The sequence below is a fragment of the Saccharospirillum salsuginis genome (genome assembly GCF_014651855.1).
Taxonomy (GTDB): Bacteria; Pseudomonadota; Gammaproteobacteria; order Pseudomonadales; family Natronospirillaceae; genus Saccharospirillum; species Saccharospirillum salsuginis.
This window is the reverse complement of the sequence record NZ_BMXR01000005.1, coordinates 129,142-186,812: the sequence shown is the minus strand read 5'-3', so window position 1 is coordinate 186,812 and position 57,671 is coordinate 129,142. Positions and strand designations below refer to the sequence as shown.

At 58.6% G+C, this 57,671-nt stretch carries 51 protein-coding genes and 1 pseudogene (1 of these 52 running past the window's edge); 31 read left to right on the top strand and 21 right to left on the bottom strand.

What is annotated here, in order from left to right; translation table 11 throughout:
- Positions 1 to 23 precede the first annotated feature (23 nt).
- Both IE111_RS11390 and IE111_RS11385 read left to right on the top strand, forming a co-directional pair.
- Positions 24 to 383, top strand: a complete 360-nt coding sequence (locus IE111_RS11390) for a hypothetical protein (RefSeq protein ID WP_189608687.1) — start codon at positions 24 to 26, stop codon at positions 381 to 383.
- 234 nt (positions 384 to 617) lie between these two features.
- Entirely contained in the window at positions 618 to 1,895 is a 1,278-nt protein-coding gene (locus IE111_RS11385) for an aerolysin family beta-barrel pore-forming toxin (RefSeq protein WP_189608686.1), read from the top strand.
- A gap of 586 nt (positions 1,896 to 2,481) precedes the next feature.
- On the opposite strand, the gene pobA is transcribed toward IE111_RS11385, so the two are convergent.
- The 4 genes from pobA to IE111_RS11365 all read right to left on the bottom strand — a co-directional run bounded on the left by pobA (position 2,482) and on the right by IE111_RS11365 (position 7,463).
- A complete protein-coding gene (gene pobA, locus IE111_RS11380) occupies positions 2,482 to 3,696 on the bottom strand; it encodes a 4-hydroxybenzoate 3-monooxygenase (protein ID WP_189608685.1) in 1,215 nt (404 codons plus the stop codon).
- A gap of 565 nt (positions 3,697 to 4,261) precedes the next feature.
- Positions 4,262 to 5,146, bottom strand: coding sequence for a helix-turn-helix domain-containing protein (locus IE111_RS11375; RefSeq protein ID WP_189608684.1), 885 nt, complete (start codon positions 5,144 to 5,146; stop codon positions 4,262 to 4,264).
- Between the two features lie 80 nt (positions 5,147 to 5,226).
- Positions 5,227 to 5,919, bottom strand: coding sequence for a VWA domain-containing protein (locus tag IE111_RS11370; protein WP_229805326.1), 693 nt, complete (start codon positions 5,917 to 5,919; stop codon positions 5,227 to 5,229).
- Entirely contained in the window at positions 5,916 to 7,463 is a 1,548-nt protein-coding gene (locus IE111_RS11365) for a hypothetical protein (RefSeq protein ID WP_189608683.1), read from the bottom strand. The genes IE111_RS11370 and IE111_RS11365 overlap by 4 nt, the downstream gene beginning before the upstream one ends.
- Before the next feature lie 462 nt (positions 7,464 to 7,925).
- On the opposite strand from IE111_RS11365, the gene IE111_RS11360 reads away from it, so the two are divergent.
- The 4 genes from IE111_RS11360 to IE111_RS11345 all read left to right on the top strand — a co-directional run bounded on the left by IE111_RS11360 (position 7,926) and on the right by IE111_RS11345 (position 11,279).
- Positions 7,926 to 8,717 (top strand): response regulator transcription factor, encoded by a 792-nt coding sequence (locus IE111_RS11360; RefSeq protein ID WP_189608682.1) that lies wholly within the window; start codon positions 7,926 to 7,928, stop codon positions 8,715 to 8,717.
- Entirely contained in the window at positions 8,710 to 10,341 is a 1,632-nt protein-coding gene (locus IE111_RS11355; RefSeq protein ID WP_189608681.1) for a sensor histidine kinase, read from the top strand. The genes IE111_RS11360 and IE111_RS11355 overlap by 8 nt, the downstream gene beginning before the upstream one ends.
- 82 nt (positions 10,342 to 10,423) lie before the next feature.
- Complete coding sequence (locus tag IE111_RS11350; protein WP_189608680.1) at positions 10,424 to 11,011, top strand: exopolysaccharide biosynthesis protein; 588 nt, start codon at positions 10,424 to 10,426, stop codon at positions 11,009 to 11,011.
- A 103-nt stretch (positions 11,012 to 11,114) separates the two neighbouring features.
- Positions 11,115 to 11,279 (top strand): hypothetical protein, encoded by a 165-nt coding sequence (locus IE111_RS11345; RefSeq protein WP_189608679.1) that lies wholly within the window; start codon positions 11,115 to 11,117, stop codon positions 11,277 to 11,279.
- Positions 11,280 to 11,337: 58 nt separating this feature from the next.
- Here the strand turns inward: IE111_RS11345 and IE111_RS11340 are convergent, their stop codons facing one another.
- Positions 11,338 to 12,222: an AraC family transcriptional regulator gene (locus IE111_RS11340; protein ID WP_189608678.1), complete on the bottom strand. Its 885-nt coding sequence runs from the start codon at positions 12,220 to 12,222 to the stop codon at positions 11,338 to 11,340.
- A 156-nt stretch (positions 12,223 to 12,378) separates the two neighbouring features.
- On the opposite strand from IE111_RS11340, the gene IE111_RS11335 reads away from it, so the two are divergent.
- The 4 genes from IE111_RS11335 (at position 12,379) to IE111_RS11320 (ending at position 16,982) form a co-directional block, all read left to right on the top strand.
- A complete protein-coding gene (locus IE111_RS11335) occupies positions 12,379 to 13,392 on the top strand; it encodes an aldo/keto reductase (RefSeq protein WP_189608677.1) in 1,014 nt (337 codons plus the stop codon).
- Positions 13,393 to 13,523: 131 nt separating this feature from the next.
- The gene (locus tag IE111_RS11330; protein ID WP_189608676.1) at positions 13,524 to 14,120 is read left to right on the top strand and encodes a TVP38/TMEM64 family protein; all 597 of its coding nucleotides are present in this window, start codon (positions 13,524 to 13,526) and stop codon (positions 14,118 to 14,120) included.
- Positions 14,121 to 14,374: 254 nt separating this feature from the next.
- Complete coding sequence (locus IE111_RS11325; RefSeq protein WP_229805325.1) at positions 14,375 to 16,300, top strand: S8 family serine peptidase; 1,926 nt, start codon at positions 14,375 to 14,377, stop codon at positions 16,298 to 16,300.
- Between the two features lie 196 nt (positions 16,301 to 16,496).
- A complete protein-coding gene (locus IE111_RS11320) occupies positions 16,497 to 16,982 on the top strand; it encodes a hypothetical protein (protein WP_189608674.1) in 486 nt (161 codons plus the stop codon).
- 62 nt (positions 16,983 to 17,044) lie between these two features.
- On the opposite strand, the gene IE111_RS11315 is transcribed toward IE111_RS11320, so the two are convergent.
- From IE111_RS11315 to IE111_RS11305, 3 genes are all read right to left on the bottom strand, one after another.
- Positions 17,045 to 19,204 (bottom strand): M9 family metallopeptidase, encoded by a 2,160-nt coding sequence (locus IE111_RS11315; protein ID WP_189608673.1) that lies wholly within the window; start codon positions 19,202 to 19,204, stop codon positions 17,045 to 17,047.
- 229 nt (positions 19,205 to 19,433) lie between these two features.
- Positions 19,434 to 20,477 (bottom strand): hypothetical protein, encoded by a 1,044-nt coding sequence (locus tag IE111_RS11310; RefSeq protein WP_189608672.1) that lies wholly within the window; start codon positions 20,475 to 20,477, stop codon positions 19,434 to 19,436.
- 153 nt (positions 20,478 to 20,630) lie between these two features.
- Positions 20,631 to 20,933: a peptidylprolyl isomerase gene (locus IE111_RS11305; protein ID WP_505973610.1), complete on the bottom strand. Its 303-nt coding sequence runs from the start codon at positions 20,931 to 20,933 to the stop codon at positions 20,631 to 20,633.
- 145 nt (positions 20,934 to 21,078) lie between these two features.
- Here IE111_RS11305 and IE111_RS11300 point away from each other — a divergent pair, with 145 nt between their 5' ends.
- Entirely contained in the window at positions 21,079 to 21,255 is a 177-nt protein-coding gene (locus IE111_RS11300) for a DUF6435 family protein (RefSeq protein ID WP_189608670.1), read from the top strand.
- A 252-nt stretch (positions 21,256 to 21,507) separates the two neighbouring features.
- Positions 21,508 to 22,311: an SDR family NAD(P)-dependent oxidoreductase gene (locus tag IE111_RS11295; RefSeq protein WP_189608669.1), complete on the top strand. Its 804-nt coding sequence runs from the start codon at positions 21,508 to 21,510 to the stop codon at positions 22,309 to 22,311.
- A gap of 154 nt (positions 22,312 to 22,465) precedes the next feature.
- Here IE111_RS11295 and IE111_RS11290 read toward each other — a convergent pair whose 3' ends face one another.
- Together IE111_RS11290 and IE111_RS11285 are read right to left on the bottom strand one after the other, a co-directional pair.
- The gene (locus IE111_RS11290; protein WP_189608668.1) at positions 22,466 to 23,188 is read right to left on the bottom strand and encodes a substrate-binding periplasmic protein; all 723 of its coding nucleotides are present in this window, start codon (positions 23,186 to 23,188) and stop codon (positions 22,466 to 22,468) included.
- Between the two features lie 14 nt (positions 23,189 to 23,202).
- Positions 23,203 to 25,281, bottom strand: coding sequence for a HAMP domain-containing methyl-accepting chemotaxis protein (locus IE111_RS11285; protein WP_189608667.1), 2,079 nt, complete (start codon positions 25,279 to 25,281; stop codon positions 23,203 to 23,205).
- A 544-nt stretch (positions 25,282 to 25,825) separates the two neighbouring features.
- On the opposite strand from IE111_RS11285, the gene IE111_RS11280 reads away from it, so the two are divergent.
- From IE111_RS11280 to IE111_RS11225, 13 genes and pseudogenes are all read left to right on the top strand, one after another.
- The gene (locus IE111_RS11280; RefSeq protein ID WP_189608666.1) at positions 25,826 to 26,812 is read left to right on the top strand and encodes a sugar ABC transporter substrate-binding protein; all 987 of its coding nucleotides are present in this window, start codon (positions 25,826 to 25,828) and stop codon (positions 26,810 to 26,812) included.
- A 74-nt stretch (positions 26,813 to 26,886) separates the two neighbouring features.
- Complete coding sequence (locus IE111_RS11275; protein ID WP_229805324.1) at positions 26,887 to 27,894, top strand: ABC transporter permease; 1,008 nt, start codon at positions 26,887 to 26,889, stop codon at positions 27,892 to 27,894.
- Positions 27,895 to 27,920: 26 nt separating this feature from the next.
- Entirely contained in the window at positions 27,921 to 28,871 is a 951-nt protein-coding gene (locus IE111_RS11270) for an ABC transporter permease (protein WP_189608665.1), read from the top strand.
- A complete protein-coding gene (locus IE111_RS11265; RefSeq protein WP_189608664.1) occupies positions 28,868 to 30,427 on the top strand; it encodes a sugar ABC transporter ATP-binding protein in 1,560 nt (519 codons plus the stop codon). The genes IE111_RS11270 and IE111_RS11265 overlap by 4 nt, the downstream gene beginning before the upstream one ends.
- Before the next feature lie 239 nt (positions 30,428 to 30,666).
- Complete coding sequence (locus IE111_RS11260; protein ID WP_189608663.1) at positions 30,667 to 31,968, top strand: M24 family metallopeptidase; 1,302 nt, start codon at positions 30,667 to 30,669, stop codon at positions 31,966 to 31,968.
- Positions 31,969 to 32,052: 84 nt separating this feature from the next.
- On the top strand, positions 32,053 to 33,504 hold the full coding sequence (locus IE111_RS11255; protein ID WP_189608662.1) for an NAD-dependent succinate-semialdehyde dehydrogenase: 1,452 nt from the start codon (positions 32,053 to 32,055) through the stop codon (positions 33,502 to 33,504).
- A 124-nt stretch (positions 33,505 to 33,628) separates the two neighbouring features.
- Positions 33,629 to 35,827 (top strand): alpha-ketoacid dehydrogenase subunit alpha/beta, encoded by a 2,199-nt coding sequence (locus tag IE111_RS11250; protein WP_189608661.1) that lies wholly within the window; start codon positions 33,629 to 33,631, stop codon positions 35,825 to 35,827.
- 106 nt (positions 35,828 to 35,933) lie between these two features.
- The gene (locus tag IE111_RS11245) at positions 35,934 to 36,473 is read left to right on the top strand and encodes a VOC family protein (protein ID WP_189608660.1); all 540 of its coding nucleotides are present in this window, start codon (positions 35,934 to 35,936) and stop codon (positions 36,471 to 36,473) included.
- Positions 36,474 to 36,502: 29 nt separating this feature from the next.
- Positions 36,503 to 37,816: a pyruvate dehydrogenase complex dihydrolipoamide acetyltransferase gene (locus tag IE111_RS11240; protein ID WP_189608659.1), complete on the top strand. Its 1,314-nt coding sequence runs from the start codon at positions 36,503 to 36,505 to the stop codon at positions 37,814 to 37,816.
- 43 nt (positions 37,817 to 37,859) lie between these two features.
- Positions 37,860 to 38,030: pseudogene (locus IE111_RS24800) on the top strand (FAD-dependent oxidoreductase); the annotation flags it as partial.
- Positions 38,031 to 38,082: 52 nt separating this feature from the next.
- Positions 38,083 to 39,252, top strand: coding sequence for a dihydrolipoyl dehydrogenase (lpdA, locus tag IE111_RS11235; protein WP_229805322.1), 1,170 nt, complete (start codon positions 38,083 to 38,085; stop codon positions 39,250 to 39,252).
- A gap of 98 nt (positions 39,253 to 39,350) precedes the next feature.
- Entirely contained in the window at positions 39,351 to 39,599 is a 249-nt protein-coding gene (locus IE111_RS11230; protein ID WP_189608658.1) for an FmdB family zinc ribbon protein, read from the top strand.
- A 192-nt stretch (positions 39,600 to 39,791) separates the two neighbouring features.
- Positions 39,792 to 40,814, top strand: a complete 1,023-nt coding sequence (locus tag IE111_RS11225) for a LacI family DNA-binding transcriptional regulator (protein WP_189608657.1) — start codon at positions 39,792 to 39,794, stop codon at positions 40,812 to 40,814.
- 1 nt (position 40,815) lies between these two features.
- On the opposite strand, the gene IE111_RS11220 is transcribed toward IE111_RS11225, so the two are convergent.
- Together IE111_RS11220 and IE111_RS11215 are read right to left on the bottom strand one after the other, a co-directional pair.
- Positions 40,816 to 41,127 (bottom strand): cupin domain-containing protein, encoded by a 312-nt coding sequence (locus IE111_RS11220; protein ID WP_189608656.1) that lies wholly within the window; start codon positions 41,125 to 41,127, stop codon positions 40,816 to 40,818.
- Between the two features lie 71 nt (positions 41,128 to 41,198).
- The gene (locus IE111_RS11215) at positions 41,199 to 41,846 is read right to left on the bottom strand and encodes a VOC family protein (RefSeq protein ID WP_189608655.1); all 648 of its coding nucleotides are present in this window, start codon (positions 41,844 to 41,846) and stop codon (positions 41,199 to 41,201) included.
- A gap of 218 nt (positions 41,847 to 42,064) precedes the next feature.
- On the opposite strand from IE111_RS11215, the gene IE111_RS11210 reads away from it, so the two are divergent.
- Positions 42,065 to 42,265 (top strand): hypothetical protein, encoded by a 201-nt coding sequence (locus IE111_RS11210; RefSeq protein ID WP_189608654.1) that lies wholly within the window; start codon positions 42,065 to 42,067, stop codon positions 42,263 to 42,265.
- A 198-nt stretch (positions 42,266 to 42,463) separates the two neighbouring features.
- Here IE111_RS11210 and IE111_RS11205 read toward each other — a convergent pair whose 3' ends face one another.
- The 7 genes from IE111_RS11205 to IE111_RS11175 form a co-directional block, all read right to left on the bottom strand.
- Positions 42,464 to 42,757, bottom strand: a complete 294-nt coding sequence (locus IE111_RS11205; RefSeq protein ID WP_189608653.1) for a hypothetical protein — start codon at positions 42,755 to 42,757, stop codon at positions 42,464 to 42,466.
- A complete protein-coding gene (locus IE111_RS11200) occupies positions 42,754 to 43,203 on the bottom strand; it encodes a hypothetical protein (RefSeq protein WP_189608652.1) in 450 nt (149 codons plus the stop codon). Before IE111_RS11200 ends, IE111_RS11205 begins: the two co-directional genes overlap by 4 nt.
- A 466-nt stretch (positions 43,204 to 43,669) precedes the next feature.
- On the bottom strand, positions 43,670 to 44,092 hold the full coding sequence (locus IE111_RS11195) for a VOC family protein (protein ID WP_189608651.1): 423 nt from the start codon (positions 44,090 to 44,092) through the stop codon (positions 43,670 to 43,672).
- A gap of 114 nt (positions 44,093 to 44,206) precedes the next feature.
- Positions 44,207 to 44,674 (bottom strand): SRPBCC family protein, encoded by a 468-nt coding sequence (locus IE111_RS11190; RefSeq protein WP_189608650.1) that lies wholly within the window; start codon positions 44,672 to 44,674, stop codon positions 44,207 to 44,209.
- 163 nt (positions 44,675 to 44,837) lie between these two features.
- Positions 44,838 to 45,221, bottom strand: coding sequence for a RidA family protein (locus IE111_RS11185; protein WP_229805321.1), 384 nt, complete (start codon positions 45,219 to 45,221; stop codon positions 44,838 to 44,840).
- An 88-nt stretch (positions 45,222 to 45,309) separates the two neighbouring features.
- Positions 45,310 to 47,094: a dihydroxy-acid dehydratase domain-containing protein gene (locus IE111_RS11180; protein WP_229805320.1), complete on the bottom strand. Its 1,785-nt coding sequence runs from the start codon at positions 47,092 to 47,094 to the stop codon at positions 45,310 to 45,312.
- A gap of 277 nt (positions 47,095 to 47,371) precedes the next feature.
- A complete protein-coding gene (locus tag IE111_RS11175) occupies positions 47,372 to 47,938 on the bottom strand; it encodes an eCIS core domain-containing protein (RefSeq protein ID WP_189608648.1) in 567 nt (188 codons plus the stop codon).
- 159 nt (positions 47,939 to 48,097) lie between these two features.
- Here IE111_RS11175 and IE111_RS11170 point away from each other — a divergent pair, with 159 nt between their 5' ends.
- Complete coding sequence (locus IE111_RS11170) at positions 48,098 to 48,448, top strand: hypothetical protein (RefSeq protein ID WP_189608647.1); 351 nt, start codon at positions 48,098 to 48,100, stop codon at positions 48,446 to 48,448.
- Positions 48,449 to 48,640: 192 nt separating this feature from the next.
- Here IE111_RS11170 and IE111_RS11165 read toward each other — a convergent pair whose 3' ends face one another.
- Positions 48,641 to 49,048, bottom strand: a complete 408-nt coding sequence (locus IE111_RS11165) for a hypothetical protein (protein ID WP_189608646.1) — start codon at positions 49,046 to 49,048, stop codon at positions 48,641 to 48,643.
- 285 nt (positions 49,049 to 49,333) lie between these two features.
- Here IE111_RS11165 and IE111_RS11160 point away from each other — a divergent pair, with 285 nt between their 5' ends.
- The 3 genes from IE111_RS11160 to IE111_RS11150 are packed head-to-tail and all read left to right on the top strand — an operon-like array spanning position 49,334 to position 53,116.
- On the top strand, positions 49,334 to 49,582 hold the full coding sequence (locus IE111_RS11160) for a hypothetical protein (RefSeq protein WP_189608645.1): 249 nt from the start codon (positions 49,334 to 49,336) through the stop codon (positions 49,580 to 49,582).
- Positions 49,575 to 51,332 (top strand): ABC transporter ATP-binding protein, encoded by a 1,758-nt coding sequence (locus IE111_RS11155; protein ID WP_189608644.1) that lies wholly within the window; start codon positions 49,575 to 49,577, stop codon positions 51,330 to 51,332. The genes IE111_RS11160 and IE111_RS11155 overlap by 8 nt, the downstream gene beginning before the upstream one ends.
- Positions 51,329 to 53,116, top strand: a complete 1,788-nt coding sequence (locus IE111_RS11150) for an ABC transporter ATP-binding protein (RefSeq protein WP_189608643.1) — start codon at positions 51,329 to 51,331, stop codon at positions 53,114 to 53,116. Before IE111_RS11155 ends, IE111_RS11150 begins: the two co-directional genes overlap by 4 nt.
- A 97-nt stretch (positions 53,117 to 53,213) precedes the next feature.
- On the opposite strand, the gene IE111_RS11145 is transcribed toward IE111_RS11150, so the two are convergent.
- Positions 53,214 to 56,564: a hypothetical protein gene (locus IE111_RS11145; protein ID WP_189608642.1), complete on the bottom strand. Its 3,351-nt coding sequence runs from the start codon at positions 56,562 to 56,564 to the stop codon at positions 53,214 to 53,216.
- A gap of 430 nt (positions 56,565 to 56,994) precedes the next feature.
- Here IE111_RS11145 and IE111_RS11140 point away from each other — a divergent pair, with 430 nt between their 5' ends.
- Positions 56,995 to 57,671, top strand: partial view of a helix-turn-helix transcriptional regulator gene (locus IE111_RS11140; RefSeq protein ID WP_189608641.1) — the 5' portion only. The gene runs 430 nt beyond the window's last position; the window shows 677 of its 1,107 coding nt (coding positions 1-677); it begins with the start codon at positions 56,995 to 56,997; the stop codon falls past the right edge of the window.

Sequence of the window (57,671 nt, the reverse complement as noted above, 5' to 3'; positions counted from 1 at the left end):
ATTCAGACGACAGGTAACGCCGCATGGCCGACACTCAACTCCCGTCCTCCCATCAATTGCTGCACAAAATTCGATTTGCCCGCGAGCCCGACAACCCCGCATTGATTCAGTACTGGTTGCAGACCGATCTTTCGGGCACGGAGACCCGAGAAGGTACCGATTGGGATCGACTGCGCCTTCAATACCACCTGTTGCTCGACACCATTAATGACGTCAACTTGCCCGTGCGTTGGCGCTGCGCTTGCCTGGACGCCATCTACACACCCTTACAGCGAATGGAAAACCTCGCCCGCGATTCCGCATTGAAACGTGAAGTGCGTCGCCTCTATTTTGAAGTCACCATGTGCCGTCATTGTTGTTTGCCGAAGAAGGCCTTGCACTGACTGAAACAGTGCGCAAAAAAACGACGACTTACGCACAAATCACGACCTTTCCTTTGCACGCCTGAAAGACAATCCGTCATGATGGTGTTGTTGTACGACAATTCCACAAGGAGCCGGAATTGCCGCAGTACGTTGACCGTTTGCACAGCATTCGGTCGGCGGGGTTCTGTCATCAAAACGACTTGGTGTCAGTTCAGCGAACCACTGCCCATAGCAACAATAAAGGAAAACAACATGACTCTTTCCAGCTCCAAGGCCACCCTGGCCTTCGCACTGACCGGCGCTCTGTCCTTCCCCCTGGCCGTTCAGGCTCAAGTCAACGACGACATTCCGAATTACTCGGACAAGATGTACGGTCAGCAGGATGCGGCCAGTCTGAAGTACAGTATTATTTCCGACGCGGATTTTCACAAACCACTGGCGTACCTGGCGCATTACCTGGGGTATGGCTGGTGCGGCGGCACCGGATCACAGTACGTCGGTGAAGACTTCAGCATCTATCAGGACAACAGCAGTCAGTACACCCTCCAGGCGCGGTACAACAGCAACGACCCCTACTCGGGCGGGTATCGCTCCAGTGAACGTCTGAAGATGCAACTGAAGAACATTCGCTTCGTCACCAACCCGGCCGACCTCGAACTCGGTGAGCCGCAGGTGTACAACCGGGTACCGATCAAGACGGTCACCTATGAAATCCGCAACGAAGGCAACACCACCGACACCAAGGTCGCCACTCTGACCTACGACGAAACCGAGAGCTGGTCGAAGGAAGAAAACTATTCGTTTTCCGAAACCATCGGCATCACCAACACCTACGAGTTTGACCTGGGTGTGATGGGCAGCAAAACGGAAATCAATGCGGAATTCAGTGCCACCCAGGGCTGGAGTGAAACCAACGGTGAAACCACCACGGTATCGCAAAGCGCGCAATACCGGGCGGAAATGCCACCGCGTACCAAGCGCGAAATCACCATCACCTTCTTCAAGCAAACGGCCGATATCCCCTACACGTCCCAGATGTACATGGACTACGACCTGACGTATGAGAACTTTTTGCGTTGGGGAGGCAATGCCCGGACCGACCACCCGACCGATCGCCCGTGGGAGGTCTACACCTTCGGTGAACGTAACGGGTTCAACGCGGCCGAAGATGTGCTCGATCAATACCTGCACCGGCAGATCAATGGCTACAGCCAATGGGATTGGGACTGGATGATCAACGAGTTCGGCGCAGGTTCCATAAGATGGGCTCTGGGCAACATCACCAAACGCAAGTACGGTGCCCCTATGAACGGCAAGTTCACCGCCGTCGATGCCAGCCAATACAACATCACCGCCGGGCCGGCGGTACCGCTGGATTCCATTTCGAAGCACGAGCAACCGTCGGAACGTATTCGGCGCAGCACCGACAGTGGCGATGTCACCCTGGTGAATGTCGAGAATTACGACTGGGAGAATCGTGTGACCAACGTAAACCTCACGGTTGAAGGGGCTCTGCAGCAGTCCATGTAATGGTGGTGCCAGTGGATTGTTTCTGTGCCACTTTTAACTTCGGCACGGTACGATCCGGTGGCATGAACCCGCACCCGCCACCGGGTATGCCCCTGGCGGGTCGCTGCAAGTACATCCATGTAAGCTCGGCGGTCCGCGTCCCTGCGGACCGACGTCCCGCCAGTGGCATACCCGCTACCGGGCGCTGACTCTCTCCATTCAATTACCTATCCCCTCCCTTGAAACCGAGCAACTCACCTAGGTGCACATATTTGCCAGTAAAAACTCACCTGTTCGGTAGTGACACTCTTCATATCCGCTTCGGTCGACGAACTCTGGATAGCCAGTTGCTTTCAGCATGGTGGAATGAATTGATGTAGGGCGGGATGTTGCGTCGGATTAGCGCAGGGTACCGGGTGCTCCACTGGCGGGGCGTCGGCTCGCATGGATGCGAGCCGCCGAGCCTACATGGATGTACTTGTGGCGACCCGCCAGGGGAGTACCCGGTGCCGTGCGCGGATTCCTGGCACCCAATAGCAGGGTGCCCCTCAAAAAGGTGGCGAGGAATAAGCTCTTGGCACTAAATTAAGATAGGCAGAAGTCGAACCTACCTCAGTTCCTCATACGGCAACCCGACATACTGTTCGGCGATGACGCGTCGACCGGCTTCTGAATTAACGTAGTAGTCGAGTTCGGATTCCATGAAGCGTTTGAAGGTTTCGCCTTCGACGCCATTGGACTGAATTTCATCGTCGTAGTTGTGCAGCATGTTGGACATCCACCAACTGAAACGTTCGCCGTTCCAGACTCGACGCAACGCAATCTCCGAATACTGACCGATGCAATCGGTGTCGCCCTCCTTGTAAACCCGCTGCAGAATCTTGTACAGCGTCGCCACGTCCGAAGCCGCCAGGTTCAGACCCTTGGCACCGGTCGGCGGTACGATGTGGGCGGCATCACCGACCAGGAACAGGCGACCGTATTGCATCGGCTCGCAGACGAACGAGCGCAGCGGGGCGATGCTCTTTTCGATACTGGGGCCGGTGATCAGGTCGCTGGCCACATCGCGCGGCAGTCGGGTTTTTAGTTCCTCCCAGAAACGTTCATCGGACCAGTCTTCCACTTTGTCGGTCAGCGGCACCTGCAGGTAATAGCGCGAGCGGGTGTCGGAACGCTGACTGGCGAGGGCAAAGCCGCGGTCGGTCTTGGCGTAGATCAGTTCCTTGTGCACCGGCGGGGTGTCGGCGAGCAGGCCGAGCCAGCCGAAGGGGTAGACGCGTTCGAATTCCTTGCGTTCGGTTTCCGGTATGGTCTGGCGGGAGACGCCGTGGAAACCGTCGCACCCGGCGATGTAGTCGCAGTCGAGACGGTGGGTTTCGCCGTTCTTGGTGTAGGTGATGTAGGGGTTGTCGCTTTTGACGTCGTGCGGTTGAACGTCGCTGACTTCGTACTCGGTAACCAGACCCGCGTCTTTACGGGCGTGCATCAGGTCGGCGGTGATTTCTGTCTGGCCGTAGCACATGACGGTTTTGCCGCCGGTCAGTTCTTTCAGGTCAATGCGGTAGCGCTTGTCGTTGATGCTGAGTTCCACGCCGTCGTGAACATGCCCTTCCCGATCCATGCGCTCGGCGACGCCGGCTTCGCGGACGAGGTCGACAAAACCCTGTTCGAGAATGCCGGCGCGGATGCGGCCGAGCACGTAGTCGCCGCTGACGCGTTCGAGAATGACGTTGTCGATGCCGTGCTTGGCGAGCAGTTGGCCGAGGAGCAGGCCGGATGGGCCGGCGCCGATGATGGCGACCTGGGTTTTGCTGGTGTTCATGGTGTGACCCTCTTGTTGTTCGGTTAACCCACAAGGGTTGGACAGTTCGGATATGGTCAGTCAGAGGGTTTCGTCACTGAATGCACGGAACGGGTTAATACTTGTACTTTTCGTAAGGGGTGGTGAGTGGTAGTGGGATGGTGTGGTGGTTAGTTGGTCAGGTGGTTGTGGTCCGCGACCGGTGGCGGGGGATACCCTTCCGGGGCCGCCGTGTACCCATCCATGGGGGCTTAACTTCGGCATCCATGCCTCAGATATCCCCGGAAGGGTATCCCCCGCCGCCGCCCGCTCACGACGGTGCCTCAATCAATAAACAGTCCCTTTTTCATTAGGTTTAAGAGAATTCAGTTAGCTCAAGTTTGCGAATTCGATAGGGGCTAGCGCCGGGTGCCGGGTAGACCTATACGGGGATGTCGGCCGCCCGGACGGCGGCCGTCAAGCCCCCATGGATGGGTTGAGTGGGCGGCACCCCGCGCGACCCCGTATAGGTCTACCCGGCAACCGGTGCGGGTTTAGGCACAATAGTCGTATTCCACTGATCTAAAGAATGGCTACGTAGAAGCCATCAATACCGTTCCCGATACTCCTTGGGCGACTCTCCCACCTGCTTCTTGAAGAACCGAGAAAAATACCCGGGGTCGGCGAACCCGAGGTCGAACGCGATCTGGTCGATGTGGTTTCGGGTGTAGATCAGCTTCCGCTTGGCTTCGACGGTCAGTCGTTCCTGAATCAGTGACTTGGCGTTTTTGTGCATGCCCAGATGACACAGTCGGTTGAGCCGGTGCGGAGTGAGGTTGAGGGCGGTGGCGTAGTCTTCGACTTTCCAGTGGTCGAGGTAGTGGTCTTCGATCAGTTGGCGGAAGTCGTGGAGGACGGAGACGAGTTCGGTGTTGTCCCGGGCGATGGCGCCCTGGCGGTTGCGTTGCCGGGCGACGGTCATGAGCACGAGGCGGACGAGCCATTCGCACATGGGGCGTCGGCCGGCGTAGAGACTGTTGAATTCGGTCTGGAGGTCGCTGAGGTAGCGTTTGAGCTGGTCGTAGAGTTCAGAGTCTGGGTCGAAGTGGAGCAGTTCGGTCTGGCCGAGCAATGGGTCGAAGTAGGGGCGACAGGGGGCGAGCTCTTCGCGCATAAGCAGGGTTTCGGCGACGGTGAGGACAATGCCCTTGGTATCGGGGGCGAACTGGAAACCGTGGATAACGCCCGGGGGGATGACCAGGCAGGCCGGGTCGTGGGAGGTGAGGTGTTGGTCGTCCAGGCTGGCTTCGACGGCGCCCCGGTAGAGGACGATGAGTTGCAGCATGCGCCCGTGGCGGTGCGGGGTGATGGTCCAGTCGCGATCGCGGCTGCGCGAGGCGATGGGTTCGATGTGTATGAAGTCGGCGCTGTCGGCAAGGTCGTGCTCGCCGTAGAGGGTGTACAGCGGTACCTGGTCAAGCGATTGGGGCATGGCCGGTGTCCTGAGTGTGCTCGGTCATGCCCCAGTATCGTTCAAAACGCACGGATGCGTCGAACGATCGCTGTGTTCCATCAGCGCAGGGCGATCAGCCGGTCCATGCGTTCCAGGTCGTTCAGCACGCGCCAGCGGCCGCCGCCGTCGATGACGCGGCTCTGCCATTCCTCCAGGCGGTTCTCGTAGTCGCGCGGGTCGATGTTGTCCTGAGTCAGTTTGGTCACGTTCAGCGCGACCACTTCAATGCCTTCGACGTCGATCGGGAAGTTGCGCACGTGGCCTTCGGGCAGGTCCTCTTCCAGGTCGGAGAAGATCAGCACGTATTTCTCGTCGGCGCCGGTCTCGTTCAGGAAGTCGACCGCCTGCAACACGCCGCCGGTGATGTCGGTGTGCGCGCTGCCGCGTTCGATGGCGGTGATGAACTTCTGCATCCGGTGCTGGAACAACCGCTTCTGGTCGTTGGCCGTACTCGGCCGTTCGTCGAAGGTGGCTTTGGCGACGATGTCCTTTTCGCTGAAGCTGGCGCTGTCGATGCGGGCAAGGGCGAGCGAGTCGCCGCTGCCCAGTGTCGCCAGCAGGTAGTTCATGATCTTCTCGGCCTTGTCCAACTGCTGGGTGTAGGTGCCGGAGGTGTCGATCAGCATGTAGACGGACCGGTTCTGGACCGGCGGTTCGCCGCAGCCCGAAAGCAGGCTGCCGACGAATCCGGCGATGACCAGACCGAACACCAGGCGTCGGGTCATCGTAGCGGCGGAATTCACCAGTTTCATGATGTGGCCTCCTGTGCGGTTGGGGGTTCCGGGTCGATTTTCGGCGTGCGGCGGCGTTTCGGCGCTCGCTTGGCCGGTTCCGGAGTCTCGTCCAGGTCGAACGGCGGCTCTTCTTTGGCGGCGGTGGCGTTCGCTTCACGCTCGACCAGTCTCGGTGCTGTGGAACGCTCGCGGATCAGGCGTTCGACGCCCAGCGGCACCATGATGATCAGGTCGTACACATGCGCCAGGATCTGGCAGGCGTGACGACTCAGCGAACCGACCAGACGCAGACCGACACGAACGGTACGCAACAAGCCGACCGTGAGGATGCCGAGCACGGTGCGCAGCGCGTGGATGAAGGATTCCAGCGGGATCGCCACGAAGGCCAGGGCGAACGGCAGGATGAAACCCATGACCATCTGGCCGATGGACGGAATCCAGCGGAACTGGGCTTCGACCACGCCGACCCCGGCCAGCGATTGCTGCAGTGCGGCGCGGTCCAGTGCCAGCAGGTCGCGCATGTAGGCGAGCGAGGCCTCGATGCTGGCCAGGATGGTCAGAATGGTCAGCGTAATGACGATCATGCGCCGGCGCAGCCGGTCGTCCATGCTGCCGATCACCGGGAACAGGTGGGTGATGCGCAGCGACTCCAGCAGGAACAACCCCATGGCGATCTCGACCAGGATGATGACCAGTGCGGCGATGTCGGACGTCTTCAACGCACCGATATAGCTGTTGCCGCCAACCATTTCGGACATCGGCAGGGCGATCAACTGGAAGTTGATCAGACCGCCGAGGCTGGCGATGACCAACACCAGGCCGGCGATGAAGAACTGCGTGATGGACGAGGCGGTCAGGGCATTCACAGCCGGTTCCTCGGCTTTGCGGATGGACTCGTAACGGTCCATCTGGCCGTCGATGGTGCGGGTGCGTTCTTCCAGGCTGTCGAGCGTCGATTTGACCTTGTCCATGTTGCCCTGCAGCGAGCGCCAGTGCGGTTGCATGGCGGACAGGTGGCGGTGCCGCTCGAGCGTGGCTTTCTGGAACGCCTTGAGTGTTTCCTCGTGCGAGTCTTCGATCGCTTCCTGGATGTTGGTCAATATCTTGTTCAGAGCCGGGTCGGCGCTGCTCGGCAGGCTGGCGATGGTGTCGACAACTTCGGACCAGGCCGGCGGCAGTGGCGTCGACTGGATCGATTCGCGGTAGTCGTCCTCGATCTTGTCGATGGTGTCGGCGATTTTGCGGTGCAGCGTGGGGTATTGGCCGAGATCGCGGTCGACCAGGGTGCTGACCCGGGTGAACTCGCGTTCGATGGTTTTCTCGGCGGCGTTGCGCCCCATGGCGAGCAGGACGTCACGATTGCGCTCGACCAGGCGCTTTTCCAGGCGCAGAACGGCGTGAGCGGCCAGGCGCATGGCGTTGAACAGGGCGCGGCCGGTGGTTTCAAACAGTTGATGGGCCTGGCCACGCCCCAGGTACAGGACGGTGACCAGGAGGACGAGCCATATGGCGGCGGACACGGCGATGGTGTCGGACCAGACGGTCAATAGTTGCATGAACATAAGGGTTCCTCCTTTGGTTGACGGAGGAGAGTGTCGAACGGCCCGGTGAAAAATCTGTGAGTTGTGCTATTAACCCGTACAGGAGGTTGGGTAAGCTCTTCCGGAGACCGCCGTAAATACATCCATGTAGGCTTAGCTTCGCCATCCCTGGCTCAGATGTCCCCTCCAGAGCTGACCCAACCTCCGGTACTAGCCATCATCGACGTATTCCACTTTTCCGGGGTAACCTGTAGGGCAGAAGTGGTCCGACACATCGGGCGACAGCGTTATCTGCCAAGTGGGCGAAGCCCACCCAACAAACCCCCACGCCATCCACCGCCCCAAAACCGGTAGATAACGGCCTTCGGCCTCTTCTACCCTACGGAGGGGCACATCACCCCAAAAACCGGACCCGCTTCACAAAGCCACAACAAACCCCGGTGCTACACTGGACGGTCCAAAGCCGTAACTGCCGTAACCACCATGACCACCATTCTCTGGGTAGAAGACCAAAGCCACTGGATCGAGCGTTTCAAGCCGGTGCTGGAGAGCACAGACTTCGGCGTAGGGCGGACGGAGGTGGTGACGTTCAAGTTCGCCGAAGCGGCCTGCCAACACATCCGCCAGGCGCCGAAGCAGCCCGATGTGGCCTTGTTGGACGCGCATATGGGCGGCAACAGTCTGGCCGGTCTCTCAGTATCCCGGGCGTTGTTGAAGCGATGGCCGGGGGTGCCGGTGTTGTATCTGTCGGAGCACAGCGGGACGGACATCGAGCAGGAGGCGTTCGAGCAGGGCGGCACCCGGGATTTCATCGCCAAGCATCAGCGTAATGTGGAGGCGGTATTGTGCTGGCGGATCCGGGCGGCGCTGCGTCAGGCGCAGGCCGGCGGCGGTGAGCAGGCGGGCGATGAGATGCTGCGCAGCGGCTCGCTGAGCATCGATACGCGCACCTGGGAGGTGTATTGGCGAGGCACGCGCTTGATGAACCCGGCCAATGCACGGCGGCCATTGGCGCCGACGCCTAGAAAGATTCTGCGGTTTCTGGTGGAGGCAGCGCCGAGTCCGTTATCGACGTTTCAGATCGCGGAAAAGTTGGATGCGGACCCGGAGCGGTTTTCCTACGCGAATTACCGTCAGCACATTCGCACCTTGCGCCGGGCGTTCGATCAGGCCGAGGAAGAGACGGGCGCGTTCACCGAGCGATGCAAGGCAGGCGAGGGCATCGTGACCTTCGGGGATGAGGAGTCGTATTGTTGGAGGCCGGACCATGGCTGAATCACAGGGTTTGAATGGCAAGACCCATCCCTATTTGCCGTCTCTGAAGTTGCGTTACGGTTGGCTGAGCAGTTTCTTTGGCCTGTTCCTGGTGGCTTATTTCTTCCTGATGTCCGAACCGGAGTTGATCGCGTTTTACGACGTGCCGGCCTTTGTGTTCGATTACAAAATCAAGGCGGCGCTGACGGCGATTTTCTTTATTTTCCTGATTCACGATGTGCACCGCTTCGGTCGGGATCGCAAGCGGAACCGCAAGCAGGTCAAACGCTTTCAGGATGAGGTCGACCAACTCTGGCAAAGCCGCAAACAGTTGCAGCAGAAAGTGCACACCTACGCCGGCCATGCCGATAAGTTGAAGCTATTCATCAGCGACAAACTGCTGGAATACATCGAGTACGACGAGAAATTCCTGCACTTCAAGAGCATCGCCGCCGAGGTGCGCCACAACGGTGTGATCGGCTTCGACAAGGTGCAGGCGGTGTTGGAAGCCAGCCTGGTCCGGCTCGATGAAGCCGACAGCGGCTATGAGGAAACGCGGGACGCGCTGGATCAGTTACGCTACTTGTGGGACCTGCTGGATCTGGCGACGACCGACAACATCGCCCTGCACATCGCCAATCAACTGTGCGATCTCGAAGAGCAGTATTATCAACAGGTATTGGACCCGGAGTCGGCCGCCACCCAATCGTTGCAGCCGGATTTCTCACCGGTGCGCGCGCTGGAACGCGCCCTGACCCCGCTGCTCGAAAACGGCCCGGCATTCAAAACCGAACTGGCCCGGGGGCTGCCCTGTCGCTGGCAGGACGACGCGACCTTCTGGGTCGACATTCAACCCTGCGGGGCCTTGTTGGGGCTGGAGAACCACTGGGTGCTGCTGTTGGAAAACCTGCTGAAAAATGCCCAGTTCTTCAGTGGCAAACGCCCCTACCGCCACAAATATCGCCGCGTCGCCGTGAACCTGACCGAGCGGGACGGTCTGGCCTGCATCAGCGTTTTCAACGGCGGGCCACCGATCTCCGAGGAGGACCAGGCCAAGGTGTTCCAGCTCGGCTATTCGACGCGCAAGGTGAAGGAGCATCACGGCAAGGGCCTGGGGTTGTTCTTCGTCGGTGAAATCGCCAAGGGCTATGAAGGCCGCGTGAACATCACCAATGTCGCCAACACCGGCGGCTGGCTCTCCATCCGTGTGACGTTGGCCGACGGCCGGGTACTGACCCAGATGGTGGACATCGTGCTGGAGGACGAGTTGCCGCGCGTCCGGCTGAACCCGGACGAGGCGCCCGACAAGCAACTGGAATTCGAGTATGACCAGGCCATTACGTCGGTGGAGGTGTCCCGGGCCGGGCAGACCGAACCGCACAGCCTGACCGTGGCCGATGCCCGGTCCCGCTCGTCCTGGCTCGACCCGGCCACACCCGGCCGCCCTGCCTGGGTGCTGGACATTCACAACAAGGGGCGCCAGGCCACCGCAAGCTTCCAGCCATTGGACATTCGCGGCGTCGAATTCCGTGTCGAGGTGCCGCTGGCCGAAACCCGACTCGCCGGGGACGACGCCGATACGCTCGAAGACGTGGACGTTGACCGGCTCAACGAACCCTTCAGAGCCCTGGGTACATCTGACTAACGGAGCGACGGTTGTAATCACACGCCGGCGACACAAGGCTAGGGAACAGCCTTCGGTCTTCGAATGGAAAGGGAAACCAGTCATGTCACACGACATCACCAATCTCTCGGGGCTGATCGACCGCATCGCCCAGACCGTGCCCGATCGCAAACACATTTGCCTGGACGATGTGCTCAGCGCCACCGGCACCCGAACACTGGGACCGATCCTGCTCTTAGCCGGCCTGGTCATGCTGGCACCGATTCTGGGCGATATTCCCGGCGTCCCCACACTGATGGCCCTGTTGGTGTTATTGGTCGCGTCCCAACTCATGTTCCGCAACGGCCCGCCCTGGTTGCCAAAGTGGCTGCTGAACCGTACGGTCAAACGCGACACCCTCTACAAAGCACTGGACTGGTCGCGCCGCCCGGCGGGTTTCATCGATCGCTACACCCACATCCGCTTGACTCATCTGGTCGTCGGTCCGGGGCGCTACCTGATTGCGGTGGTCTGCATCGCCATCGCCCTGGCAACCCCCTTGATGGAAGTCGTACCGTTCAGCGCGAACGGCGCCGGTCTCGCACTGTCGATTTTTGGGTTGGCGTTGATTTCTCAGGATGGCGCCTTCGCTTTGGCGGCGTTGATCGTCGTTGTGTGTCTCTTTGTGTTCATTGGCTTCAGCGTGATTTAACGGAACTTTTCATGAACCCTGGTCTCTAAGTTGACTCGGAACGGCGTAAGCCCAAATCCGAGCGGTACTCTGATCCAAAAACGACACTAAGGAGACTGGCAGCATGAGCAAACTGAAGGCAATGATGTTTCTCAGCGTTTTCTTCGTCGGCCTGATCGGCCTGCAGGGTTGTTCGTCCATGACGGGCGACGACGGCATGATGAAGGACGACATGAAAAGCGAGGAAATGAAAGACGACGACATGATGGAAGACGATGACGAGATGTGACGTCCGTTTTTCATAACACAGTAGGAGGGTGTGCCTCCTACTGTTTCCTCCTCTGGGATCAACTGGCCAGACTGGCCCGCATCGTGTCCCGATCCTGCCCCGGTGGCGCCCCGAACAGTTTTCGATAATCCCGACTGAACTGCGACGCGCTTTCGTAGCCGACGCTGAACCCCACCGCCGCGACATCCTCCCGGGTCAACAACAACCGCCGCGCTTCCTGCAGTCGAATCTGTTTCTGGAACTGAACCGGCGTGGCCTGGGTGACCGCTTTAAAGTGGCGGTGGAAAGACGCGGGGCTCATGTTGATCATTCTGGCAAGGTCCGTGACGCGCAGAGGCTGATTGTAGTGCTCTCGGATCCAGGCGGTAGCCCGGCCGACGCGGGCCGTATGGCTCTCTTTCAAGCCCAGGTGTCGTAGCGGTTCGCTAAGTTCGCTGCCGAGCAGTCGCCAGGCGATTTCCTTCTGGATGAGCGGGGCGAGAACGGGCATATCCTCTGGGTGGTTCGGCAAGGCCAGCAGGCGCGTGAGAGGATCCAGCAAAGTCTGCGGAATGTCAGCGGTCTGCAGGGCTGCACGTGGCTGAACCTGGGGCAGAGCGTCCGCCCGTTCAACCAGCAGATCGCCCACCGTGACCGGATCAATCGCGAAGCTGAATGCCAGGTAGGGGGTTTCCGCCGAAGCCCCGGTGATTCGGGCGGTGACCGGAACATTCACCGACGCCAGCAAGCACTGACCGCTCGTATAGTGAAACGCCTGATTGCCCAGCATGCTCATTTTCGACCCCTGCAACACGACACAGAGCGATGGCTGGTAAACGGCGCGTATGATCCCGCTCGGTGTGTCTGTGCGGGTGATACGCAGGCCATCCAGCGGTGGTTCGGCGCCGTAGCGATGCCACAGGGCGTCGGTGGCGGTAATTAACGGTTCCAGTATCGAAGTCATGGCGCAAGATTAGCACTCGCAGAGACGGACCGCACCGGTCAGCACGACACGATGAGAGGATCGGGCAAGACCGTGAGAGAAACGGATAGCTGGAATGCGCATCGCGGTTGATAACGTGTTCAGGCGTTCACGAGCAACCACTCAAGGAGATCACTCATGCGTATGAAACAACTCGGCCACAGCGGCCTGTTCGTATCCGAACTCTGCCTCGGCACCATGACGTTCGGCGGTGGCGACGACATGTGGGGCCAGATCGGCCAACTGGGCCAGAGCGACGCAGACGCCCTGGTTAAAACCGCCCTCGACGCGGGCATCAACTTCATCGACACGGCCAACATCTACGCCGGCGGTGCTAGCGAACGGATTCTCGGTCAGTCACTGCGCAATCTGGGCATACCGCGCCATGAAGTCGTGGTCGCCACCAAGGTGTTCGGCCCCATGGGCGAAAGCCCCAACGCCATGGGCGCCTCCCGCGGACACATCATGACCCAGGTCCGGGCCAGCCTGGAACGGATGGGGCTGGACTACATCGACCTCTACCAGATCCACGGCTTCGACCCGGCGACGCCCATGGTCGAAACGCTGGAAGCATTGAACACGCTGGTGCAGCAAGGCCTGGTACGCTACATCGGTCTGTCCAACTGGGCGGCCTGGCAGGTGGTCAAGGCCGTCGGCATCACCGAGGCTCGCCGGCTCGCACCCATCCTGTCGCTGCAGGCCTATTACACTTTGGCCGCCCGCGATCTGGAACGCGAGATCATTCCCATGCTGAAATCCGAGAACATCGGTTTGATGGTCTGGAGCCCGCTGGCCGGCGGTTTGCTCTCCGGCAAGTACGACCGCAAGGGCGCAGGTGATGGCCGGCGCGACGGATTCGACTTTCCGCCGGTGAATCGGGATCGCGCCTTCGATGTCGTTGATGTCATGCGCGATATCGCCGGGGACCACGAAGCCAGCGTCGCCCAGATCGCCCAGGCCTGGCTGCTGCACCAGGACGCCGTCACCAGTGTGATTGTCGGGGCCAAGCGAGTCGAACAGTTGACCGACAACATCCGTTCGACCGAGGTCCGGCTGAGCGATCAGGACCTGGCGAGACTGGATGACGTCAGCCGGTTGCCGGTGGAATACCCGGGCTGGATGTTCGAACGCCAGGGTGCCTATCGCAGCTGATTTCCATCGGTGCGTTTAAACAGCGGCCGGAGATTGGCCGCTGTTTGCGGTTCGATCCATGACTTCTGCCACTGACACCCGGGACCAGAGTTTTTAGGATAGATGGCCGATGTCATTGAAAGGAAATCCGTTTGAAACGCGCAGGACTGCTGTTTTGGGGTCTGGCCATTGCCTTCGCATTGTATTTGTACGCGCAATTCCTGGTCCGGGACCTGGCGAGAACCGTCGCCTTTTTTTCCTGGCTGGCCCAAAGCCAGGGCAGCGCGCTGATTGTCCTGTACGTTGCTGTCCTGTGCCTGCGTGGACTCTTGTTGATCCCCAGTACGCCGCTGTTGTTTATCGGCATTGCCCTGTTTCCACCCTGGTTGGCGTATGCGTTGAACATGATCGGTATTCTGGCGTCTTCCTGGCTGGTGATCCTGGCGGTTCGCCATATGAGTCTCGGTCCGCGCCTGGAACGTAAACTGTTGCGACATCCGAAGGCGGATCACATCAAACGCCAGACGCAGAAATATGGTTTGCCGGTTGTCATCGGCTGGAGTTTCTTTCCCTTCGCACCAACCGACCTAATTGTCTACATCGGCACCCTGGTGCGCATCCGCACCGCCAGCATGCTCTCCGGTGTGATGATCGGGGAGGCCGTACTGAACGCGATTTATGTCTTCGGCGGGCACCGACTGTTGGCGGAATTGTCAACCGTCGAAGGGGCGGGCATGCCGCCGTTCTGATTACAAATCGGGTCATTGATGAATTTCGTTCACGGATTCCGACTCACGCGCTTCACTGTTTTGTACTACTTCTCACTCTGGCTGTGATGGCGGTCATTAAATCGCCAGAATGTCACCATTCGGTCAACAGTTTGTTAATCAAGTCTCAGAAAACCGTCATTGAATCGTCACAATTGCGCCTCCCTTTTGACGCCCTGTGCGGAGTATCGCAGTGGCGTTGGACGTACACATAATAAACAATGGACGGTCAAGGAATGCTAAAGAAGAACTCCTTTTTAATGGCTTGCGCCGGTGTCTCCGCTTTGACACTGGCCGGATGTCTCGACCTGGACGGACACGCCCGCCCGGTCGGTGACGACAGCGCGAGTGACGCGACGCAAAACGAAACCACACCCGACAACGGTGCGGACTTCAACGCCGGCAAGATCGGCGAAACCGGCCGCTACATCGTGAAATACGATGAACGCCGGGCCAGCCTGCAACGCAGCAACGGCACCTTCTCCACCCGCTCGGCGGACCACATTCTCTCGCGTGCCGGCGGTGCGACGTCCCTGATGCACCTGAACGATCTGCAAGCCAGTGTCGCCGAATTGAGCGACGAGCAGGTCGAACAGTTGCGCAACGAAGACGCGGTCGCCTATGTCGAGCCGGACCCCGTTCGCTACCTGCTGGCGGAAGACACACCCTACGGCATCACCCGCGTACAGGCCGATCAGGTTCTTGATGGCGCCACTGTAGATTCTAAGGTTTGTATTATCGACAGCGGTTACGACATCAATCATCCGGACCTGCCGAATGCGGGTATCACCGGCAGTGTCACCAGCCAATACGCCGGTAACTGGAACCACGACGGTAACGGACACGGCACCCACGTCGCCGGCACCATCGCGGCGTTGGGCGGCAACGGCATTGGCGTGGTCGGTGTGAATCCGTCCGGTCAACTGGGCCTGCACATCGTCAAGATCTTCAACAACAACGGCGACTGGGCTTACGGCTCGGACCTGATTCAGGCCATCGAGCAATGCTCCGATTCGGGCGCGAGCGTGGTCAACATGAGCCTGGGCGGACCCGGTTCCAGCCAGTCCGAACGTCAGGCCATGCAGAACTTCTACGACAACGGCATGCTGTTGGTGGCGGCCGCCGGTAACGACGGTAACAACCGTTACTCCTATCCGGCGTCCTACGATGCGGTGTATTCCGTCGCGGCGACGGACAGCAACAACAACCGCGCCAACTTCTCCCAGTACAACAGCCAGGTCGAAATCGCCGCGCCGGGCGTGAGCGTGCGCTCCACAATTCCGGGTGGCCGTTACGCCTACTTCAACGGAACCTCGATGGCGACCCCGCACGTCGCCGGTGTCTCCGCGCTGGTGTGGAGCAACAACCAAGGCTGTTCGGCGCAGGACCTGCGCAACGCTCTGAACAGCACCGCCGTCGACCTCGGTTCCGCCGGTCGTGACATCTACTACGGCCACGGCCTGATCCAGGCGAAGGCCGCGCACGACTACCTACAACAGCAGGGCTGTTCCACCGATACAACCGAACCGGTGTTGATTGACCTGGAGAGCGGCGTGGCCGAGTCGAACCTGGCGGACACCAAGGCCGCACCGGACGACGTAGCCTACCGCATCGCGGTTCCCGAAGGCGCCACCAAGCTGGACATCCAGATCAGCGGCGGTTCGGGCGATGCCGACCTCTACGTCAAACAAGGCGAAGAGCCGACGAAGTCCAGTCACGATTGCCGCCCGTACCGTCAGGGCAACAACGAGCTGTGCAGCTTCAGATACCCGCAGCAGGGCGACTGGTACATCATGCTGGACCCGTACACCGACTACTCCGGTGTCACCCTGACCGCGACGGTTGAAGCGCCGGACAACGGCGGCGTCTCCGAGCAGGATGACAACCTGTCCGCCGACAAAGGCCAGTGGTTGCGTTACACCCAGGAAGTGAAAGCCGGTGACAGCAAACTGAGCATCAGCATCGCGCGCGGTGAAGGCGACGCCGACCTCTACGTGCGTCATGGTTCGGACGTCAGCCGGAAAACCTTCGATTGCCGTCCGTTCGAAGACGGTAACGAGGAAAGCTGTGTGATCGAGAACCCGGCCGAAGGTACCTGGTACATCGGTATCCACGGTTACGAAAACTTCGAAGGGCTATCGCTCATTCGCGAAATCGAATAACGTCGGAAACCCCGAAACAACCGAACGGCTGACTCACCTCAACCGTTCGGTTCAATTGGCTGCATCGACTGCCCAGGTCGGTGTGGCCTTTTTTGGTTATGGGTCGTTCACGGAAAGAAACAGAGGCGGACAGATGGTGTGTAACAACAAGGGTTTGAATGGGAGAGGGCTTCGCCGGTGTGCGCTGACCCTGTGCTTGGGTGCCGCGTCGGCGAGCCTGGTTGCGGACGATCGCAACCTGAGTGTCGGTGTGGGCAGCCAAGCATTGGCGTTGTCTTACGCGGAGTCGGAGTCGCAGCAGTTGTTTCTCGGCCCACGCGTCCATCTTTCCGCTGCTCACCGGTATTTTCGGATCGTCGGTACCGTCTATCAAACCGTGGATCAAACCGATGCCACGCTACGGGTGGATGGTTTCTCACTGGATATTCACACCGGCGTCAATCTGGATTCGCAAGGGTGGACCGCTTACGTCGGCGTGGGGCAGTTTCAGGAAACATGGTTGGTGGACTACCAACCGGAACTGGAAGCCGTGGCCTACTATGTGTCGGCCGGTGGCGGTTACCACTTCAAGCGGGGGTCGCTGGAAGCCGAATGGCAAATGCGCGGCAACCCCTATGGCGGGCTGGATACACCGCCCGACGCCTACATGGCCGCGAGCGTGTCGCTCAGTGCCCGGTTCTAGCGCAGTCGAATATTAAGCGAGAAGAGTGACCGCCGACGGCGAATGCATCGGCGGTCGATCGTTTACTGGAGGAACTCGGCGGTCAAGGTGACGCCGCTGAAACCGTTCGTTGTATCCAGGCGAACGTAGTAGTACGTACCGGTTTGCGGCATCGATACCGCAATGGATGTGTCGGTACCATTCCCAACGGATTGAACGTCGTAGTCGCTGTTCGACGGCCAGGTTTCATTGCGGCCATACAGCGTCACGTCACCTTCGCCCCCGGTGGTGGTAATGCGCAGGTCGTGCGCGCCTTCGGGAACAAAGATGTAGAAGTAATCCGCATCGGGGCTGGACAGCATGGTCCGGGCCTGGCCGTTGACAAGTCGGGCATCATCCTCTGACCCGTTATCGCCGTCGTCACCGCCGCCTGAATCGTCCGAGTCATCCCGGGCTTCCAGTTCATCCACCAGCCACTGGTCAAAAGCGTCGTCGTAGCGGCCGCCCAATTGATCGAGGTAGCTTTCATAGGCGTCGAAGTCCGCACTCCGGAGATAGCCCAGCAGCGTGGTGACTTCATAGGGTTGCTCTTCCATCAGGTAGCGGGAGGCCAGATAGCCCCACTGGTAGACGCGGTCGGTACCATGGCTGTATTGGGTGGCGAATACCGTGCTCAGCGCGATCCGGGATTGTTCGACCAGGCGCCAGGCTTCGTCGCTGTCCTCCAGATGGGTTGCGTACTCGGCCATGCCTTCGGACCACCAGATGGTGTCGAATTGACTGGACTGATTGAAGTCCCCCTTAACGTTGTAACGGCCGTCCAGGTAATGGGTGAATTCGTGGCGCAGGTTCCAGACGGCGAATTCGTCCAGCCATTCGGCCCGGTACGCGATAAAGCGCGCCTGGTTATCCGCATTGGACGGATCACCTTCCAGGTACATGCCGCCATTGTCGGTGCTGATACCGAACAGCAAACCGGCGTAGGTGGTGTAGTCGTTCGAGCTGTCGAAAATGACCACTTCCAGGGAGTCGTTGAAGTCGTCTTCCACGGGTGTCCGGTTGGTCGCGAACAACTGATGGAAACGGTCGGACTGGTCGAGCAGCGTATCGCAAATGTCATAAGCGCGGCCGGTATCCAGCGCCTGGGCTCGCAGCTCAACCGAAACATTCGGGCAATTGAATTCGAACGAGAGTACTTCCTGCTCCAGGTCGTCCTTGAAGCCGCAAATACCGTAAGTCGAGCAGTAGTCCCGGTCGTGGTAGTCGGCCTGTTCAGCGGCCGCCAGCCACAGCGGTGCGGTGTCACCGGTCATGTCGTACCGGGTCAGCCACTGGTTCACCTGAGTGCGAAGGCGAGACTTGAGCGCATCGTATTGCAGGAAGCGGCCGTATTCGCGCATGGCATTGGCAAGAATGTACTCTTCGTCCGTTCCGAGCAGGCCCTCGTGGTCGGCCACGAATGCTTCCAGTGCCGTGAGTATGCTCTGGTCGGCGAGGACGGTGTCGGTGAAATCGTCGTTCTGATGCCCCCGGAACAGGACGGTAAAGCCGTTGTTGACCGCGACGGAATGATTGCGCTCGGTCTGACGGTTAGCGTCGTATCCATTCAACAATTGAATAACCGTGGGCAGGAAGTCCGCGTTCAGGGCCGCGCTGTCGATCAGGGTCACGGCTTCCGGCAGCACCGGCGAGGGTTTGGCCTGGTTCAGCCGCTCATCGGTCAGGATGGCATTCAGTGCTTTGCGGGACTGTTCTTTGACCGCGACGCTGTATTCGCCGACATCGTCTTTGTGGTACCACTGAACATAATACCCGGCCCGCAAAAAGAGAATGGTCGATTCGAGATCGGCCTCCAGAGAAGCGTTCTGTTCCAGGTAGCGCCCAACAGCGGTCATCCGAGATTCGGCGAAGACATCGGCTGCCGTGTCGCCGGTGACCGAGAAAAGATCGTTCACGCATTCGGTGGATGCTTCCGCGATCGATGGGGCGAAGGCGTCCTGCGTAATCGACCGGAGTTGTTCCGGGTCGCATTGCCAGTCCACAGCCTTGGCATTCGTATCGGAATCGTTGTCGCCTGAATCACCGGTGTCGTCCGAATCGCCGGGGTCGTTATCGGACTGTCCGTTATCGTCCTGGTCGCCCGGGCTGGCATCGCCGGTGTCGGGGAGGTTTACATCGATTTGGCAACCGGCCAGCCAGATACAAAACAGGGCCGCCAGCAAGTGCTTTCCATTGAAGGTCATTTTTCCATTCCTCGTCCAAATGGGATTGTTGTGTTACTCCATGAGGCGGGGGATATTAAACGACCGTTCAATAAACGATATGCGGAGTAAAGGAAATTGCCAAAAGGTTCTCAGAGAAGGATTTGAAATTGCCAAGTGGTTCTCATGATAAGCCCAATGTTGACATGGTTCTGATTACTCCAGAATTAAGTATTGCGACGAATTCAAAAAGGTTGAGTGTTCAGACAGTCTAGAACTTGGCTTTCCACTGCCCATCTTCCAACACCATACGGTGTTTGCCACGAAAAAGGCTGCCACTCATTACGTGGTAAACCACCTCGATATCAACCTGGGTATGGCTGACTTCCAGAACTTGATAGGTGAGCGAATCCAACCTGACGGGCGATCCGTCTTCCATCGAACGGATAAGCGACTCGCGAATGAAGTCGCTGGTCACCGATTCGGAGACCATCGACAGGGCGGCCTCCCGATCCCCTTTCTCCCGTGCCTTAATCAATTCGACCAGTTGATACTCGGCCGTCCCTTCGAAAGGAGGTTCATCGTTATAGCGAATCGGTGCCGGGTCCGGGTCGTCCGGCGGTGGGACCCGTTTGCGCTGAAGATTGTTCACGGCCAGGTGAACATCTTCCGGGGTGGTCAGGCCTTTGGCATTTACGACATAGTCGTCGTCGATGTCAACGTAGGCTCCTTGAATCAGGGTTTCGCCGATACACATTTTCTGGTCGTATACCAAGCGTCGCTTGCCGTTCTTCTCGTATTCCACCGTTGGGGCCTCAAGCAGGGCGCGCAATGGCTCGATTTTATCGGGGAAGCCCTTCAACACCGGAATTTGCAGACGTTTCGTGGTCTCGGGGTCGATCCTGTCGCGATGGTCGGCCAAGTCGCTGACCACGGTCGAGTTGTAGCGCGACACATCATTCGGGTGTTTTAAATTGGTGTAGAAATAGCGAACGGGATCGGCTCCACCGCCCACCAGGAATTGACCTTCAAAAAAGACAAAACGGGTATCCGGATCCAGATCCCAGCCTGATACCAGGACCGGCGGGCCGATCAGGCAGATAACCTTAAAAATGTTGTCCGGCAGAAGCAGGGTGCGTACCGGTTCGGTAAAACTGATATGCCGTTGGTAGCGTTCCAGTGTGGGAGGGGGCGTGACCGCTGTGGCGGTGGGTGTGCGGACCTCGGGTTCGGGCTCGAACAGGAACTTGGCCGCCGAAGCACCGAACAGAAGCGTAATGGCAGCGGCGAGACTCCAACCGATCAATCGATGCATGGCGAAGGCAGCTCCTTGTGATTACCCGGATGCATGGGCCCGGTTCGACCCGAGCACCCGGGACAGGCGATCAGCCGCCGATACGGGACCGGTGGCTGCTCCATACCTGAGCGATAGTGACGATAAAATCCGTTATCGTCTATCGCGCAAGGCTCAGTCCGTGCGCTGGGTCACTTCCAGCAGGTGGTAGCCGAACTGGGTTTTAACCGGGCCTTGAACTTCGTTCAACGGCGCGCTGAACACCACCTTGTCGAATTCCGGCACCATCTGGCCCGGGCCGAACGTACCCAGTTCACCGCCATTCTGGCCGGAGGGGCAGGAGGAGTGCTTCTGAGCCAGAGCGGCGAAGTCTTCACCGCCTTCGATTTTGGTTTTCAGTTCCTGGCACTGCTCTTCGGAGCTGACCAGGATGTGACGGGCGCTTGCTTGGGCCATAGTATCGATCTCTCTTTGAATGTACGTCAGCGAGTATAACAGACCCGTGAGGCGAGGTGCTCGTCCGGGTGAACCGACCTCAATCCACTATACGGAAAGAGGTGACCCATCCATCGGGTGATCGGATTCGTATAGGAGGAAACTGTTCACGAAGGCTGGTACCCGTATGTTTTCATTCCTGAAGCCCAACCCTATAAAGCAGCTGCAAAAGAGCTACGAATCGCTTACCACCAGGGCGTTCAAAGCCCAGCGAAACGGCGACATCCGGACCTATTCGCTACTGACCGAGGAGGCCGAAGCGGTAAAGGCCAAAATTGAGGCCATTGAAGCTGAGCGGTGCTAACGCCTGACATCCGGACAGGCACTGATATCGCGACCTGGCGGATAATGAATTCGGTACTCGTATTAGCCCGAAAGGGAGATAGACTTCTCTTGGTGCAAACGATTGCATTTGTTCATTTCTTGTTCTAGACTCAGGCGTGTTTGGTCTTCCCGCCCTGAATCCGGGAGTGGGAGCCCGGTGCTCCCCCGGATGGTGGCTGGCGGATCCATCCTCTATACCAATGAATACAACAATCAACGCAAGAGGTACGTCATGGATACCACTCGACTCGCAGGTAAGAACTGCCTGATCACCGGTGCGGCACGCGGCATGGGCGCGGCCGTTGCAGAATATTACGCCGCGCAGGGCGCCAAAGTCTGTGTCGCCGATATCAACCTGGAAGGGTGTGAAGAAGTTGTCCAGCGCATCAAGGACAAGGGCGGCGAGGCCATCGCGGTCAAATTGAATGTTACCAATCGTGAAGAAGTTCGCGCAGCGGTGCAGGCGACGGTGGACGCCTTCGGCAGCATCAATGTTATGCTGAACAACGCCGGCATCAATAAACCGTTGATGTTCCTCGACATCACCGAAGAAAACTGGCACCAGATCATGGACGTCAACGCGCTGGGTTGTCTGTTGGGCATGCAGGAAGCCGCCAAGCAAATGATCGCCCAGGGTAAGGAAAACGGTCCCTACAAAATCATCAACGTCGGTTCCATCCTTTCCCGCCAGGCATTCGACGATGTGGTGCCTTACGCCTGCAGCAAGCACGCCGTTCAGGCGATGATCAATGGCGGTGCCAAGGCGCTGGTCGACCACAACATCACCGTGAACGGTTATGGCCCGGGTGTGGTGCGTACGGAGTTGTGGGAACAACTGGATAAGGACCTGGTGGCCATCGGAAAGTTCGAGAAACAGGGACAGTCCATGGACGAACTGGCGGAAAACATGATTCTGATGAAGCGCTACTCCTACCCGGAAGACGTGGTCGGCACGGCGGCTTTCCTGGCCAGTTCGGAGTCCGATTACATGACCGGACAACTGCTGATGATCGACGGCGGTATGGTCATGCAGTAGCGACGATGTCGTCCGGAATCGGCCGGTGAGGGATCAGGATCACTTACCGGCCGATCGGCTGTACCGCTTTCCCTCCTTACCACCTGCTTTAATCCCTCGATCCGTCACCGGCGGAACTTGAGCCCCGACACTCAATCGGCTGTCGCTGATTTGTTCAGTCGGTAGAACGCACCAGTGGACCGCTAGAGGCGTTCACGATAGCGCTCAACAAATCCGTGTCCGTCTCGCGGTTGATGCCCAGATAAACGTCCACCGATTTCACCACCCAGGCCGCTCTGGGCATCGGGTATTGGGCCTCGCGGGCAATGCTCTCGGCATTGACATTGTAGGTCACCCAGGCGTCGATGTAGCCCAAGGTCAACTTCTTCAGGTTCAGTGCATCAAACGGCAGTTCATCCACCTCGATGCCTTGTTCCGTCAAGTATCGGGTAAACGAGGAATTCTGGTAGCCGCCGATGTCCAGGCCTTCCAGATCCTTCAAGCTGTCGATGCGCAAATCGCTGTTGGGACGGGTGTAGACAACCCAGTTGTAGGTCGCCAAAGGGCCGACAAACTCAAAGGTATTCATTTGATCGGGGGTTTTCTCCAGCGGAAAAATACCGTAGTCCGACCGATTCGAGGCGCGCCGATACGAGATGGGCCAGGTACGCAGTTGAATGCGATAGTCCACGTCGACCCGATCGAGAATCTGTCGGACACGTCGAGTGGTCACATCGGTGGCGTCGGCTGATTGCGGTTGGCCCAACCGGTCCGTCTTGTAATGAAATTGGCCGTAGTCCTCTTTCATGATGGTCATCTCGGCAGCGATAGACACACCACTGCTGAAAAGGATGCCCATGGCCAAGGCCAGGTGTCGTTCTGCTCGCAACACGGTCATAGCGGTTCTCCCAACTACAGTCTGATTCGGCTGATTGCGTCGTTCAGGTTTGATGCAATGGTCTTGAGTTCGGTAGCCCGTTGTGCCGTCGACTCAAAGTCGCGCGCGACCACGGCACCCCGATCACTGATGGCGTGCGTTCTTTGTGAAATGTCCTCCGCTACCGCTTGCTGCTCATCGGCGGCCACAGACACCTGAGTGTTCAACTCACTGATGCGGGAGATGTAGGTGAGGTAATCGTCGAACGCTTCTTTGACATGATTGACCCGGTGGGACGTATCGGATGCGGTCTCCACGCTGGCGGTAATCGAATCAACCGCGTCGCGGGACCCGGTCATCACGGTTTCTATTTTTGACCGGATGTCCTGAGTGCTGGACTGGGTGCGACTGGCCAGTGTGCGTACCTCGTCGGCGACGACGGCGAATCCTCTTCCCTGTTCGCCGGCCCGTGCCGCTTCGATGGCGGCATTCAGCGCCAACAGATTGGTTTGTTCGGCGATATTGCGAATCACATCGAGGATCTGTTCGATGCCGGCGACTTCCGCATCCAGTGACTCGATAACCCCTACCGCCGATGTCATCGAAGCACTGAGTTCGCTATTGGATGTGACGGCCGAGTTAATGGCGGTTTCGATATCGTGGGCCCGGTGTTCACTCTGCGCCACTTCATCCGAAGCTTGACGCGTGTTTTGAGCGACATCCCTGACGCTGGCCGACATTTGCGCCACCGCGGTCGCCACGGAAGCAAAGTCGTCGCTCTGATCGTTCAATCGGGTTCTTACCGCACCGGTGGCCTCGGCCGTATCGGACGAAATGACGTTGATGTCACGATTGAGTTCGGCAATCCGGGCGATCATCTCGCGAATGCTCTCCACCAGACGTTCGGTCGATTGAAAAATCTGCCCGATTTCGTCCCGGGAATACTGTCCGGGTTCGGCCGTGAAGTCTCCGCTTCCCACCCGCTTCATGTACTCGCTCAACCGCTGTATCGGGCGACGCACACTGCGCACCACCAACCAGGAGATCAGCAAACACAGGACCAGTATCAGCGCGGTCGCCGATATTACGACATTTCGTCCCACGGTGTTTCGTTCCCGGGCATCGGTGCTGATCGCACCGACGGCGGCGTCCACCCGCTCGGACAGGGCCAGGAAGTCAGCGCTGATGTCCGCCAAACGATTCTGAACCTCGGTAATCTTCCCGGGGAGTACGCTGCGTATTTCTTCGAACAGCACTTTTTGCTGAGCGATCAGGCCATCGTTGGAGACCGCCAAAGCCCCGATTCGGTCGAATAGGGGGCTCATCGCGGAGTAGTAGTCCGCAAAGGCGGCATCGGCATCCTGTTGGTCGAGGATGTCGAACGTCAGTCGTGCGACGCTGTCCAGGTTGTCCCGCAATTCCGATTGGGCTGTCTCGATGACCTCAAGACTGTTGGCCAGGGACACGCTGAGGGCCAACAGGGCCGAATTATCGAACAGGCGCTGCAAGCGGAAAGCCAGGCCTTTTGCCTCCGCGGTACCCATTTGGTCCACGTATCGGTCGAATATTGGTGACGCTTCGCTTCTCAATGCATTAATGGCTTTCCTGACGTCAGCGATACGGGATTCAGCCTCGAGGGAGCGTCGATGAGTATTCATATTCCAGGCCAGGTGTTCGAACTGCTTACGGGATCGCTCCACCGATTGCGCGACAAGAGCCTTCAATTCCGGGTCTTGCGCCAGTAGCGGGTAGTCGGATACCAGGCTGGAGACCGCCTCGTCGAAAGCGCGGACATCCCCTTCGACCCGGGATCGAATGTCGGACAGGACCTGAGGTTCGCGTGCATTGTAGTGTTCGGCGGCCCCGGTACTGATGTCCTTTATGGTCAGTCGAACAGAGGACAGCGCTGACTTTACCGGAAGTGCTTCGGCCACGAGTGTGTTCAGCCCCAGGCTGGACTGCTGCAGACTGAACAAACTGACCGACAGAATGCCCAGAACACCCAGTGCCACCAGCCCGAACCCCAGGCTCAGACGTGTGACCAGGGTCAGATGAGGGCGATTTCGCCGCCTGAACCATCGATTCTCAGGCGGGCGTACACTGGATCGCGACATAACGTGCACCTGTTTTTGGACTCGGTGTCGGTTTTATTGTTGTTTTGAGTATGCCCGTCGATTTATAGCGCATGACTCAATTAAAAGCAAACGATTGCACAAATGATCAAAAATCGACCGCCTTCGATGAGTCCAGCCGGGCTTGTGAGTGAGGACCGAATAACCTTTCGACATTGCGTATAAGTTCATTGCCATTAGCCCCCGGTGCCCCGAGATCCTGATGAAATACCCTGCCGGCAAGGCAACGAAAAGGGCTTTAAATGGCGTAGAAAGGCCGTTCCAGCGAATCACGTCTATACTGGATGATATATGCGCGAGATCAATAACTTAACAACCAATGATCTATGTGGACCGCTGTACAAGAGGCGGGATCGATCAGTAAGTGAACTAAAAAAAGTGTTGACTGATGCTTGACACCTATCGGTCATGGTGGTGCAATCGTTTGCGTTGACGGCAGTAAAAAGCTTCGACGCGTGTGCTGGAACCCAGTGCACTCATGAGAAAGCACACATCAGTACAACAACAAGACAGGAGAGCTGAAAGCATGTCTCATAACCGCCCCAACCCCAGTCACAAGACCCTTGCATCCACTGCGCTGAAATCCGTCGTCGCCTCGTTCACCGTGGCCGCGTTGAGCATGGGCGTCGCCCAGGCCGAAGATCGTCTGCGCATCGGCATCACCCAGAACAACGTGGGTGTGGACAGTTACCAGACCACTTACGAAACGGCCTTCAAAGAAGCCGCGGCCCAACGCGATGACGTGGCGACCGTGGTACTGGATGCCGGTGGCGACGTAGCCCGTCAGATCGCGCAAATGCAGGATCTGATCCAGCAGAACGTCGATGCCATCATCATCTGGCCGACCAATGGTCAGGCCGTTGTGCCCGTGGTTCGCCAGGCCCACAACGCCGGCATACCGGTTGTGGTCACCAACTCGAACATCGCGGAAGCCGGCCAGGATTTCATAGCATCGTTCTCCGGTCCCAACAACATTCTGCAAGGACAGTATTCAGCCGAGATGATGTGTGACCAACTCGGTGGCGAAGGCCAGATTGTCCAGATCACCGGTCAACCCGGATACACAACGGCCATTGAGCGGCAAAAAGGCTTCGAGGATCGTCTGGCCGAGATCTGCCCCGATGTGGATCTGATGGAAAGCCAGCCCGGCGACTGGAACCGTGAGAAAGCCCAGCGCGTCATGGAAGGCTTCCTGACCAAGTACGACACCATCGATGGCGTCTACTCCGGGGACGACAACATGGGTGTCGGCGCCTTGAACGCAGCGAAGGCCGCCGGCCGTGCCGACGAGATCAAGTTTTTCGGTGCGACCAACTTCGCTGTCGGCTATGAAGCGATGGAGCGTGGCGAATACCATGGGTCCGTCTATCAGTCTCCGGCCGAAGACGCTCGTAACGCCTTGCAGACGGCGATCGATGTCGCCAACGGTGAAGACGTTCCTAAACTGAATTACTTCGACACCCCGAAAATCACTCAGGACAACATGAGTGAATTCGAAAAGCCGGTATTCTAAAAACCGGTCGGCTAATCAGCTGAACCATTGGCGCTCCGGCCACTGGCCGGAGAGCTTTATTCCGGAGTATTACAATGAAGGCATCGCTTCCCATGTCCAACTCGTCCACTGTTGCCACGGACAACAGAAAACGGGTCCTGCAGTTCCTTGGCAAACACGGCATCCTGCTGGCGTTTCTGCTCTGCATGATGATCTTTTCGTTAACCACAGACCGTTTCCTCAGTACCGGCAACCTGCTGACCGTGTTAATGCAGGTATCGATTCTGGGAACCATCGCACTGGGTGTGACATTTGTGGTGATCGGTGGAAACCTGGATCTGTCCGTCGGTTCGTTACTGTCGTTCGCCACGGTCCTTGTGGTCGATCTGCATGACAAGGTCGGGCCGACTCAAGCGATAGTGTTGACGATCGTGTTCACCCTGATTATCGGCGCGATCAACGGTACGCTCGTGGGCTACCTCAAATTGAACTCCCTGATCGTTACCCTGGGTATGCTCTCGGCCATTCAGGGCATAACCCTGATATATACCAGTGGCCAGAATGTCGATATCCAGGATCAGGAAAACACCTGGTTCGCATTTTTCGGCCGTGAGGCCATCTTCGGTATTCCCGTTCCAGCCATTATTTTCATCGGTCTTGCAATCATACTGCAGGTCGTATTGCTGAAAACAGCGTTTGGCCGAAAGGTGTTTGCGATCGGCGGTAACGGCGTCGCGGCTGCCTTTTCCGGGATCTATCGGAACCGCATGGTCTTTTCAACCTATCTCCTGTCTGCGTTTACCACCGCCTGCGCCGCCATCATTCTGGGTTCGCGGGTCATGGGGTCGCAAAATAACGTCGGCCAGGGCTACGAACTACAGGTGCTCGCGGGTGTCATCCTGGGCGGTACCAGTCTACTCGGTGGTTCCGGCAGTATCATGCGCACCGTTATCGGTATTCTGATACTCGGCTTTATCCAGAATGGTCTGTTGTTGCTCGGTTATCCCTATTACGCGCAGTGGCTGGTCACCTGGGTCGTTATTATTCTGGCCGTTTGGCTCGATATTGCCGCCAAGCGCGGTCGTTTGCTGAACGATTTCTAGGCCACGATAAACAAGGTAGATTGCTCATGCACGCGTTCATACAGTCTGTAAAAAGACAACCGATCTGGCTCTTTATCATTGCCTGTATCATCTTCTTCAGCTTTTCCAATGAATACTTCTTTGCGGTCAACAACTTCCAGAACATTCTGGTCCAGACCTCGACCATTGGCCTGATCGCCCTGGGCATGACGTTCGTCATGATCAACGGCAACATCGACTTGTCCGTCGGCTCCACGGTGGCACTCGCCGCGAGCCTGGCGGTCGGTTTGCAGGGAGCGCTCGGCATTCCCATGGCGGTGGTGATCGGTCTTGGTGCCGGGGTGTTGATCGGCGCCATCAACGGACTCATCGTCTGGAAGACCGGGGTGGATGCCTTCATCGTGACGCTGGGCGCCATGATCGGTGTACGTGGTCTGGTGTTCGTCTATACCGAGGAGCAGTCGTTCTACGCTTCCAACTTCGCCTATTCCGATTTTGGCATGAGTAGCATCTTCTCCTTGCCGGTCCTGGCTTTGATCTTCATCGCACTGACCATCGTCGCCCATATTCTGCTCAAGTACACCCTGCATGGGCGCAATGTCTATGCGGTCGGCGGGAACCGCAAGGCGGCCATCGAAGCGGGCATCAAGGTGGGTCCGCACATGTTGATCAATTTCATGTTGATCGGCTTCATGGCCGCCCTGTCCGGCATACTTCTGTCGACTCAAATGGGTGCATCGACCCCGAATCTGGGGCGTGATTACGAGCTCTGGACCATCACGGCGGTCGTGCTGGGCGGCACCCGGTTAAACGGCGGTGCCGGCACCATCATCGGCACCCTGGGTGGTGTCCTGGCCATCGGCATTCTTCGTAACGGCATGAACCTGATGCAGGTACCGTCGTTCTATGTGCTGGTGATCATGGGCAGCATCCTGATCACCGTTCTGTTCCTTGACAAGCGCCTGAATGTAACCGCCTCTAAGGGAGTCCAGATATGACCGCTCAATCGTCCCTGAACACCCAGACAGGCGACACCCCGTTGTTGCAACTCAAGGGCGTATCCAAATCATTTCCGGGCGTCAAAGCGCTGGATAATGTCGATCTGGATGTGAACGCCGGCGAAGTGCATGCCCTGCTTGGAGAAAACGGCGCCGGTAAGTCCACATTGATGAAAGTGCTTGCGGGCATTTACCACCCGGACGAAGGTGAGATCCGGATCGAGGGAACACCGGTGCGCATGCAGAAACCCATGGACGCCAAGCACATGGGGGTACTGCTGATCCATCAGGAATTGTCCCTGGTGCCTGATTTATCCGTGGCCGAAAACGTGTTCCTCGGCAGTTTGCCGAAACGGTCCGGCCTGTTCGTCAATAACCGGGAATTGCATGAGCGCTGCGGCGCCATCCTCAAGCGGTTGAATTGCCGGTTCAAGTCGAACATTCCGGTCAAGCACCTGTCGGTGGCCAACCAGCAGATGGTGGAAATCGCGCGCGCCCTGGTGTTCACGCCCAAGGTGGTGATCTTCGACGAGCCCACGGCATCCCTGACCGATTACGAGAAAGTGGTGCTGTTCGAAGTAATTCGGGAGCTCAAAAGTCAGGGCACCGGCATTGTTTATATCTCGCATCGCATGGACGAAATCTTCGAACTCTCCGATCGCATCACGGTCCTGCGAGACGGGCAGTACCGGGGTACTTTCGCGACGCGTGACACCGACGAAGAGGAAGTCACCAAACGCATGATCGGCCGGGACCTGGAGAGTTTGGCGGAGGTTGAATCGCCCGAACCCGGCGAGCGGATCATCGAGGTCCACCAGCTCGGCATCGAAGGTGAATTCAGAGACATATCGTTCGATGTTCATGCCGGAGAAGTGGTCGGGATGTACGGCCTGGTTGGGGCCGGTCGCACCCAGGTGGTGGAAACCCTGTTCGGCATTCGCAAACCGGAACGGGGCACCATCAGGATCCGTGACGAACTGGTGCATTTATCCTCGCCCGCCGATGCCATTGAACACGGGCTGGCCCTGGTCCCGGAAAACCGGAAAGAGCAGGGGCTGGTGTTGGGCATGAACTGTCGGGACAACACCTCGTTGCCCAACCTCGCGGAATACACCCGAATGGGCTGGATCGACACCGCCAAGGAAACCGAGGTTTTCGAGCGTTACCAGGAGCAGTTGCAGATCAAGACACCGGGCTGGTACCAGGCGACGCTGAACCTCAGCGGCGGTAACCAGCAGAAGGTGGTGATCGGCAAGTGGCTGAGCACTCAGCCCTCGGTACTGATTCTGGACGAACCGACCCGGGGCATCGACGTGGGCTCCAAGGCGGAGATCCACCAGTTGATCCGGGATCTGGCCAAGTCCGGCCTGGCCGTGATCGTGGTCAGTTCGGAAATGCCTGAAATCCTGACCGTCAGTGACCGGATACTGGCGTTGTACAACGGCACGCTCACGCGCGTTTTCAAACGTGCCGAGATTACCGAAGACGACCTGATTCGGGCCATCACCGGGCAGTCCGCCGATGCGGCTTCGGAGCCCGTGGCCTCAGGCGCCTGAGCCGTCGAGAACAGCAGTTGACACGGCATCGTAAAGTATGGTGCAATCGATTGCATTGAAAGGTATCGGGATCTCCCCAGTGTCGCTTTTACGAATCGATGCCTGGGGATCCCGATAACCGGGATGTATTGGCCTTTACCTGCCTCGGTGTATGGCGAGCGAGAGGCAGGTTTTTTTTACCCGATCATGCAAACGATTGCCCGGTCGGTGAACCCAGTTGCAGATAACGAGGTGTTTCGATGGATGTTAAGCCCACAGACCCCAGAATCATTCTTCCCGACGATATCAATCCCCATTGGGACTGGGACCGACCGATCCCGGCGCCCGGACGCACCGCGGTGGACTTCGAAGAGCGGGTCAATTTCCAGAGACTGCACCGCTACCGCACCGGTCGGGCCCGGCAAGCGCTGAGAAATTCCAGTCTGGGCGCGATCCTGTGCTTCGACAACAACAACATCCGTTACCTCACCAGCAGCGTTATCGGCGAGTGGACCCGGGACAAGATCTGTCGTTACACCCTGTTTACCGGCAACTCGGAACCCTATCTGTGGGATTTCGGTTCGGCCGCCGCGCATCACCGTTTGCATGCCCCCTGGCTGGAGAAGGATCACATGCACGCCGGGATGCTGGGCCTGCGCGGTTCGGTCGACGAGAAGGTCGGCCTGTTCAAGAAAGCCGCGAAGCAGATCGCCGACCTGTTGCGTCACGAGGGTGTGGCGGACATGCCACTGGGCGTCGACGTCGTCGAACCGCCCATGTTCTTTGCCCTGCAGGCCGAAGGCCTGACCGTGGTGGATGCGCAGCAGGTGATGCTGGACGCGCGCGAGATCAAGAGCATGGATGAGATCATTCTGCTCAACACGGCGGCCGCCATGGTCGATGGTGCTTACCACCTCATCTCCGAAAACCTCAAACCCGGTGCCCGCGAAAGCGACATGGTTGCTCTGGCGAACAAGTTCCTCTACGAGCAGGGGTCCGACGATGTCGAGGCGATCAATGCCGTATCCGGCGAACGCTGCAGCCCGCACCCGCACAACTTCACCGACCGAATGTACCGCCCCGGCGACCAGGCGTTCTTCGACGTCATCCAGTCCTTCATGGGCTATCGCACCTGTTACTACCGGACGTTGAACGTTGGCTTGCACACCCAGGGGCAGTCCGACGCTTACAAGCAGGCACGTGAATGGATCGACAATGCCATCGCGCTGGTCAAGCCCGGAGTGACCACGGACAAGATCGCCGAGGTCTGGCCGAAGGCGCAGGACTTCGGTTTCGAAAACGAGATGGAGGCCTTCGGGCTGCAGTTCGGGCATGGCCTCGGCATGGCGCTGCACGAGCGGCCCATCATCAGCCGTCTGATTTCGCTCGACCACCCCTACGAATTGAAAGAAGGCATGGTGTTCGCACTGGAGACCTACTGCCCGGCAATGGATGGCAGCGGTGCCGCGCGCATCGAAGAAGAAGTCGTCGTCACGGCGGACGGCTGCAAGGTGATCACGCTGTTCCCGGCACAGGAACTGTTTGTCGCCAACCGGTACTGACGCGAGGCAGTGAAAGAGGGGGCGTCGCCCCCTCGAATCAGCCAACGCCGAGCCTTCTTTCGAACGCAACAACGGATATTCACCATGACCCACGACAGTTTAAACACGGTACCCACTGAGCTCTATATCGATGGCCGATGGGCGCCGGCGTCCGATGGCGGAACCTTCACCGTATACAACCCGGCCGACGAGGAAGCACTGGCCTCGGTGGCTTCGGCAACGCAGGAAGACGCCCTGAAAGCAGTCGACGCGGCGCACCGCGCCGGAGACGCCTGGGCCGCCCGAGCACCCCGCGAGCGCGCCGAGATTCTGCGCAAGGCGTTCGAGTTGATGACCGAGCGTCGCGAAGCCATCGCGGCGGTGATTTCCCTGGAAGAGGGCAAGACGCGGGCGGAAGCCCTGGGCGAAGTCGCCTATGCCTCCGAATTCTTTCGCTGGTACGCCGAAGAAGCCGTACGCGACAACGGCGTGCTGGTGCGCTCGCCGTCCGGGAACAATAATATTCTGGTGCAACACCACCCCGTGGGTGTCTGCCTGATGATCACGCCCTGGAATTTTCCGGCCGCCATGGCCACCCGGAAAATCGCCCCGGCGTTGGCCGCCGGCTGCACCACCATTCTGAAACCGGCGTCCGAAACACCGCTGACGGCCCTGCTGTTGGCCGGCCTGTTCGAAGAGGCCGGTGTACCGGCGGGCGTCGTGAACGTCATCCCCTCCAAGCGATCGTCGGTGATGTCCAACACCATTCTCGGCGACGACCGGGTGCGGAAAATCTCCTTCACCGGCTCCACCGAAGTGGGGCGCCTGTTGCTGGCCAAAGCCAGCGAGCGGATCGTCAATTGTTCGATGGAACTGGGTGGCAACGCGCCCTTCGTCGTACTGGACGACGCCGACATGGACGTGGCCGTCGAGAGTGCGATGGTGGCCAAAATGCGCAACGCGGGCGAGTCCTGCATCGGCGCCAACCGCTTCTATGTCCACAGCTCCCTGATCGACGAATTTTCCAGCCGTATGGCCGAAGCCATGGGTCGGTTGACCGTCGGCCCCGGGCTGGAACCCGGCGTGGATGTCGGCCCGCTGGTCAATGCCTCGACGCGCGACAAAGTGGCCGAACTGGTCGAACAGGCGGTCTCGCTCGGGGCCACGGTAATGACCGGCGGCAAAGCGCTCGACGGCAAAGGCTATTACTACAAGCCCACGGTCGTGACCCATATCCCGGACAGTGCCGACATCAGCCATACCGAGATTTTTGGCCCAGTGGCCGCGATCTACCCGTTCGACACCATCGATGAAGCCGTCAGCAAAGCCAACGACACCGAGTTCGGTCTGGCGGCCTACGTTATCGGCCGTGACGTTGGCCGCGCCCTGGCGGTCGCCTCGCGCATCGAAGCGGGCATTCTCGGCATCAACCGGGGTTTCGTATCCGACCCTGCGGCTCCTTTCGGTGGCTTCAAGCAAAGCGGTCTCGGTCGGGAAGGGTCTCAGGACGGTCTGCACGAATTCATCGAAAAACAATACATCGCCGTCGACTGGTAAGTCGTTACAGCGTTGTCCGGCGAAACGATTGTCGGATTACCGATTACCTAAACAGGCATTTCAGCGAGCGGGCGTCCAAAAGCCCCGGTTCTTGAGCATGCCTTGAACGAGACAGGAGTTACAGATGCCTAAGTCGAAGAAGCTCTCTCTGAGTGCGGACTGGCTGGAAATCGAAGCCACCTCGGCCGACTGGGAAGAGACCGGGAAGGCGGGCTGCGTGAAGATGCTGAGCCACATGCATCTGATCCGCGCGTTTGAAGAAGCCATGCTCGGGCTGGAAAAACACGGGCTGGTGCATGGTCCACTGCACGTCAGTGTGGGCCAGGAAGGGGCCGTGGTCGGTGCGTTTTCCGTGATGGGCAGTTCCGACCTGGTCAACGGTTCTCACCGCGGTCACCATGTATTTCTCGCCAAGGCATTGAACCACCTGCATCAGGAGGCGCTGGATCCCACTACCGAACCCTTCCCGGACACGATCAGGACCATGCTGTACCGCACCATGGCGGAAATCATGGGGCTGAGCCCGGGCTATTGCAGCGGTCGTGGCGGCTCCATGCATTTGCGTTGGGAAGAGGCCGGCGTTCTCGGCACCAACGCCATCGTCGGCGGTGCGGTACCGATCGCCGCCGGCGCGGCCTGGTCCAAGAAACGCGACGGCGAAAAGGATCTGGTTCTGACGTCCTTCGGCGACGGGTCCTGCCACATCGGCAACGTGCTTGAAACCCTGAACCTGTCCGCCCTGTACGATCTGCCCCTGTGCTTTTACATCGAAAACAACGGCTATGCGGTCTCCACAACGCTGGAAGAACAGGCCCGCGAAACCCGTATGTCCGCACGGGGCCTGGGCTTCGGAATTCCGTCGTTCCGGGTCGATGGCATGAACCCGATGAGTGTCCGCGCAGCCATGAAAAAGGTGGAAACCTTGCTGCGTGAAGGGCGTGGGCCGGCCATTCTGGAAGTGGATGTTTACCGCTATTACCACCACAGCGGCGGCATCAAGGGCAGTGCCTTCGGTTACCGCGATAAAGCGGAAGAAGACGAACGCCGCAAGCATGACCCGATCGAATACATGGAAGCCGGGATGCTGAAACGCAAATGGATTTCCGAAGACGAACTGAAGTACCTGCGCGACAATGCCATTGAAGCGGTCGAGTCGGCCGTCGATCGTCTGACCCGCAATGAAGGCGGGCGGCGCACCATCATCGAAGAGCTGTGGCCTGACCCGAAACACAAAGACGACCATCTGCGCGGTGACCTGTCCGAATTCAACGGCACGACTTACGTAGAACAAACCGACTTCCGGGGCAAACTGGACGACGTCAAGTTCATCGAAACCATTGCCAAGACCGCAGTGCGGCGATTCGAAGAGGACGACCGCTACTACGTGATCGGTGAAGACGTTCACAAACTCAAGGGCGGCACCAACGGCGCCACCAAGGGTATTCCCGAGCGCTGGCCGGACCGGTGCGTGCCGACGCCGATCGCCGAACACGGCTTCGTCGGCATGGCCGGCGGCACCGCGATGACCGGCAAGTACCGCCCCATCGTCGAGTTGATGTATCCGGACTTTGCGCTGGTCGCGGCCGACCAGTTGTTCAACCAGATCGCCAAGGCCCAGCACATGTTCGGGGGCACCGTGCGCGTGCCGCTGGTGCTGCGCACCAAAGTGGCGATCGGTACCGGCTACGGCTCCCAGCACTCCATGGATCCGGCCGGCCTGTTTTCCATGTGGCCGGGCTGGCGCATCGTCGCGCCTTCTACCCCGTTCGACTATGTCGGGCTGATGAACAGCGCGCTGAAATGCGAGGACCCGGTGCTGGTGATCGAAAGTGTCGAGCTCTATGGACGCACCGATGTCGGCCCGGTCGACGACTTCGATTACTTCATCGAACTGGGTAAAGCCAAGGTGGTTCGAAGCGGCCAGAAATTCACTGTACTGACTTATTTGAACATGGTCAGCAAGGCGGTCGAGGTCTGCGAAAAACTCGGCATCGATGCCGAGGTGATCGACTTGCGCTCGCTCGACCGCGCCGGTATCGACTGGGACACCCTCGGCGAAAGCATTCGCAAGACCAACCACGTGGTCGTACTCGAACAGGGCTGCCTGACCAACTCCTACGGTGGCATGCTCGCCGACGAAGTCCAGAAGCGCTACTTCGATTACCTGGATCATCCGGTGCGCCGCATCTATGGCGGCGAATCCTCACCCAGCGTCTCCAAGGTGCTGGAGCGCGCGGCCTATGTCGGCGAAGAGGAAATCACCGCCGGCTTCCAAGCGGCCCTGGCGGACATGGGCGCCGCCCTGAAACAGAACATCGCCTGAGCCCGGCGACCGGTGCGGATCAAGGGATTCGCACCGGTCGGTGCATCGATCCGTCACTCTCTTCGATCGGTGCCGAATTCCTTACCCACAGATTGATGGAGGCGTTATGACGGGTCACCAGAAAGGGTTGCCGGGCTTGCGCGGCACTGACCACATCGGTTTCACCGTACCGAATCTCGAAGAGGCGGTCGCCTTTTTTGTCGACGTGATCGGCTGCGAAGCCTTCTATGAATTGGGGCCGTTCGAAGGTGGCGACTGGTTGTCGCAACAACTGGACGTACACCCGCAAACCGTGATGAAAAAGCTCAAGTTCCTGCGCTGCAAAAACGGTACGAACTTCGAGCTGTTCGAGTACGAAGCGCCGGATCAAAACACCAAGCAGCCCCGGAACAGCGACATCGGTGGCCATCATCTGGCCTTCTATGTGGATGACTTCGATGCGGCGCTGGAACATCTCAAAGCCCATGGTGTCGAGATCATGGGTGAACCCGTAGTGCGCACGGCCGGCCCCAGCGGCGGCCAGACCTGGATTTACTTCAAAACGCCCTGGGGCATGCAGTTGGAACTGGTCAGTTTCCCGAACGGCAAAGCGTACGAGGCCGACTTTGAGAACAAGCTTTGGCACCCGGCGTATCCCGCCGAGTGATCGCAATTTGAATGTAGGAGAGAACCATCGTGCCTGTTGCAATTACACTCCCGCCCGTTACCCCCGATTTCGATTCGGGAACCATTGGCGCCTGGAACAAAGCGGTCGGTGATCGGGTTGAAAAAGGCGACGTCCTCGTCGATGTCGAGACAGACAAGGCCATGGTCGAAGTCGAAGCCGAAGACAGCGGTGTGTTGGGCCGCATTCTCGTCGACGGTGGCCAGAGCGACGTGCCGGTGCATTCGACCATTGGCGTGCTGCTGAAAGATGGCGAATCCGACGCCGACATCGACGCGTTTCTGGATGGCGCCGAAAGCGACACGAGGGCCGAACCCGAACAAGCCCAACCGACGCAAGCGGATGCCCGAAAACCCGAGACCGACACCCCTACGGCCACTGAACCCGCGCCGGCGAGCCAGACTGTTGACGCAGGCGAGACCCGTATTTTCAGCAGTCCGTTGGCCCGGCGCATCGCCCGTCAAAACGACGTGGACCTGTCACAATTGAAGGGCCGCGGGCCGAACGGACGCATTCTGAAAGCGGACGTCACCGATTACCTCGACACACGCGGCGCTACCACCGAGGCACCGTCGGCCCCGGCAGCAGCTTCGCAGCCTAGCGCGGCCGTGGCCGGCTACGGCGACCACGAGGCCATTCCGCACAGTTCCATGCGCAAAGTCATCGCCTCGCGCCTGGTCGAGTCGAAGCAAACCGTGCCGCATTTTTACCTCAACCTGGACTGCGAACTCGACGCCCTCATGGACCTGCGCGCCAGCCTGAATGCCGAATCGCCGGAAGGGGAGGGTGGCTACAAGCTGTCCGTCAACGACTTCATCATCAAAGCGGCGGCCCTGGCCCTGCGCGATGTCCCCGAAGTGAATGCCAGCTGGACCGACACGGCGATATTGAAGTACCGGGATGTGGACATTTCCGTCGCCGTGGCGACGGAAGACGGTCTGATCACACCCATTGTCCGCAAGGCGGACACCAAAGGGCTGGCCACCCTGTCATCGGAGGTGAAAGCGCTGGCCGGTCGGGCCCGGGAAGGTCGCCTGAAACCCGAAGAGTACAAAGGCGGCGGGTTCTCGATCTCCAACCTCGGCATGTACGGCATCGACTCCTTCAGTGCCATCATCAATCCGCCGCAATCGTGCATTCTCGCGGTCGGTGCCGCTGTTAAAAAACCGGTGGTGCGCGGTGACGAACTGGCGGTGGCTACCGTCCTCAGCTGCACGCTCTCGGTGGATCACCGAGTGGTGGACGGCGCCGTGGGTGCCCGCTTCCTGCAGGCTCTGAAACACTACCTCGAACACCCGACCCACATGATGCTGCGCGGCGGCTGATTCAGCGTTACCGATTTCGAACTCAAGTTGCGGATAAAGCACTATGAAGACATACGATCTGATCGTGATTGGCGGTGGCCCCGGTGGCTACGTCGCGGCTATTCGCGCCTCCCAGTTGGGAATGACAACCGCCCTGGTAGAACGCGAACATCTGGGCGGCATCTGCCTGAACTGGGGCTGCATTCCCACCAAGGCGCTGCTGCGCTCGGCGGAAATAGTCGAACAGATCCGTCACGCCGACCGGTTTCGGCGTGTCGGTGAGCGGCATGCAATTCGATTTTCCAAAAATGGTGGCCCGCTCTCGAGAGGTGGCCGGCACCCTGAACAAAGGCGTCACCCAGCTGTTGAAAAAGAACAAGGTCACGGTCTACGCCGGTCATGCGCAACTGAAGGGCCAGGGGACGGTCGAGGTCGACAGCGATACGGGGAAGGAAACACTGGCGTCCAACAGCATCGTTCTGGCCACCGGTGCGCGGGCGCGCAGCCTGCCGGGACTGGAACCCGACGGCAACCGGGTGTGGACCTACAAGGAAGCCATGACGCCCGCGACCCTACCCAAATCCGTCCTGGTGATGGGGGCCGGTGCCATCGGCATCGAGTTCGCCAGCTTCTACAACAGCCTCGGCGTCGACGTCACCGTCGTCGAAGCCATGTCACGGATTCTGCCGGTCGAGGATGCGGAGATCTCGAACCTGGCCGAGAAAGCCTTCCGCCAAAAGGGCATCCGGATTCTGACCGACACGCGCGTCACGGAACTGCGCAAAGGCGCGGACTCGGTAACCGCAGAGGTCGAGACCCCGAACGGGGCCGAGACGGTCGAGGCTGACCGGGTGATTTCCGCCGTCGGCGTCGTCGGCAATTCCGAGAACATCGGCCTGGAGAACACCCGCGCCGAAGCCGAGCGCAGTTTCATCCAGGTCGACGAATGGTCCCGCACGGCCGAGCCCGGCCTGTATGCCATCGGTGATGTCGCCGGTGCTCCCTGCCTGGCGCACAAGGCCAGTCACGAAGCGGTGATCTGTGTGGAGAAGATCGCCGGAGTCGAGGGACTGGAACCCCTGGACCGGGATGCTGTTCCGGGCTGTACCTACAGCAGCCCCCAGATCGCGAGTGTCGGCCTCAGTGAGGACCGGGCCAAAGAGCAGGGCCACACCGTGAGAGTCGGACGCTTCCCGTTCAAGGCGAACGGCAAGGCCATAGCCATGGGCGAGACGGACGGCCTGGTGAAAACCGTTTTCGACGAAGACACCGGAGAACTGCTCGGTGCTCACATGATCGGCCCCGAGGTGACCGAGATGATCCAGGGCTATGTCGTCGCCCGCCAGCTCGAAACCACCGAGCATGAGTTGATGCACGCCATCTTTCCCCACCCGACCCTGTCCGAAAGCATGCACGAAGCCACCCTCGATGCCTACGGCAAGGTGTTGCACATTTAGCGCAAACGCCCCAGGGAAGGGGTTGACGAGCTGCAAACGATTGCATAGACTCGAAATCAGTGAACAATCTGTTCTCCACAGACCCAGAGGATCACCCCATGCCGACCTATGTGTACGAGACCATCCCGAACGATGACCAGACGCCGCCACGCCGGTTCGAAGTGTTTCAGAGCATGACCGATGACGCCCTCAAGACGGACCCGGAGACCGGCTTCCCCGTCAAACGCATCATCAGCGGCGGGCTGGGGTTCAAGACGAAGGGCCTCAAACGACACACCGTAGTGAACAAGAAGAGTCCGGCCGCCACAGCCTGTGGGTGCGCCACCGGCTGCGGGCATCGCCACTGATTCGGTACCGACCGGCCGGGTTGACCGACGCCCGGCGTGGTGTATTGCTGATGCCGAGGCGGGTCTGTATCCTTGAACAGCGGGCGTTGTCGTCATATCTACCCCCTTTCTCGCCTGGCAACGCCCCACCAACGTCGCATCAGATTCCTGTCCGGTGGTTTTATATGGAGCTTTATTCAGTGGTCAGCGCCCATGGCTAGAAAAGTCACGTTGAAAGACATTGCCGAACATCTCGGGGTGAACACCTCGACGGTGTCCCGCGCGTTGAACCCCGAAACCAGCAAAATGCTGACGGCGGAGCAGAACCGTCGCGTCCGTGAAGCCGCCGACGAACTGGGCTATGTGCAGAACACCATGGCCTACGCCCTGAAAAAGGGCCGCTCCATGACCATTGGCGTGATCGTGCCGGACTTGATGAACCCGGTGTTTCCGCCGATCGTCAAAGGGGTGATGAACCACCTGAACAAGCAATCCTACACCTCCATCATCGCCTACAGCGAAAACGACATCGACCTGGCCCTCACCGAGATCAAACGGATGAAAGGGCGTCAGGTCGACGGCTTTATTCTCGCCAGCCCGTTCCGGGAAGACGCCTCTGTCGACTATTGCATCGAACACAAGATCCCGGTCATCACCGTTCACCGCACCGTGGACAAAAACGTGGTGGACAAGATCGTCATCGACAACGAGTCGGGCATGCAGCAAGCGCTCGAACATCTGTTGTTGTTGGGGCATCGGCGCATCGCATTGATCGCCGCACCGCAAAATATATCCGACGGCTACCAACGCTACTGGGCCTACCGGAACCTGTTGACCGAAAACGGCATCGAGATCGATGAAGACCTGATCGTCCAGGCCGATGCCTTCAGCCTGGAAGCCGGCCGGGAGGCCACCCGCGAACTGCTGGCCCGTGGCGCGTCATTCACCGCGGTCATCGCATCGAACGACCTGATCGGCATTGGTTGCATTGAAGAACTGGAAAAGCAAAACCTGCGCTGCCCCGACGATGTCTCCGTGGTCGGCTTCAACAATATGCCCTACCTGGATCAATTCAGGGTACCGCTGACCACCATCGACATCCCCCGTGCCCGCATGGGCGAGAAAGCTGCTAAGCTGATTCTCGAACGACTGAAAAACCCGGATATGCCGTTGCAGCACATTGTGCTGGAGCCCCGGCTGCTGGTGCGCCGGTCAACGGCGCTGTGCAAGGGTTAGCCTACACACTGCCTTCGGATTCAACCACCAGCACCCGGGCTTCACCCCGGGGATGCGCCACATGTTCGGTGCCCACAGACGCGTAGAAGATATCGCCCGTGTTTAAGCGAACGACATGCTCTGTTCCGTCAAGGCGATAGTACATATCCACAACCCCGTCGAGCACCGCGAACACCTCCTCACCGTCATTGATGTGCCAGCGATAAGGCTGGTCGGTCCAGTGCAGGCGCGTGGTGATGCCGTTCATCGTGGCGATGTCTTTGGCGCCCCAGGCTCTGTCGGCGGTGAAGTCTTTGCTGCGAATGATGTCCATGGGATGGTCCTGATGAGGTAGTAAACGGTGACCGATGCGACTGTAGACTAAGGCATCTATAAAAGCACGGGCTACAGCCTGAGCAGCATCGGTAACTCGGGCCGCAAATCCAAAACCTTGCCCTGGCGGTGATGATCGAACTCCAGCTCAAGCAATGGAGAGTCGCCCACGTCCACCGATACGTCGTGCAGGCTATCAGCCATCCTCGCCGCTTCGGATTCGGCCACCGGGAGGGTCAGGTGAGTGTGAGTCAAAGCCCGCACTCCGCAAGAATGAACCAACGGTTGAGCCCGTTCCGGAGGCATCTGGTCCGGCCTTTGGCCAAAGGGGAGGAAAAACCACATAGGCTCCTCCAACGGTGCCTCGGCGACGGGGATCGAGAGGCCGGGTGGAAGATAGTTCGGGCAATAATCCCAGTAACTGAACCCCGGCGTTTCGTCCGGCTCGCTGGCCCTGAAACAGACACCGAAAGGGGAGACCGAATTCGGCGTGGCCGTCAGTCGCTCATACAGACGGGTCGGAGCGGTGACAGGACGCAAGGCTTCTTCCCGGTCGACCAGGTACAGCAGTTCGATAAAGGCATTGGCGAAGAAAAACCGACGGTTAGCCGTGCCCTGTCCCGGGTGGCGATTGGGCGTGCCCTCGGTAAACCCAAGTTCCTTGAAAACATGGCCCACTTCAGGACCGGGGACCGCGATGAAGAGATGATCCAGTTCCATTCTAAAGGTTTCCGAATAGTGGGTCAGACGAACGCCTATCTTAGCACCGGAGCACCATAACCGCATTCGTGACATCGATCACAGATAATCCAACAGAACGCATGACCGCATTGGTCTTTGGCGGCCCAACCGCTAGCATGCTGCTTCCCGATTGATTGATACAACGAAACCCAAGCAGAAAGACGTCGCAGGGAACTGTACAGCAAGGATATGGACGCATGAGCGATTTCGGGCACCCCCGGGATGGAGAAACCGGGTATGGCGCTTGTATTCTGGATACTTGGGACCCATCGGAAAAACCGGAATCCAAGCTCTGTTACCGCGAAGCCTACGTCTGGCAGGGCCAATACGAAGATGCTGAGACTCGTACCCGCATATTACCGCCCCAGTCCAACGCCGTCATTGGCTGTGCTGAATAAACCAGTTCGAAATACGATCGATAACGCCCGGTGCATAAATGTACCGACCCGCAACGAGCGCATAGGCGTTGGAATACCACGGTAACTGCGACGGAAGTTGGTGGTTGAACCAGCGGGACTTCAACAGGCTGCTATAGAGTCAGTTTCCGTTGTGCACTCACAATGCCCAGGGGAGCCCCCTGGGCAAGAGTGTCGGTGTTAACCAACCGCCGCGTTAAAAGCCTCCCGCTTCAACTCATCCAACCACTTCCGTCCGCCGAGTATCCCGATGATGCCAATCGGCACAAAAGGGATAGAGAATACGATGACCAGAATGGCGCCTGCCTTGTTCATCGGCGTCAGCATCAACAAGGCTCCAAGCAGATTCATAGAAGCGAGGCCAAACAGAGTGTAGCCAATGGCGGCCGGTAGTTCAGGGTCTGACGCGGTCAAGGCAGACAGGGCCATGGTAATCAGTGCCGAAGCCAGTGCTTGTCCAAATCCGGGTTTCATTGTGCGTTCTCCTTGTATTGTGGTTTCACCAGATCGTTCAAGACAGACCAGAGGTCTTCCACTTCCTCGGGCTTGAACAGTTCAATGGGTAGGTTGACGGGCTTCCGTTGATGGGAAGTTTCGACGATGAAGCGCCGCTTCTGGCGACTGACCGACCGAATACTGTTCAGAGGGACCAACTGAAGTGACCCTAACGGTGCGGGGTTTTTGAATTCCAGCGCATTGTGAGTGATCGTACAGACCGGAGTTTCTTCACGGCTCAACAAGATCAGAGCGGTTACGATCATAATCAGACCGGCCGCGAGTGGCATGGCGACGGGCATACCGGCGGCTAACACAAAGATGGACACAGCAACTGCAACAAAACCCAGACCAACCTGAATTTTGGCCATTTTGCTTACTTTTGGGTTACGCATGAATACGATGGGATCACGAGCGACACTCATGACGATCTCCTTATCATTCGGGTGGGTTTCCATATCTAAGGCTGTCTGGAACCTGTCCAGAACAGCGGCGAGTACTCTAAAGGGAAGGAGCTTTGATTTCCAGAGAGCAGACACACCAACTGGCGTACCAGACGCTGAAGTTGTGATGGAATTCACTGCCGAAATAAGTGTCGACGTATTACGTCAGGCTTAAGTCGCTTAGCAAGTCCCCACAACAACAGCCACACTCACCCGGTAAAGTAAGGCAATCGCTTGTCCTTGTGTTTTTCCCAGCCCCGGGGATAAAACATCCGGACATCCCGCAGCCCGAGAACGCCGTCCTGGGTCGGGTGAGGAGTAAAGTCCTTGGTTTCCCCGGATATTTTGATCGAGATAGAAACGCTAGCAAAACGGCTGTAATTCCACGGCTGTATTATCCGGAGTGGTGGCCTCAATTCCTCATGGGAGCCCTCTGCTCCCTGGAGGATCACGCCATTCGATTGGCCATTGGATGGTCCGGCTTCAACTGCAACAGGTCCCAAAGGTTGCCATACAGGTCTTCGAACACGGCTACCCAGCCATAATCCTGCTCTTTCGGGGCTCGAACAAAGTTGATCCCGACTGACTTCATGTATTCGTAGTCGCGCCAGAAGTCATCCGTGTTGAGAAACAGAAACACCCGGCCACCGGCTTGGTTACCGATGAAAGCCTCCTGTTCCGGTTTGGATGCCTTGGCCAGCAACAGAGCGGCCCCTCTGGAATTCGGCGGTGCCACGACCACCCAGCGTTTATCCTGTTCGGGTTGGTAGGTGTCGTCGACCAAATCGAACTTCAGTTTGTTTACGTAGAAGTCGATGGCTTCGTCATAGTCCCTCACGACCAGGGCCACATGAACGATGTGCTGATACATCCGTTTTTCCTTTGTTGGGCATAGCCGACAGATATTAACATGAGCTCCCCCGACTATTGACTGTAGATGTCAGGGGACTGCATGGGCTACTAACCCGAAGATGTTACTTACCGGTCACCCATTATCGGGGATTTCGGGCTCGACGAGCCGCGCGAGTTGCTCGAGCGTTTCCTGCCATCCCAGATAGCACATCTCCACCGGAATGACCGACGGTATGCCTTCCTGTACGATGCTCAGCTCTGTTCCACACGACACGGCCTTGAGGTCGATCGTGACGGTCATTTCACCGGGAAGGTTGTCGTCGTCGAATCGGTCCGTATGCCGGATGCGTGTGTTGGGCACCAGCTCGACATAAGTGACGGTGAAAGAATGACGGCTACCGGTACCGAAGTTTGTGAAGGACATGCGGTATCCGCCACCGACCCGCACATCCATGTCGTGCACGGTGCCTATGAACCCATAAGGTGGAAGCCAGTATTCCAGCGCGCTTTTATCGGTGAATGCCTTGTAGACCCGCTCGGTGGGGGCTCGCAGTACGCGATGCAGCCTGACCGTTCCCGTATTCGTTTCTGATGCTGCCATGATGTGTCTCCTGTAAGCTCGAATGATTGCCAATCCGGCGCAGTTACACTGCCCCTCGAATAGGCGACGGGACGCCTGCGGGCAGGTCCCGTCGCGCCTTTCAACGGGTAGTCGAACGAGAATCCGGGAAATCGACAGGCCTATGTCCGGTAAAGAGCATTCTTTACAAAGCGCGACGGGCCATCACAGTGATCTCGACACGGCAACCGCCACACAAACGGGGCGATTCCGTACACGTCCGGGCGGGATAGCGACCCGGCTTGAAGAAAGCCTCGTACACGCGGGCCATGGCGTCGATATCGCGCAGATCCGCCAGATGGACATCCACTCTTACCGCGCTTTCAAGGCCGGACCCCACGGATTTCAGCATGCTGTCCAGCGCCCGCATGACGGCATCGGTTTCCGTGGCAACATCGCCCAATTCGGGCGTGTCCGCTCTCAAATCGGCCGCGACCAGGCCGGAAATGAACACATACCGATCATCCAGGACCATGTGGCTGCCCGGAAAGTCCGGTTCAGGCAAGTTCGGATCGTTCCTGAATTCCATACGCTTCCTCTCCGGCCGATGCTAGTTCCGGCACATCGTCAACACCCGGCTCAGAGTCCGGCAAACCGAGCACACGCGGGTCTGGGGGCTAACGGTACTTGTTGGTCGGCTTGAATCCGGACGCTTCCGGCACACGCACATCCCGCACCCAGACTTCGTGGTTTGGATGCAGACCTCCACCACGGCTGGCCGGCACGGCCGAGTGGCGGGCGCGGTGGAGTAAGCGAGTGTCGGCCAGCCCGACATTGGGGTGTGTCCCCCCGTGCTCTTCCACCGTCTTGTTCCATGCCGCCTTGCGCGCATTAAAAGTCGCCTGGTCCGCGAGCTGCGTGCAATTCAGTTCATTGGTATTCAGGTCGGCAATGATCTCATCGCCGTCTTCCACCAGGGCAATGGGGCCACCCAGCGCAGCTTCCGGACCCACGTGGCCGATCACCAGCCCCACAGACCCTCCTGAGAAACGAGCGTCGGTCATTAACGCGACGACGATATTGCGTTCACGACACAATGCGGTGATGCGCGAGGTGGGGTCGAGCATTTCAGGCATGCCGGGCGCACCGGTCGGCCCGCAATACCGGACGATGATCATGTCGTTATTCTGGAACCGGTCCGGGTGTTCATCGAGTTCTGTCAGCAGGTCCCGTTCACCCTCGAATACCCGGGCACGGCCTTTGAACAGGTTGTCGTCGAGCCCACCCTCGACACCGGCGAGCTTGAGGATCGCGGAGTAGTCGGGCGACAGGTTACCGCCGAGCAAACGCAGACCGCCGGTTGGCTTGTAGGGGGCGTTCACTGGCAAAATGACATCCCCATCGGGCGACGGTGGGTTGAGCGCGTCGATCTGTTCGGCCAGGGTCTGGCCCGTACAGGTCATCGCATCGCCATTGAGCAGGCCCGCGTCCAGCAGCTCCTTCACGATCACCGGCACACCGCCCACCCGGTCGATGTCGAGCATGGAGTACTTGCCGTACGGCCGGGCATTGGTCAGTACCGGTACGATGTCGCGCGACAGCTTATTGAACTCTTCCGGCGTCATGATGTCCCGCCAGAAGTGCTCGAAACCGGCGGCGCGGGCGATCTCCGGCGTGTGCAGCACGACGTTGGTGGACCCGCCTACGGCCATCGCCACGATCAGTGCGTTGCGCAGGGAATCCGGGCTGACGATGTCACGGGGTTTCAGGCCGCTGTCGATCATCCGCGCCAGGTACTCCACCAGTTGCTCGGCAAATTCAGTTTCACGACGCGAGTCATCCGACGCGGCCGCCACCATGTGCAGCGGCTGCAGGCCCAGCACGCCAATAAAGGTCTGCATGGTGTTGTAGGTGAACATGCCACCACAGCTGCCGATGCCCGGGCAGGCATGGGCGGACACCCGCTCGCGCAGGGCCAGGTCCGGACTCCCAGCCGTTTGATAGGCGCTGACGATGTCCAGCGGCTCGCCGGTGGCCGGGTCGCAGCCCGGATGGATGGTCCCGTCCGACATGATGATGGCGGGCTCATTGTGTTCCAGCACCGCCGAGAGGGTGCCGACCGGCGGCTTGTCGCACGCGACCACCGCAATCACACCGGCCAGACCGGTGGCTTCCAGGTGCTCACAGAGGCTGTCCTGGGTCACCTCCCGGCCCAGCAGCGAGTAGCGCATCTCCGAGGTACCGTTGCGGATGCCATCGGAGGTGGCAATGGTGTATTCGGGCTGCACCAGGCGGTATTTGAGTTGTCCTTCCGACCGGCCGACGCGTGATTTCAGATGCGCATGAATGGCTTCCACCTTGCTCTGCACGCCCAGGTAACACTGGCTGTCACCCTTGGTCCCCACGACACCCACCGAGGGTTCATGAATCAGCTCCGGGTCGGTGCCCAGTACCTTGGCCATACCAATGCTCTGTGCGGAGCGCCCGGGGTGGCGGTCAATCAGGACAATTCTCGAATTTGACATAGCATCAACCTCAGTTATGGGTGCCTGTACCGACTTTCCCTGAGCGCCATTCGAAAATGCTGAAGCGCACAGTAGGCGCCGCTGGCCACCCATATTAACGTATTTCAAAGAGAACCAGCCTAGACCACCTGCCTGAGCGCAAGCAAGAGTGTATCCTCGTCATGGTCAACCGACCGGCGCTGGTGGACTACGCTCTGACCTGAGTCCGGACTATTCAGTCAGTTCCATTGGCCGAACGCCAGGCTTTTGCTCTTGCTTCACTCTCCAGTGGTGAATCCATGTAGCCGTACATTTTCAATCCTGCGAGGTAACTGACCAGGAAAGACCGCAAACCGTGTGCTTCCGCCTGGGCTACATGTGCGAATTCGTGGGCCAGTAGTTGGATGTCATCTTCGTGCTCGGGCTTAATGAAGACGGCATGCCCTAAGGTCATCCCCGCCGAATCAGCGAATACAAACCCGTGATTTTGGAACGCAGTGTAAAGGTCCTTATTCGAAGGAACCGGGAAATCACTTGTAACCAGTACCCGTATTCTTTCCGGGTTTTTGACGGACAGAGACTTGGCCAACTCGATTTCAGCATCCGACAGCTTTCGACCTACGGTCAATGTGTTAGCCTCGGCTTCTTCGACCCAATCAAATGCCAAGGGGGCATACTTGTGTATCCACTCTCTTTCAGCGGACGTTAAGTGCATTTTGTCCATAGGTTCAAAATACTCTTCCGCCCAGCTTGGTGTGGCTGACAAAATAACAGCCGTTTCGAATGCCGCTCCAAATTTCATTACAATTCTCCTTGGCCTATTAATTAACTGTGCCCAGTCGTTTGGGCAGCTACTCTGGCAGAGCCCGCAACGAAAGGCCAGACCGATGGTGGTTCCCATTATCTTCACCCTGTTTTAGTGATAGCATCAAAACAGCTTTTCTAGGAAAAGAGGGATCTCATGAAGTCATTGATAAAACACGTAGTCATCATCAACATGATCGCAGCCACCGGTATCTTCCTGCTGCTTCGGTATGTCGAGGCTTTCAAGTCGACTCACCCGCTCGATCTGGTTCTCCTTGTGGTCGCCGTCCTATGGGTGCTGGCTGTATTCATGTGGTCGGGCGGTAACCACGGGAAAAATGCCCAATTCAGTGAAGGGGAATCCTACGAAGCCAATAGCTTGGTCGGCGATTATGATCGTGTGGGGAATGAACTGGAAAATGGGCGTCTGACCTCCCAAATGGGGTTCGTATTGTTTGTAGCCAGCCTGCCTCCGTTATTGGTGTTGGTGGCTTCGTTTTTCCTTTAACTTCCTGCCGACAGTAAACAGGAGAAAAACCGGGTATCCCTCACAAACACAGTGCCTTACATCCGGCCATTCGACATGGCTGAACCGCACAGTTGGCGCGGCCGGAGAAACGCTCCACTACCGCACCCTCGATGAGCGGATTCCGGTTTACCGATCTTGAGCGGTGACTTATCGCCTACGTTTCACCCAATGCTAACTCATCACCCTCAGGTGCGCTGCCACACCGCGGAAATAGCCAGCCGCTTCATCCAGAATTTTGAGTTTGTCTTCCCGCTCCTGCGGGCTGACGCCGATCAGTTCGGCGTGCATTTGCTCGATTTCCCAGACGTCCATCACTCGATTGGCGTAGGCCTCCGCCTCACCTTCGCCGATGAGATCGCCTATGGTGCCTTTCATCTTGGTGGCATGGAACCGGAGGTTCTCGCATTCCCCATGCGGGTAATCGCCCTGTTTAAGGTAGGCGCTGGTGTCTTCAATGATCTGAGCGAGATTGGAGAAATACTCGGCCACGCGGACCGTGCGTTGCAGCCGTCTTTCATCCAGCTTTGAAAAAATACCGAAGAGGTCCTTGCCAATCCCGAACAGCGTTTCGGCTATCATGATCGGTTTCCTCTGATGAGGGGCGGATGGCCCTTTGTCCCAACGTCCGGGGCACACGGCATACCGGATTGGTATGTGTCCCACCCTGCGTGCATCGGTGAAGGCACCGTCCTGCGCACATGAGAGCTAGTTTTAGTCGTTTTTTAGGGGAGTGCAAGCCGCCAACCGGGGGCTCTGGCCGCGTAGGTTGCGCCCGCCAGCTGCGCCCATGGCGAACCGGGAGAGTCCGGGCTGTACTTCTCAGATGAAAAGTGTACACTTTTCAAAACTCCCTGGAGACTTCCCTTGCCCGATTCGACCAACAAGCCGGACGGCTGCTGCGGCCACGGTGGCGCCCGGCCCGGCTGTGGCCGCAAACCCGGCATCAAAACCCGACCCGTCCGCCTGCCGGTCTGGCTGCTCGACGCCTTGGAAGACCAGTGCGACGTCCGTCACGCCATCATCCGCGCCTGTCAGAACGAGTACGGCATCGAGCCGCCCGCCCACTGCTCCGAAACAGCCACCCGCTGCGACCCCGAGAAGGCCGATGACTAAACGCCAATTCATTCTGCACTACTTCTTGCTGAACAAGTGGTCGTACCTGATTGCCGTGGCCTGTATTTTCCTGGTCAACTGGCTGCAGGTTGAGATTCCGCGTTACATTCAGCAGGCCATCGACCTGCTCGGCAAGGCCGACCCGGCCGCCCGCAGCAACCTGAACGAGTACGTCATGTGGGTGGTGGCGTTTTCGGTCGTCATGGTCTTCGTGCGCATCCTCTCCAGGATGTATGCCCTGAACCCGGGGCGGATTACCGAGGCGACGCTGAAAAACGATCTGTTTTACCGGCTGAACCGGCTGCCCAACGCCTACCATCAGCAGTTTCAGTCCGGCAAGCTGATTTCCATCATCAACAACGACATGAACGGCATCCGGCTGTTCTACGGCATTGGCTTCCTGCAGACCGTCAACGTGATCTTTGCCCTGTCGCTGACCCCGATCTGGATGTGGCGCATTTCGCCCTCACTGATGCTGTATTCGGTCATTCCGGTGGCGGTGGCGTTCATTGCCTTCAACCAGGGCTTTTTGCGGATGCGCAAGTATCAGACCGAGCGCATGCAGCGGCTGCAACGGCTGTCCGAACAGCTGATGAACTACCTCTCCGGCATCGATTTGATCAAGAACCAGCAGATGGGCCCCTGGGTGTCGGACGAAGTCGAGCGGGTGAACACCCGTCTGCTGGATACCATCATGCGTGTGACCCGGATACAGACATTCATCCTGCCGTTGCTGGACTACGCGAACGACCTGATGAAAGTCGTGATCCTCGGGCTCGGGGGCTACATGGTCCTGCAACAGGGGCTGACGCTGGGGGAGATGACCGCCTTCCTGTCGTATTCCGCGCTGTTGGCGTTGCCTCTGGCGCAACTGGGGCGGATTGCCGTGGTCTATCAGATGGGGATGGTCAGCATCGAAAGCGTCCAGTCCATTCTTCACGCCGAGATTCCGGAGACGGATCGCAGCCTGCCTGAGCCTGGGGCGTCCGCGCCCGCCGAGCGGACCCTCAGTGTGCGTCATCTGAACTACGCCTACCCGGGGCAGGACACCCTGACGCTGAACGACATCAGCTTCGACATCGCCCCCGGTGAAAAGGTCGGCGTGCTGGGCAGCATCGGAGCGGGTAAAACGACGCTGGTGAACTGCATCAACCACCATCTCGATGTCCCCGAAGGGCATATTTTCTGGGGTGAGGACGACGTTGCCCGCATGCCGCGCCGGCAGTGGCGGGGCACGGTGCGCACCATCACCCAGGAGCCCTACCTGTTCTCCGATACGGTGGAAGCCAATGTCCGCTTCGGGACCGATGGGCAGCCCATCGACAAACACCAGGTCAACGAGGTCCTGGCGCTGAGCCAGTTGAGCGACGACGTCTCGCGCTTTCAGGACGGCGACCAGACCCTGGTGGGCGAAAAGGGCATTATGCTCTCCGGTGGCCAGAAGCAACGTCTGAGCATCGCCCGGGCACTGCTCAGCCCGGCCGACCTGATCATCATGGACAATGTGCTCTCCGCCGTGGATTACGAGACGGAACGCAAAATCCTCGGCGGCCTGTTCAACCGCATCGGGCAGCAGTCGGTACTGGTGGTCTCGCATCGCATCAGCGCGCTGGAAAACCTGGACAAGATACTGGTGCTGCACAACGGTGAAATCATTGCCCGGGGCACACACGAGCAATTGCTCGACAGCAGTGACTACTACCGGGAAACCTGGGAACTGCAACAGCACGATGTGGAGGAAAGCGCATGATCAAGGGGCTCGACATTGGCTACATCCGCCGCTTTCTGCAGTTCGCCAAGCCGTATAAAACCTGGGGCCTGATCGGCGTCGCCATGTTACCGCTGTCCATCGCGACCAACCTGCTGTTTCCGTGGCTGACCATCCAGATCATTGACGACTACCTGTCCGTCGGCGAATACGACGGCTTGCCCCTGCTGATCGGGCTCATGGTCGGTGTGGTCGTCGTCAACTACATCGCCGATTCCTGCTATTCGTATTTCCTGCGCAAAACCGGGCAGTTCACCCTGTTCGATATCCGCATGGTGCTGTTCGGCCGCATCCTGAAACTGCCCCGAACCTATTTCGACCGGACACCGACGGGCGTCACCCTGTCGCGTCTGACCAGCGACCTGGAAGCCATATCCGACTCCTTCGTCATGGGGGTTCTGTCGATGGTGCGGGACCTGATCAACACCATCGCCCTGATCATCCTGATGCTGGCCATCGACTGGAAACTGACCCTGATCGTGCTGACCGTCTTTCCGCCGGTGCTCTACATCACCAAGCTGATCCGCAACAAACTGCGCAGCATGTATCAGATTACCCGCAGTGCTCTGGCCAAGGGCACCGGGTATCTGCAGGAGTGCCTGCTCGGCGTCAAGACCGTACAGTTGTACGGGGCCGAAGAGGAAGTTGAGCGGCGCTATGCCGACTACACGCAGGAGTTTTTGCACGCCCAGTTGAAGTCCAACAAATACGATGCCGTGCTGTTTTCGGTGATTACCGGTGTGACCACCATCACCATCGGTCTGATCATTTGGTACGGCTCCGGTAAGGTGGTGCAGGAGGCCGTGACGCTCGGCGTGCTGATAGCCTTCATCAACAACATGGAAAAGGTCTTCGTACCGCTGCGTGACTTCACCGGCCAGATCGCCGCCATACAGCGGTCGTTCGCGGCCTTCGACCACATCGACGAACTCTTTCAGGAACCGCTGGAAGAAGACGGCCGGAACCTGATCGGCAAAAACGACCTGGGTGACCGGTTGCGGACCTTCGAGTCGCTGGAGTTCCGGGATGTGTCCTTCCGCTACGCGGACGATGCCCCCTGGGTACTGAGAAACGTGTCCTTCAAATTGGACAAGGGCCACCAGTTGGCGTTAGTGGGCACAACCGGTTCCGGTAAATCGACGATCCTGCGGTTGATTTCAAAGGTCTACCAGGACTACGAAGGCAGCATCCTGCTCAACGGTATCGAACTCTCGTCCCTGTCGATCGAAGACGCCATGCATCTGTTTTCGCTGATGCAGCAGGACGTGTACCTGTTCGATGAAAGCATCGCCTTCAACATCGGCCTCGGCAAACCCGACATCGACCGTGAACAGATACGCGAAGCCGCACGCTACGTGTATGCCGATGGCTTCATCCAGACCCTGCCGGGCGGCTATGACATGGAACTGGACGGCAACGGCGGCAACCTCAGCGCCGGCCAGACGCAACTGATTTCCTTTGCCCGCGCCGTCGCCCAAGGCGGCCAGGTGATCATGCTCGATGAAGCGACCAGCTCCGTCGATTCGGTCACCGAGAACCTGATTCAACGCGCAATCAGCCGACTGTTCAAAGACCGGACCGTGATCGCGATTGCCCACCGCCTGAGTACGATCCGGCACAGCGATACCATCCTGGTGCTCGACCAGGGGCGCGTTGTGGAGCAGGGCAACCACGAGCAGTTGCTGGCGCAAAACGGTGTTTACGCCGGGTTATTGCAGCAGGCTGATGACCCGGATGAGGCTGGTGAGGAAGTTGTGCTGTCGTGACTCGGGTGCCTGGTGGGCCCGTCTGTCGCTATAACTCTCCTGGGCAGTCGGGGCTCCATGAGCCCCGGACTGATCCCCCCCCATTGCTGGATAGGTGCTATCTTGGCCTGACAACCACCATGTCATTCTCAATGCCCGGGAAACTGTTGTCATCCAGTCGTACGAGCGCACCATCCGATTCAATTCGATAGGCGTTGCCAACACCGTTCGTATAGAGGTATTCGCCGCGCGGGTCGATATAGACCTCGGTAATGCTGCCGGATATTCCTGTAGAAATGGCGGTGAGCTCGGTCGCGCTGTCTTCGGCTTTGGTCACTTCGAAGCCGAACAGACCCGTGTCGGTACCGACATACACGAACCGGCCGGTCGGATCGGCGGTTATGACGTTTGTGCCGGCGATAGAATTCTCCGCATACGAAGACCACAAGGGCTGATCGACCGTGCCCTGGAATTCGAACGTGTACAGTTGGTTCGCATCAGCCGCATATACCAAATGAGACTCCGACACCGGTCCGGTGGATAGTGTCGTGTATTCAATCGTTTTGTTCAGGTTGGTCGCTGTATCGGCCGGGCCGATCTCGGTCAGCTCACCACCGTCCCGGTTCGGATCACTGCCGTCCTCCACCTTGAAGGCAACCAGTTCCCATTCCTGCCGGCTCCCATTCGGACCGATGAAGTTTGTGACACCGATGGTGTAGAGCAGGTTACCGTCGGGAGACAGCGCCATCGACCGCATTGTAGAGTGCGGCTCACCGGTGGTGTCTACGCGATCGAGCGCCCCATAAGAAAACGAATCAGGATCGTTGTCGATCGCGTAGGACTCGATCCGGTCGCTGTCCCAGGTGTGCAGAAAACGCCCTTGTGAACCGGTCATGATCAGGTCATACGACACGTTGTAATCGTTGGTCAGGTTGCGTGGCGTTTGCAGTGCGTCCGGCAGTGGCTCCAGGTCGCCGGTCTCCGGGTCCAGGCTGTAGGCTGTGATCCGGTCCCCGGTGCCTTCCGCCAGGTAGATGAAATTGGCGGTGGGGTGCGCCACTAAGGCTTCGCCACCATAGCTCAGTGGACTAAAGGGTGCGTTGGGCAGGGCTTCAAAGTCGCGCGTACCCGCGATGATCTCGTAGCCGTCAATGCCCGGGGCGATGTAGGCAAATGCCGACCGACAGACGGAGAGATAGCCGATCGAGACCACAGTCAGCTCCGCAGAGGAAAGCGGTTCGCTGTCGCAGGCGTCGAACACGCCATCGCCGTCGGTATCGACCTTGTTCGGGTCCGTTGCCGCCAGTTGCTCCTGCAGGTCGGTCATGCCGTCGCCGTCGGTATCGATGTGGCTCGGGCTCGAGAAGACCTCGTAGGCCGATTCGTCGTTGGCTTCGACCGACCAGCCGTCTCGACTCTCTTCGTGGTCGCTGAGGCCATCGCGGTCGCTGTCCAGGCTGTCGGGGATCGTATCGGTCCCACTTTCAAACACGACCTTGCCGTCGACGAGTTTGACCGGGTAGTCCACGTAGGACACCGTCACCGCGATGTCATTCTGGTCGGCGGCGACGGGGGCGAGCACATTATCGGGTTCATCGATCGACCCCAGCACGTATTCTTCCCGTTTGAGCAAGCCGTCCCCGTCTTCGTCCTGTACGTAAACCAGTCGGATCTGGTCGCCGTTCTGCAGCACGATTTCATCGAAACTCAGATCGTCCCGTGCCTGTGAATCGCGCTCGGTATAGACCACCCAGTACGCGGAAGGACGCTGCACACTGCCCGGCACCTTGTCTTCCGGGAAGGGTTCGCCCTCGCTGTTGATCAGGTTCGCGGTAGTCCTGACTGCGGTCAGTACCTCGACGGTCTGTGATACGCCATCGTCATCGGTAAAGGTTCTCGGCGTCGTCTGATAGGACAGTCGCAGGATGTCGTTCAGGACAACGCCCATTTTTATTCCGACCGGGTCGCCCGCCTCGAATGGCCGGTCCGGGTCGTCCGGGTTCGGGGTGTCTTCGGCGTAGCGGTCGACCGCGCTTGCGACCCGGAAATTCTCGACCGTGCCATCGCCATAGTCGACGACCAGTAAGGCCGTCTGCTTATAGGCGTTTTCCGTGATGAACGCGAAGTCGATGCCGTCCGCATTGCTCAACGAATACTGCGCCGGGTCCAGCATGAGGGCGCTCGGGTTGGCCAGGAATTCTTTCATCAGGGACGGATTGACGTTGTCGGCCGTTACCGGCAGATCGACGGACTTGCCCACCGGTACCGATAAGCCGCCACCGTTCGTATCCGTGGTGTCAGGCTCCAGTGTCGCCAGGGTTTTGAATTTTCCGGAGGTCTTCTGCCATTGGGCCAGTGTGATGAAGAGGTTTTCAAGATCGAAAACCCGATCGCCCGTGTTTTTGACCGTTACCTTGGCGCGAATCTCGGCGCGAGACGCTGTCTCGGTCTGGCTGGACAAATCCGTCACGTACTTCGAGTATTCGCTACGAGCCGTTGACGATGATCCGGATGTCAGGGTTGACGAGTTCGTCTTGGTGACATCGGGCGTCGGCTCCTTGTTGATGTCGAGCGGGTCCGCGATCGAATCGGGTAAAAACTTGACGCCGAGGTTCAGCAGTTTTCGGCCCACAAAGGTAATGGCACCTTGTTTCGAGAATTCCAGGTCGTCGAAATACGCGCCCTTGCCGGCCATGGTGGTCGCCGTGCTGGTCGTATCGGAGCGGCTCGTCGATGACGTGCTTTCCTGGGAAAAGGTTGAACCGTATTCAGTTTCGTTGCCTTGCGTCTCGCTGTACTCGATGAACATGCGCATGTCGATCTCATGATCGGCGGTCAGGGTGACCAGTGCACTGGGCAACTCGGCAATCAGCGGGTCGCGCGAAAACTCGATGAAGGATTCTTCGAAATCATCTTTACCATCACCGTCCGTGTCCCGCAGGCTGGGTGAGGTCAGCCGTTCGAGCTCCGCGCCGTCGTAGAGTTCCGAGCGGGGAAACTGATCGCCGTCCGGGCCGCGCGCATCCCCGTCCGAATCGACGCTTTTTGGGTTGGTCTCCCAGCGGGTGAGTTCTTCGAGATCGGACAGGCCGTCGCCATCGGTATCCGGTGAACGCGGGTCGGTGCGTTTGTTAAATTCCTCGGCATCGGTAACGCCATCACCGTCTGTGTCGACTTTCGACGGGTCACTGGTTACGTCGATTTGTGACAGCTTGTCGGTGCTGGCATTGGGGCCGAACGCTTCGAAGTCGACCAGGATGGTCCAGCCGTCGACTTCCTGCTGGTTGGACAGGCCGTCTCCGTCCGTATCCCCGGGTGTGGGTTTGGCGTTTGAGCCATCGCCTGACGAGTCGCCGCTGCCTGTGTCGTTGCAGGCGACCAGTCCCAGCAATAGGGCCAACAGCAAAACGCGTGCAGCCTTCAAACCGGCCACTGACGCATTAACGGGGGGAGTTATCCATACATTCATTGTTCTCTCCTGAGTGACCTGACCGACCGAAACCCCAGCCGCCGCCTGCAATTAGGTTGGCAAAGACACACGACCGATGTACCTCACGGATAGTGGCGAGGTGCGATCGATCGCCGAGCGTGAACCACTCCCTGTCGAGCATTGAGGGTGACGAAACAACACGCCGTCTCAACGTTCGACGGTGACCCAGGATCACAGCGTTTAGAATGCGAGCTTCTTCTGCGGATGCTGCGAGTCCGGGCGTCCGAAAGGGTCTTCAGTGTCCTGCCGCTCGGCAAGAAGGACCATCCCGGATGTTAGGGAGTAATAAGTTGTTTTAAGAACGGGTGAGTCTAATGAGGTCTGCTGAATGATGAATGCGTTCTAAAAGGGCGCCTTTCGTACGAAAATTGAGCAAATGGTGTATTCTTTTATGCGGCCAGGTTGAGGGATGTCGGCTGACTGGAACACACAGGAACACTTGCCCATGGTCAATGAATCGACTCAAAGCACCTTCGAACGCCTCTGTCAGTCCATTCTGGCACTGTCCACCCAGCCCGCGGAGAACCGGGCTCTGTTGTCAGTCTTGGAGGACTGCAATTCGGCCCTTGGCGCTCAACGGGCCTGGGTGTTCGATATTTGTGAGCAAGGTCGCGACTACTGGGTGTCCAACTACCGATTGGAAGCCGCCAGCCACCTGCGCTATTCCAACATTCGTGATCGAGCACTGCAGGGTAGCCGCTTTCAGATTTCAGAGTCGTCCGGCCACCAGCTGTACAACAACCGACGAGAAGGTCAGCTGACCCAGCACCATCTGGCTTCCATTGAGCCCTGTCTGCACGAAGCGTTTGATGCTCAAGGCATCTTCAGCATGGTGACGGCGCCTTTCCACTCGGACGACCGTTGGACGGGGATTGTGGGTTTTGATTTTTGTGTTTCCGAAGTGGACATCACGCCCGAAATCCGGATGGCGACCACGCTGCTGGGCCATGCCATCACCATGAGCAACAAGTTGTCGCAACTCTCGCAACACATTCAGGACATTACGCAGCGGCTGGGCAACTATGCCAACTGCATTCATTGCTTTCGGGTTCCGGCCGTCGTAGTGGACCAGGTGTCGCAACGGTG

Excerpts from the sequence above, each read along its gene's own strand:
- IE111_RS11265 (WP_189608664.1), top strand. The coding sequence starts at position 28,868 with ATGACCGCTCAATCGTCCCTGAACACCCAGACAGGCGACACCCCGTTG.
- IE111_RS11155 (WP_189608644.1), top strand. The coding sequence starts at position 49,575 with ATGACTAAACGCCAATTCATTCTGCACTACTTCTTGCTGAACAAGTGG.
- IE111_RS11365 (WP_189608683.1), bottom strand. The coding sequence starts at position 7,463 with ATGTTCATGCAACTATTGACCGTCTGGTCCGACACCATCGCCGTGTCC.
- IE111_RS11150 (WP_189608643.1), top strand. The coding sequence starts at position 51,329 with ATGATCAAGGGGCTCGACATTGGCTACATCCGCCGCTTTCTGCAGTTC.
- IE111_RS11385 (WP_189608686.1), top strand. The coding sequence starts at position 618 with ATGACTCTTTCCAGCTCCAAGGCCACCCTGGCCTTCGCACTGACCGGC.
- IE111_RS11375 (WP_189608684.1), bottom strand. The coding sequence starts at position 5,146 with ATGCCCCAATCGCTTGACCAGGTACCGCTGTACACCCTCTACGGCGAG.
- IE111_RS11205 (WP_189608653.1), bottom strand. The coding sequence starts at position 42,757 with ATGAAACCCGGATTTGGACAAGCACTGGCTTCGGCACTGATTACCATG.
- IE111_RS11225 (WP_189608657.1), top strand. The coding sequence starts at position 39,792 with ATGGCTAGAAAAGTCACGTTGAAAGACATTGCCGAACATCTCGGGGTG.
- IE111_RS11170 (WP_189608647.1), top strand. The coding sequence starts at position 48,098 with ATGAAGTCATTGATAAAACACGTAGTCATCATCAACATGATCGCAGCC.
- IE111_RS11325 (WP_229805325.1), top strand. The coding sequence starts at position 14,375 with ATGCTAAAGAAGAACTCCTTTTTAATGGCTTGCGCCGGTGTCTCCGCT.
- IE111_RS11260 (WP_189608663.1), top strand. The coding sequence starts at position 30,667 with ATGGATGTTAAGCCCACAGACCCCAGAATCATTCTTCCCGACGATATC.
- IE111_RS11335 (WP_189608677.1), top strand. The coding sequence starts at position 12,379 with ATGCGTATGAAACAACTCGGCCACAGCGGCCTGTTCGTATCCGAACTC.
- IE111_RS11310 (WP_189608672.1), bottom strand. The coding sequence starts at position 20,477 with ATGCATCGATTGATCGGTTGGAGTCTCGCCGCTGCCATTACGCTTCTG.
- IE111_RS11210 (WP_189608654.1), top strand. The coding sequence starts at position 42,065 with ATGAGCGATTTCGGGCACCCCCGGGATGGAGAAACCGGGTATGGCGCT.
- IE111_RS11180 (WP_229805320.1), bottom strand. The coding sequence starts at position 47,094 with ATGGCCAAGGTACTGGGCACCGACCCGGAGCTGATTCATGAACCCTCG.
- IE111_RS11145 (WP_189608642.1), bottom strand. The coding sequence starts at position 56,564 with ATGAATGTATGGATAACTCCCCCCGTTAATGCGTCAGTGGCCGGTTTG.
- pobA (WP_189608685.1), bottom strand. The coding sequence starts at position 3,696 with ATGAACACCAGCAAAACCCAGGTCGCCATCATCGGCGCCGGCCCATCC.
- IE111_RS11280 (WP_189608666.1), top strand. The coding sequence starts at position 25,826 with ATGTCTCATAACCGCCCCAACCCCAGTCACAAGACCCTTGCATCCACT.
- IE111_RS11290 (WP_189608668.1), bottom strand. The coding sequence starts at position 23,188 with ATGACCGTGTTGCGAGCAGAACGACACCTGGCCTTGGCCATGGGCATC.
- IE111_RS11315 (WP_189608673.1), bottom strand. The coding sequence starts at position 19,204 with ATGACCTTCAATGGAAAGCACTTGCTGGCGGCCCTGTTTTGTATCTGG.
- IE111_RS11245 (WP_189608660.1), top strand. The coding sequence starts at position 35,934 with ATGACGGGTCACCAGAAAGGGTTGCCGGGCTTGCGCGGCACTGACCAC.
- IE111_RS11195 (WP_189608651.1), bottom strand. The coding sequence starts at position 44,092 with ATGTATCAGCACATCGTTCATGTGGCCCTGGTCGTGAGGGACTATGAC.
- IE111_RS11230 (WP_189608658.1), top strand. The coding sequence starts at position 39,351 with ATGCCGACCTATGTGTACGAGACCATCCCGAACGATGACCAGACGCCG.
- IE111_RS11355 (WP_189608681.1), top strand. The coding sequence starts at position 8,710 with ATGGCTGAATCACAGGGTTTGAATGGCAAGACCCATCCCTATTTGCCG.
- IE111_RS11390 (WP_189608687.1), top strand. The coding sequence starts at position 24 with ATGGCCGACACTCAACTCCCGTCCTCCCATCAATTGCTGCACAAAATT.
- IE111_RS11190 (WP_189608650.1), bottom strand. The coding sequence starts at position 44,674 with ATGGCAGCATCAGAAACGAATACGGGAACGGTCAGGCTGCATCGCGTA.
- IE111_RS11345 (WP_189608679.1), top strand. The coding sequence starts at position 11,115 with ATGAGCAAACTGAAGGCAATGATGTTTCTCAGCGTTTTCTTCGTCGGC.
- IE111_RS11350 (WP_189608680.1), top strand. The coding sequence starts at position 10,424 with ATGTCACACGACATCACCAATCTCTCGGGGCTGATCGACCGCATCGCC.
- IE111_RS11215 (WP_189608655.1), bottom strand. The coding sequence starts at position 41,846 with ATGGAACTGGATCATCTCTTCATCGCGGTCCCCGGTCCTGAAGTGGGC.
- IE111_RS11165 (WP_189608646.1), bottom strand. The coding sequence starts at position 49,048 with ATGATAGCCGAAACGCTGTTCGGGATTGGCAAGGACCTCTTCGGTATT.
- lpdA (WP_229805322.1), top strand. The coding sequence starts at position 38,083 with ATGCAATTCGATTTTCCAAAAATGGTGGCCCGCTCTCGAGAGGTGGCC.
- IE111_RS11360 (WP_189608682.1), top strand. The coding sequence starts at position 7,926 with ATGACCACCATTCTCTGGGTAGAAGACCAAAGCCACTGGATCGAGCGT.
- IE111_RS11285 (WP_189608667.1), bottom strand. The coding sequence starts at position 25,281 with ATGTCGCGATCCAGTGTACGCCCGCCTGAGAATCGATGGTTCAGGCGG.
- IE111_RS11275 (WP_229805324.1), top strand. The coding sequence starts at position 26,887 with ATGAAGGCATCGCTTCCCATGTCCAACTCGTCCACTGTTGCCACGGAC.
- IE111_RS11220 (WP_189608656.1), bottom strand. The coding sequence starts at position 41,127 with ATGGACATCATTCGCAGCAAAGACTTCACCGCCGACAGAGCCTGGGGC.
- IE111_RS11295 (WP_189608669.1), top strand. The coding sequence starts at position 21,508 with ATGGATACCACTCGACTCGCAGGTAAGAACTGCCTGATCACCGGTGCG.
- IE111_RS11250 (WP_189608661.1), top strand. The coding sequence starts at position 33,629 with ATGCCTAAGTCGAAGAAGCTCTCTCTGAGTGCGGACTGGCTGGAAATC.
- IE111_RS11270 (WP_189608665.1), top strand. The coding sequence starts at position 27,921 with ATGCACGCGTTCATACAGTCTGTAAAAAGACAACCGATCTGGCTCTTT.
- IE111_RS11185 (WP_229805321.1), bottom strand. The coding sequence starts at position 45,221 with ATGGAATTCAGGAACGATCCGAACTTGCCTGAACCGGACTTTCCGGGC.
- IE111_RS11370 (WP_229805326.1), bottom strand. The coding sequence starts at position 5,919 with ATGAAACTGGTGAATTCCGCCGCTACGATGACCCGACGCCTGGTGTTC.
- IE111_RS11300 (WP_189608670.1), top strand. The coding sequence starts at position 21,079 with ATGTTTTCATTCCTGAAGCCCAACCCTATAAAGCAGCTGCAAAAGAGC.
- IE111_RS11175 (WP_189608648.1), bottom strand. The coding sequence starts at position 47,938 with ATGAAATTTGGAGCGGCATTCGAAACGGCTGTTATTTTGTCAGCCACA.
- IE111_RS11255 (WP_189608662.1), top strand. The coding sequence starts at position 32,053 with ATGACCCACGACAGTTTAAACACGGTACCCACTGAGCTCTATATCGAT.
- IE111_RS11200 (WP_189608652.1), bottom strand. The coding sequence starts at position 43,203 with ATGAGTGTCGCTCGTGATCCCATCGTATTCATGCGTAACCCAAAAGTA.
- IE111_RS11340 (WP_189608678.1), bottom strand. The coding sequence starts at position 12,222 with ATGACTTCGATACTGGAACCGTTAATTACCGCCACCGACGCCCTGTGG.